This is a genomic window from Solibacillus isronensis, assembly GCF_023715405.1.
Classification (GTDB): Bacteria; Bacillota; Bacilli; order Bacillales_A; family Planococcaceae; genus Solibacillus; species Solibacillus isronensis_B.
Map to the genome: position 1 here is coordinate 1 of NZ_JAMBOC010000009.1, position 46,802 is coordinate 46,802.

Consider the following 46,802-nt stretch of genomic DNA (forward strand, 5'->3'; position numbering starts at 1 on the left):
TGCGTCCGATGGTTTGGGCAGCAGTAGGACAAGCAGCATTAAAAGGAGCTGCTTGGGGAGCTGGATGGGTTGTAGGTGAAAAAGCAGCAAATGCAGTTTTTGGAAGCAGTATTGAGCCTGCAGCTGATTATAATTACGAAGATGTAGTTGGTTCATTTGACTTAAACGATTAATTTTTTAAGGGGGTTTATCAACAGAAAGTAAAAATAAACGCCACGATATGAGTTCTATACTTAATTGTTGGCTCATGACCTTGTTAAATGTGAAAAGTTTATTTTATATCAAAAGTTGATAAACTTCCTAAATTAAGGGAGGGAATAAGATGAAAAAGCAGTTATTAGCATCAGGGCTGGCGTTATCAATATTAGTAGGAGGCGCAGGCTTAAGCTCAAGTTCAGTAGGAGCAGCTCCAATAAATGAAAAAGCGATTACAATTGAGAATTCTTTAAAAGACGATGAAGTACGTCCGATGATTTGGGCAGCGGTAGGAAAAGGTGCTCTAAAAGGTGCAGCTTGGGTAGGTGGATTTGTAGCAGGAACTTCTGCAGCTAATGCTCTTTTAGGAAACTCAATTGAAGATCCTGCTTCTTATGAATATGAAACAGTTATTGAATCTTTTGATTTACAATAAGCAATTATTTGTATCGGGATTAGCATTGACTTTTTTATAGCTGGATTAACTCCGAAAGCTGTTTTTGGTAAGTCTAATGTAAAATCTCTTTTTATTATAACTATAAAGAAATTATAGAGACCTTTGATTTTAAGTAATAATTTGAGAGGTGAAAGCAAATTGCAAAAGCAACTATTAGCATCAGGATTAGCATTGTCGTTATTTGCAGGAGGAGTAGGATTATGCTCAAATGCAGTAAGCGCTGCACCAATAACAGAAAAGGAAATTACAATTAATCAGACACTAAAAGATGAAGAATATCAACCAACAGTTATAGCAGCTTTAAGTAGAGCTGCACTTCTAGGAGGGGCTTTTAGTGTAGGTAAAGCTGCAGGAAAAGCAGTTACAAATGCTGTTTTTGGAGATAATGCAGTTCATCTGAATAATTATAATTACGAAGATATAAAAGAATCTTTTGATAACTAATTTTTTAGTCCCTGTTCGATTTTGGAACAGGGACTAAAAAATAAGTACGTATCTTAATTAGAGAGGTGTTTTTTATGTGGAGGCATATAGTAGCTGTAATTTTATGTATAGGATTTATCTTTCATTTTTCTTTAACGCTTGTGTATAATGCACCATCTAATCCAGTTAAAGCAAAATATAATGATGAAATTAATCTTTATATAGAGCCTGTTTTTACACAAAATTGGAAATTATTTGCTCCAACCCCTGTTACAACGAATAGTCACTTTTATGTACAAGCAAAGCTACAGACGGATCAAGGTGTTATTACTACTGGTTGGCTAGATATTCTTGACTATATGGTTGAAGAAAATCAAAAGAATCGTTTTACACCATACAATCGTTTGTTACGAATTCCTAGAGCTGCATATAGCTTGAGATTAGAAGGTGACGAAACCATTCAAAAGATTATTAGTAAAGTTAATGAAGGAAAGTTGGAACAAGAAAAGTATGAAGACTTAATAAATAATGAAAAAAAAGAACAACAAGTAGAAATGTCAGATAAATTATTATATAGATATGCTGAGGCACATTTAAGAACTGCATATCCTACTGATGAAGTTTTAGAGTTTAAAGTACTTTTGGTAGAATCTAACCCTATTCCTTTCTCCAAAAATGGAATGGATTCTGTAGAAGTAGAAGAACGTTACATTGAATTTGATTGGCAAAAGGTACAAAATGTAGTATCTATATTCTAAAACGAGGTGAAAAATATGATTAATAAATTTAACCTACTAAATCAAAAAAAGCATATGTTAGTAGGTGCTAGTTTAATTCGTATAGCTTTTGGTTTAATCATTCTTTATAACTATACCATTCATTATTCACAACGATATTTTTTATGGGGTCCAAATGGTTTAGTTGGTACAGACAGTGCAACAGAATCTTTTTTATACAATCTTTCTCTGTATAGCCTTAGTACTTCCAATTTATACTTTAATATTATTTTTCATCTCGGAATCTTAATTGCTATTGTATTTTTAATGGGGTATAAAGGTAGGTTAATATCAGTATTAAACTTTATTTTTGTTTGGTCGTTAATGAGTCATAATAATTTGATACTGGATGGAGGCGATAATATATTACGTATCATGTTATTTTATTTGATATTTGCAGATACTACACAATATTTCTCAGTAGATGCACAGATTAGAGCTTACAAAAAGAAAGTAAATACTAACTTAAGTAGTAAACTATCTTTAAGATTTTTACTCCATAATTTAGCTATACTTGCTTTTCTTGTTCAAGTTTGTATTCTTTATTTTACTTCAGGACTTCATAAGGCGATGGGAGAACTGTGGCAAAACGGAACAGCTATTTATTATATTTTACAAGTAAATGAATTTTCGCATCCATTTTTTAAGGATATTATATTCGCATCAGATTTCTTTATAGTTGTAGGAGCATATTTAGCAATAATTGTTCAACTAGCTTTTCCATTTTTATTGTTTAATAAAAAGACAAAATATATTGGGATGCTTGGCGTAATTGGAATGCATACAGGTATCTTTGTAGTAATGGGTTTATTTAGTTTTTCATTTATTATGATAGCAAATCAGCTATTGTTCTTAACGGATAAAGAATATAGATGGATTGGTGTGTTTAGTAAAAAAAGATATGAGAGAATACGCTACCTATTTAAGCCCAAATCTCAAAAAACTATAAATGAATCAGAATCATTAGTCCTCATCTTATATGATGGATGGTGTCCATTCTGTACGAAAAGCATAAAAAGGTTCCAAAGTTTAGATTGGTTGAAACGTTTAGAATTTGTTTCTTTTAGAGAATCAGGTGTTGCCAAAAAGTATGGAATTAGTATGGAAGATTTAGAAAATAGAATGCATTCTGTTTTAAAACGTAATGGAAAAATTGAAGCTGGAATTTATAGCATAAATCGAGTGTGTAAAAGTATCCCACTTTTATGGTTATTTGTTCCTTTTATTAATATTTCAATTTTTTTAGGTATTGGCCAGAAAGTTTACGATATGATTGCAAAAAGAAGAACCATTTTCCCTACTGGTTCATGTGATGTTGATTGTCTACTACCTTTAGAGAAGCAAGAAAAAGAAGTTTAAGGTTATGAAATAACACTTCTAACTAATTAGAAGTGTTATTTTTAGGAAGAATTAAATATGTGCTTAAAGCTTTCTCGCAACAGATAAATAAATAGAAGAGGCTATACTCTGAATGAAGAATACAATCATAACGTAGTAGATGAACAACTCTTTATTCATTAAATCAAGGATAGCAACTAGTACAACGCCACTTAATATTCCTATTGTTAACAGTCCGTAAGAAAATGATTTAATTTTTAAAATAAGCAACTGCCCTCTTTCGTCTTTTGATTCTTTACTACGCTCGAAAGTCATTTTATATAGTTCGGAAAGTATTACTAATATTATTAAACCAAAAACTAAACTTGTAATTAATGTAAACATTAAAGTTCCTCCTTATATTCAAATATACTTGTGATTTCTTTACCCAAAGCATCAGAAATTTTAAAGGCTAATATTAAAGATGGATTGTACTTATTCTTTTCTAACGCTACTATTGTTTGTCTACTAACTCCCACTGCATCAGCTAGTTGCTGTTGGGTCATTTTTTTTTCAACCCTTCCAATATGAATTTTATTATCTAGCACGGTATCCCTCTTTTCTGAATGAATTTTTTAATTATTCAGTATTCCAATACAATTCAAATTGTAATGTATTTCTTACTAAAAGTAAAGAAAATATTACATTTTAGTTCATAATTTTAATTCCTGCGGTAGCAAGGGCTTTCAAAAAAGGCATCTATACAACGGGGGTTAGGAATGAGTCCGGTTACAAATCTGTAACCGGTACTTTTATATACTAAGGGTAACAAATCATAGGGAGCTGGAATAAATGAATTTATTGAATTTAGAGTTAATGACGGCAACAGAAAAAGTGGCAGAGGCATTAGTAATGCGAGGACTGTTTGTGGAAGTAAAAGAAGACGTATTATTCTTTTCGAAAAATTGTGCCAAAAAAGATGTGGAAGATGTAAAATTGGTTTTAAACAAATTAACTATTCCATACATGACGTATGGAGAAGATAAAATCGAAATTTTGGTCAATCAGATGCCGATATTAAAGATGAAAAAGATCTTAACAGCTGGAGGAAGACCTTTTGAAATCAATCGGGCAGAATATCACCAACATTGGCGCTTTTTTGCAAACCGTCGCTACGGTTTCCGTGTAAATGCTTTTCAATTGGAATATAACATGGCACGTTTCGTAAAGTCTGCAAATCTGGCTGGAATCGCCACTCATGCAGGATGTAACGGTCATCTGAAAAAAGCACCGCGCTTCCAGTTTGCAGGTCCATATATGGGCGTATGGTTTGCGACTGTACAACGCATGTATCTTAATGAATTGAATTTAAATTATGATTGGGAAGTAGTCTATGAGGGCTATACAGGCGCCGAATTGCGTGCTAAAGCAACACAGAACTGGTGCTTGCACAAAATTCATCAGGACACATTAAGAATGGCAGAGGTACTGGAAGCGCATGCTGCCGAAATCCGCGAATTAAAAAGTGCGAACTTTAAACGTTTCCAAAAGAATTTTGTTGAAAATTTTTCCGATCTTGAAGGATATTTTATCCTAGAAGACTGGATGTATAAAGTAGTCAAGGAGGGGGATCTGTATGCTGACGAAAAAGGAATTACTACTCGAAAAAGAAGATCTATGGCTGTCTAAAGAAGAGGATTCGGATGAATGGTACGAAGAAGGGATACAACTTTACGAAAAGCTAAGCAAGGTAGATTCATTTAACTTTGCGCATTATAACAAACAGCAAGCCAATTTATTACTGGAAAAGGCCCGTAATGAAAAGATGCACCATGGAAATATGAACCGGGCCGAAAGTTTATTGAAGCGTGTGATTGATCTGGAACCTACTCATTCGGAGATATATTACCGTCTCGCATTTATCAATGGGGATCACGAAAAGTGGGAGGCAGTGCTGTTTTATGCGAATGAAGCTTTCAAATATAAACTATCCGAGAAGGAAAAAATCAAGCTCTTTGCCTTAATGGGTTGTGCATACAAAAAAATTAAGCTACATCACCGAGGAAAGGAACAGTTTGAGCATGCAGAAGCATTGGATGTAAAAAGTGAATGGACATTGTTTATCGAGAAATATAGAAATTTGGCTGATGAAAGACGTGTTATTTCACGACAGAAACGTGAAGAAAGAGAAGAGTGCCTTGAAGAAGCCTTGCAGAAAACACGTGAGAATATGTGTTGTATCCTTACGCTCCACACATCATATAATGCTTTAATTACTAGCGATACAGAAGTTTCATTGAACCCAAAAGAAGCCGAGCTTTTATCTTTCTTGGTATTGAATGAGACAGCCTTTGTTTCAAAATCTCTAATACTTGATTATGTATGGCCTGAAATCGCATTGGATAATCCGAATTCTACTGTGGTGAAACGTAATATTTCTTCGTTGCGGAGAAAATTATCCCAAGCCTTTGAGATCCTTTCTGGAACAGATTTTATTAAGTTTGAGGAGAATGGATATAAACTGATTCTTTCAGTTCCTTTACAGGTATTTAAAGGCGTAGATTATAGAAGGATTTCTTGTAGATAAAAAAGCAATATAACCATATAGCTATGTTGCTCTGTTCGTATTGTTCAAATAAACAAAGGGAAAATTAACTACTTATAAAATATCTAGAAATGATCTAGCTGTAAATGTTTTTGGATAGGTGAACCTTTTTGATTATAATTTATTACTTTTTTGAATATATCCAATAATAACATTAATAAGTTTAGTGATTTTAAATTTTTTATCTATACTGGAAATCTAAAACTTACCATGTTATAATGGTTTAAAAATTCAAAATAATTATTTGATTATTTTGTTTGATTAGCTTAAATAAAGGGTATTCTTTATAATACCTTGAAGTTGATATATATATTTTTTTTCTATATACTAATTAAGGTGTTTTAACATGTTAGGAGGAGTGAAAATGTCTGTAATTATGGCAGAAAAGTTTAACAAATCTCATCGTGAAGTAGTATTTAAAAATTTGTCACGTGATGGCTTGCTTATTAAAAATGTCCCTTACATTGTTGCTATTGATGGATCAGACGAATTACACCTACCTGGACGTGTAGCACTTAAAATTGCAAAACTTATGACATTTATGAAGCGAAATAATATATCCGAAATTGAATTTGATAATGTATAAAAATTAAGAAGCCCACTAAATTGTGGGCTTCTTAATTTTTATACCTAAAGCATTTTTGAAAGATTTCTTAAATCCAGTAATTATAATTGCTGTATCTTTTGTTAAGGCAGATACAATTGTAATTGTGTCAAATCCTAAGTTAAAGTCTAATCCTCTAAACGAAAACGACAGATTGGAGTAACCTTTCCATTCGAATTTTTCATGTACCTCAGAAGAGTTAATCAATACATCGATCAATTTAACTAATAGTTCATCAAATTCTATTTCGTCTGAATTGAAAAAACGCTCGTAAATTCTATCAAAAGCATGTTCCTTAAATTCAATAAGATCATCTTCTAAAGCCTGTTTTCCATCATACCCTTTAAGAAGCTTATCTTTATAAGAAATCACTTGCTTCATTTGTTCTGTTGCCATCTTAATTTTTATACCCGATTGGCTACCTAATAATTCTTGTTTAGTAAATAGTTTTGCGTAATTAATTAGTTCATCCCTTTGGCTTTCAGTAAGTAGGAAAACATTTTGTGCAATCTCTAAATTTTCTCCATTTTTGAAAGTAAGGACAAAAGGTCTTGTCATGAGAGACCCTCCTTTTTCAAATAATAAATGGACCTATTACTTATTGCGGTATTAGGTCTATGATTTGGATTCTATAAGTTTTATTTAGAGTTTATTTATACTTTAATAATTTTATTAGTTATATGAATATTTATTTTCTATTATATTTTTTCAGTTTTAAATTTATTTAGGTTTCTTTCAGTTTTAAAATTTTATTATAGATACTAATCATACCATCTTTAAATATAACATAAATAAAAGTATTTCACAAATTATTATAATTTTTCAGTTTTTTTGAAAAGATGCTTATAAGAGTATAACAGCGACTACTGGCTTCGTAGGTCAAAAATTAAATTATTGGTTTAAATAGGATTCAATAAGGTTGTTTTTTAATAAAATCACAACTGGTTTTAAGGGAAAGTACTTTGAACCTAATACTCGTGTATTTCGTTTATCCAAGTCTCACTGAAATCCTATTGGAATTGATTATCTTTATAGACTTAGTAGTGGTCATACAAATTTTTTTATTCTTAGCTCTCAGTCCAATTGTTATTTTCCTTCTATTATATATTATTATTAATACGATTTCTCTTCATTCAACAATATTTGCTGGTAATTAAATGGCCTCTGAACCTAAATATTATTTTAAGGTATAAAAAATATCAACCTTAAAAAATAATGCTTGTTTAAGGTTGATTATGGTATACTGATAGAAACATATGTTCCCTTGAAAACCCCTGTGATTTCAAATCATTTTTGACCAAACTATACTTTTTGGGAATCTACTTAACAAAAGTAGAAATTTTTTTTGAAGAACTGCAAGGGATTAAGGCGGAAACAAAATAGATGAGAAAAGAAATGCATCAAAAAAAACGAAATGAAATAGGGAGGTATATATAATGGAAGAAACTCTGTTTTCTTTGCAACAGTATAAGATGCAGCAACAGAAAGATGAAACGATTCAAGCGATGAAAAAGAAGAAACTGGATATGTATAAGCCGGATTTCAATTTATTTCAGGTATTCTGTGAGAAAAACTTTTTAGCTTTGAATTTTGATTCGCTTGAACTCTATTTACACGAACTCATTACACAACAACATGTACGCCTTTCAACATTTAACCGCAGATTTGCAGGAGTGAAATACTGGTTGGTTAATCAATACGGACTGCAGATGACGAATGAGCAAGAGTTAGGTGTGAAAATGCTGCGATCACTCTATAATGAGGAAGATTATCTGCGCCTAAAATCGATGCGTGGAATTCGGGCCGAGAAACAAACGGATGTGCTACGTTTAATCGATCGCTACGACACAGGGAAGAAAAGTGATATCCGTAAGCGTGCGATTTGTCTCGTAAATTTAATCACTGCCAATCGCCCTTCGGAAATGGTGCGAATCAAAGTGAGTGACTTTGATTTAGAAAATCGAACAGTTCAGGTGATGATGGTGAAACAAGGTGATATGAAAGAAAAACGCCTGACGCTCGAGTGCGTGCAGGCGGTTAGAAATTATATAACAGCAAGTGAACTGATTGCCGAAGATTATTTCGTCGGTGCAGCCGATAAATGGGGCAACCATACAAGCCGTCAAATTAGTGAAGTGAGCTATAATCAAGCAATTCAAAGCTGGCTTGGCTTTGCACCATATACTTTCCGTAAAACACAGATTACGGCCATGTATCAGAAGGGTGCTGATATTCCAACAATCGCCAAGCAGTCTGGTCATAAGTCACATCAGACGATTATGGAGCATTATATTAATTTACGGTCGGATGATGTGGATGATTATTTGTGATGCAGATAGGAAATGATTACTTAAATATACGATTTATATAAACCTATTTATAGACGAGTTAATAGACAAAAACAACTTCTTAGCCCTGTTCAAACATTGATTAGAGCAGGGCTAAGAAGTTGTCTACAAAATGGTAGCTAAATAGATTTTCATTTAAAGGGATTTTATTAGGGTTTGATAGAGATGTTCATAAACCTATTTTTAGCTAAACAACTCTAAAATCTCCGTATAATCTACTTCAGGATCGGGCTCTAAAATCCCTCGTTCAATCGCATCAAGCATTCGTTGTTCTTTTTCTTTCAAGCGATTATAAATACGCTCATCAATCGTATTGTGTGCTCCTTCTTGACCTTCAAGCATGAAGTAATAGTACTGAGTATAGTCGGTATCTTTCAATCCTAGGCGGTGAATACGGTCCCGAGATTGCAACATATGTGTTAGATTGAACGAATACTCTAAATAAATCGCATCATGGCAAGTACGGTGTAAAGAAACAGACTCGGCAAGCGTATGTGGATTCGTAATTAAAACATTAATTTCAGTCCGTTTGAATGCCTCTATAATTTTTTCGCGTTCTTGCTGTGGTGTATTACCGTAGATTACAGCTGCTTTGATGCCTTTTGCTGTTAAATCAGCGTATACTTTATCAATTGTATTAACAAACATACACCATATTAAGCTTTGTTTGCCCTCGGTGTGTAAATCTGTAGCTAAATCAATAGCAGCTTGATATTTAGAGGTAGTCTTTACATGTTTAATTGTTTGAATTTCGTCCTCTGTAAATACAATTGCGTCCTCATCAAAGTTGTTATACCAATTTAACTGACTTTCCTCGCCGTACATTTCAATACGATTAATCGCCTTTAAGAGCAACTCAGGATTTGCAGATGCTTGAATGAGACGAATATATAGATGGAATGGGTTTCCTGCATATTTCTTGTAGAGTAAATCAATAATCTCCTGTTCTAAATGGTTTGCTGGTACCTTGATAATATCATCTAGATTTGCAGGAGGCACTTGAAGTTCTATTTTTGTTGTACGCCAGAAGAATGGATAGAGTTTATCATTGATTTTCTCCATTTTTATTACGTCAGGATTTTTTAAATCATTGATTTTAAAGTTAAAGAATTTTTTATATTCATCGGTATATAGAATATTTAAGAAGTTAAAGATATCTTCATAAGTATTCGGAATAGGTGTTCCCGTTAAAACATACTTATAAAGCGGTTTTTCAGCAATTTTCTTTGCTACTTGTGCACGTTTACTTCGGACCCCTTTGATTTTATGCACTTCATCAAATACAAGCATTGTACGTTCATCGATAATCTCCATTAAGATATTTTCGTATTTTTGAAGAGACTCATAGTTAATTAATATTAGGTTCTTATTCAGACTATTAATTTCTAGCTGGATAATGGGAGCATCTTCATCATGGATATCGAGTAATCGTAGCTCTTTTTTATTACCAAAGTTCTCCGCAAACTCTAGTTTCCATGATAAGAATGAGTTTTTTGGTCCAATCATTACAATACGGTCGATAGCATTGATTGCAGGCGAGTTTAGATATGAGAAAACTCCATAAATCATTGAAGTTTTCCCAGCACCCGGAACAGAAAAGTTCGCAGCCCTTTTCATTTGGTGCATGTAGAATGCACTCCACATTTGCATTTCACGTAAAGGCCGGTGCAGTTCACTACTTACAATTTTTTGGAACTCATCAAAGCGTTCAAAAATTTGTTCGTCCTGCGATTTCAGTAAGAGGGCATACTTTGAGCGTTCTTCAATCCAATAAGCTTGCTGTTCAAGGAAATTCGTCAATTCGCTACCGACAATGAAATTGAATTTTTTACGATTAGCAAAACGTTCTAGTATTTTAATGACTTCCTTCATCTCGATATAGTTTAAGTCGGATTTAAAGGTAGGGTAATCACCATCTAAATATGGTGCTAGTTTTTGTAATGCATAATCTTTTGGTTTAATTGTATAAGAGGTTAGCGTGTCTTCTAAAATTAACTGACTATCATTAATAGATAAGATTAATGCATCTTCGATTAACATTTCTGGATTCAAAATAAGTCTCCCTTTATCGAATGACATGATTTTTTGTTTGATAATTTCATTAATATTCTTAACATGAACATTCATCATTTGAGCTTTGTTTGCCCAAAGAGTATTGAATTCTTGGCGAGCATGTACTATTTTTTGTAAATCAAATGGAGATGCGAGCCAGGATGTTGTGATGTCAAATGATTCAAAGTTATTTTCAATTGCTGCGTATGTTTCATTGTTAGAGCCAGTGAAGTAAATCACATTTCCATCTGCATCTTCACATATTCCAAATTTTGAATGGAATATACCAGATGTTTTGAAGCCAATCTTAATATCTACCTTATCTAAGGCAATTAAATGAGCTAGATTATAAAAATTAATCTGTTCATCAATAGTTAATTGGTCATCTAACTTCGCTAATAGGCTATCAGTAAGCTGTTCTCGGAGATCGTAGCCTTCTTTAATAATGGCAAAGTCTTCTTCACTGATATCTTGAGAGATAATAAGCCGCATTTTCCCATCATTTTTGATGAGGCCGTTCAAGCCCTTTGCATAAGCTGCAAGGGCTTTAGAACTGAAGTAACCACTTACTCGATCATAAGAGGTCGCTATTTGAAGGACCGGATTGTAAAACTCATTCACAATGTCTGAGGTTGTCGTATAATAAGATGGCTTAAGAGGGATTTCCTTATATACCAAGCTTCTCACCGAATAATTTCATTGTTGCATTAATGTTATCCATTAATGATTTGAATTCTTGTTTAGAAGTGGCATCTAAACGAGAAATTTGATCTGTATCAATAGACTCTAAAGTCGTAATTGAACGTTTTAAAGAATCAACTGGTTTGCCTTGGATATTTGTAATACGTGTTGTTGTGATTTTATCTTCAATAATTGATTCAGATTTCTTTTTAGATTCTAAATCGGCATTAACTTTACGAATAACTTCTTTTGTAACGTTCTCTTCCTCTTGAAAAGTTTCGTATACGTCTTCTACGATATCTTCATACTCTTCTAAAAACTCCTCGCGATTATCAGCACTTAAAATGTCTTTCCCTATATCGCGGATATAACGAGTAGTGTCACCTCGGTATGGAATTGCTAATGCAGTAAATAAGGCATTTTTTACGCGTAAGAATTCTACTTCATCAGATGAATCTTCTTTATTTAGAATTCCCATAACCTCTTGTAATGGACCATCTAAATTTAAGTCTCGAGCTACATAATATTTATCTTTCGCATTGATAAATTCAAGGAACTCAGCCATTAGAATCGCCTTTTTCACCATCTTTTCTACTTCAGATTTTCTCTTATTAGTATTGCGAGCATAATCTTCCACAGTAAATAATTTATCTTTAACAATAACAGTATAAACTTCCACTAAATTATCAATGGGATCATAATCTACAGGACGTTCTTCCGCATGTTGTAAATTTAACTCCAAACGTTTAATATCTTTATCTGTTAGACCTTCAGCTTGATCTAAAATTACTGCTTCAAAGTATAGGTTGGCACCATCTTCTGCGTTGATAAGGCGGATACAAGTAAACCTTCTGTTGCCATCAATTACCCGCCCGTCATTTAAAACAACACCCGGTAAACGTTGGCCAAAAAGTTTTATGTTTGCTTTAGTTGATTGTAGAGCAACACTATTTGATTCGACGATGTATTGTTGCAAGATGTTATTATATGCCACCTTGTCAGTAAGATTTAATACATTTCCTTCTGCTTCGTAACGATTAATTGAACTAATAATACGTCCGTTTTTAATGTTATAGTGCAGATACTCAGGAGGGATACGATAAACCTTATAATTTTTAGTTACTCCCTGAATTGTTAACTTTCTAGTTCCATCCGTTTCTTTGATAATATTTTTTGCGATTAAATCATTTAAAAAGACTTGAGTATTTGTAGTCATATATATCTCCTTGTTGAATGTATTTGTGTTAATTTATTTGTAAATTTCCTCGAAGAACGTATCTTTATCACAGTAGAATTTTGATAGTTCAGGAGAATAATAAACCTCGGTGTTTTGTAACAGCGTAATAGCCTTTTGCAACTCAATTCGAACCTTATATTTTTCATATATATGTTCAATTAAGTCGTATGCATCAATTGTCTCATGTTCCTGAACAAGCGATTCTAAAAAGTCAACCAGTGATACATCCCTTTTTTGAAGGATAAAGATGTAACCAGCTGATAAAGTAATGCCTTTAATCTCTGAATCTGCCCATAAAATACGATTGTAGAATATGTTTTCAAACCCTAAGTCTAATAATTGATGAGAAAATCCATTTTTTTGAAGGAGTGCTAGAGAAAAATATTGTTCTTTTTCAATAAATGCTTTCACCTTAGATTGAAAATCAATAATTGTAGATTTTGAAATACCAACCTGTTCTAATTTACCTAAAGTAATATACATATCGCTATCTAATTTAAAAATATCCAGGTTTTTTTCTAAATCATAAATAGTTTTCCAAAAACTTTGTGTTCGTTGAACAGGTAATCTTTCGTTGGAAAAATAATCTTGCTGAAGAATTATATCGGTAAAATATCTTTCGACAGCTTTATATTCATTAATCAATATAAATTGCCCTCGAATACTGAAACCCAGCTTATTTAGTAGCATGTTATTTATAAATCGAGTAGAGAAGTCTTCTACTTTTTGAGAACCTAATTCAACAATTTCATCAATCGTGTGAATATCAGATGTTAAAATGGATTTTAGATAATTTATTTCTTCGTCTGTTACCTCTTGATACTCTACTTGGATAATTTCTTCGCTAATGTACTCAGAAAGTTCCATTTGTAGATAGCTTTTTAATGAGTTCTTTTGTAAGTAATATACATTATGAACATAGTTTATAAAATCATCGATATGGATTGGCGCTCGCTCGAAAAATAGATGGATAATAAAATTTTTCTTCTCAATATTACCAATAGAAAATTCAGGCATGCGATTGTAAGTGACGTTCTTTATAGGGATAAAAGCCCTGTATAGATTGTGTAATTCATGTTCATTATGAATATCTATTGATTTCATGAAATCTAGATTTTCATAATGGATTTTTTTCATATTATAGATACCAGGTGGAAGATTTAAGAGTTCTTTTAAATAAGTAATCTCATCTTCATTTAATTGAGTGAAATCAAAATACCGATATTTTTTACTACGATCATGCAAGGCATAGGAACTTCTTTCTTGTAATCCACGAAGCTCAGCTGCATCTTTAGCTAATTCAATGTCATAGTTGTGTGTAATAATATGTTCATTATATTTTTGGAAAAGGGAATTATCATTTGATGAATTTCTACCGTGATAGTAAAGCACATCTTCAAATACTGCCAATTTATTCAATGCCGTTAACTGATTCTTATGATTAATAAATCCATTATAGTATCGAAGAATAATCTTTCGTTGCTGTTCTGTAAATGGGTAATCACCTATATTATTCAGTAAATGCTTAACACCTTTTTCAAACCTAATATTCAGGAAATTATAAATACTCTCAGGCTCATTAAATAGATCACAAAACAAATTTTTGGAACAGCTGAAATATTCAAAAAACTTTTTGTATAATGCTTCTTCCTCAGTAAAAGGTATTAATTTAAGAATTGTTTTTTCACGGTTCGAAATAGTCTGACGAGAAACCTTTTGTTGATCAGCTACCTCTTGCATAGTTTTACCATTTATTCGGCTAAGAAAAACATCTATATGTTTCACATTGGAATTTGTATTAATATGCACTTGTAATTCTTTATACTTTTTTCTGTACCATACACCTTCTTTATAAAGTAAGTCTTTTTTTATAAAAAAAACAAGGTCTTCCGAATTAAGTGTAGGATTTTTATCTAAAAATTGATTGGCTGTGAAAAACTCATCAGGCCCAAGGGAGTCTAAAAAACTTTTCAATAAAAATTCTCTATCAAGGTTAGAATGGTTTTTAAAAAGCAAATTTTCAAATTCACTATATGCATCCATAATACGTTGATATGTGGATTCACGACAATTACCGGAAGTAAGTGCAACGAATTTCGGTAATTTTAAATCTTGTAAATCTCCATACACGATATTATAAGATTGTAATAATTTAATGATGTTTTCAGATAAACCGGTAGCAGCTAAATGTTTTATGCTGGGTTGCGTTAATTGTTCGTCAGGCAAGGCACGCAAAATACCTTGGACCTTAGTAATCATACCCTTTTTTGAACCCACTTTTTCAATTAATTGTTGGCTTTCCTCTAAGAAATCATTAACGCTTAATTGATATGTATCAATGATTTTTTTGACAGTGGCTAGGCTTATATGACCTATTAAATGATATAGGCTATATTTATTTGATTTAGATATCTGTTTTATTTCTTTCGCCTCAGTTCCATTATAGTCTTATATCCCTAACTAAGTCTGAGGTAATTTATAAGTAATTACAATAGGAATGGTAGAAATCAAGCGAATATACAACATGATGAATAAAAAACCCTACTCAACCTAGCGGATCGAATAGGGGAGGGTTTATTGAATGAAATTAAGATACTCATTTTTAGCGACAAAAAGCTTACATAGTGAATCTGAGTAATATTGATCAATGGAGGTTGATTTAAGTAAATTATCGAGAGCATCAAAATTAAATTTCACACCAAAAGTGTCTTGTGTTTGTTCTATAATCTTATCCACTGATAAAACGGATTGATTTGTAGTTGTAAATAATTTTGCCAAAAAATGTGATAGATCCGGTTTTAACGGGTTCTTAATAAAAAATAATTGACCACAAATGTTTAGGTATTTTAAACGACCTGGTCTTTTTAAAAGAGATTCATAAAATAGGATTTCGAACCCAAATTCTTCAATTGGATGACGGAAACCACTATCTTTTAAAGAGGTTAAAGTGAAATATTGATCCTTTGGCACAAATGTTTCAACAGACTCTCTATAAGAAATTAAAGTGGATGCATCAATATTGGCGGATTCAAGTGCTGTTTTAGTTAGGTATAGATTGTCTTCAATTTTAAAAATAGAGTAGCTATTTTCCATGTTTTCAAGCTTACGCTGTGAAAAAAGACTTTGCCAAACGTCGTCATTAGGTAGTTTGAAATATCGTTCTTTTAAAATTTGGCTATTAAAATATTCATCTAAACTAGAAAAATTATGATGTAATACGAACGGTGGTATTAATCTATAGCCAATATCCTCAATCTGCTGTTCATTAACATCGAATTTAGTAAAGGAACCATAAATAGTTTGAATATTTTTAATAAATTGATCGATTGTGTAGATTTCCTTAGATAGGATTGGTTTTAGTTGCTGATAATCGTATTTAAATATTTGCTGATTTGATTCTGATTGAGCGTTATTAATTTTAAGAGCAGGTAGATCATCTAAAATTTGACTAACATAAGAAGCATTAAACCAATAAGCCTGTTTAGAAATAAGTTGTCCATCAGGTAATTCCGTTGTATCCATAGCGTTGCTAGCCTTAGGACGAATATGCATTATTTTGGAATCCTTAGTAGAAGGTAGATTGTTTAGGGTAATTGTTTTATCCCCTCGTTTAGCCAATGTTAAAGTAACACCTAATTCTAATTTATCCTTTAATAATGACCAGAAATTTTTTAATTCGTTATTTATTGTTTCTTCGGGCATCTTCCATACTTTAAAACCTTTAAAATATAATTCTGTCCCGACAAATTGGAATACAATAAATAAAAATGTTGTATTCGTAAATTTTTCTCTTAAAAAGCTATTTTCCCAATCTTCACTTACCACACTGTGAAAGTTAACGTGTTCAAATGACATGGCTTCTTTGGATATGCCGTTTTCTTTTAAGGAGACAGTTTTAATGATTAAATTAAAATCTTTCTTTAACTGAGTTGAATTTAGATTAGCATAAGAAAACATAGAATTAGATAACGAACTAATGGAAGTCTTTTTACTTACTAAATTTGTATTTAGTCCGGTTATTTGTCCAATCTCGGATATAGTCTTATTTAGAAATGTATTTAATGGACTAATAATAATTGGGATACTTTTTTGCATTACATCTGCTCCTTTAATTTCAAATAGAGATTTTTTTAATTATATACTAGTATCTAATTAAAAAGTAAAATAGCGCACGTCGATGAACAGGTGTACTTTGTAACTGATCTTCATCCAATATTTGAGGTGGTGGCTATTGCGGAAATAGATAGTCCTTTTTCATTTCGTAATGTTTTGATACAATTAATTTCAGACATTGCAAACATCCTTTATTACCTTCACTCGTTAGATTCGACCTAAACTGTGAGGTATTTCGGGTGACTGGCAAGTCTTTTTTTATACACCAAAAAGTGGATAAATGATGGAACTAGAAAGTTAATAGTTCAGGAAGTAAATAAGGTAAATAAAATCCACTGATTAAAGGAGCGGTATACTATATGATATTCAGAAAAATTCCAGCTACTGAAGAAAAATTTATACAGGCACGAACTAAATATGGAGTGATTTATGAAGAATATAGAGAATTTGCAGAACTACTAACAGAACAAGCTGGAAATGCTAAAAAGAAAAGTGGTAAGTCAAGTTCATATGCTAGATATTTATTGAGACTTGTAATTTTATACGAAGAAAACTATCAAGATTCTATTGGAGAGCTTGATAATTTTAAAGATTTTAAAAAAATAGAGAGATTAAGTTCCTTGAGTGATTTTAAAGAATATAACGAAAGGGAAAATCGTTTTCCAAGTGCTACCATTGCATGCTTTAGAGCATATGTAACATCTAAACAAATGATGCGGGAAGAATCTATTGATACAGAACTAAATAGTACTTTAAATTCCGCTTTTCCAATTAAAGGTGATATTAAGACTATTGAAAATGATACAGAGTTAATCACTGAGCCGAAAAGAAAACCAAGAAAAAGACAGACTCAGAATGGTGCGAGTTATCCAAGAAATTCTGCTGAAAGTATTGCTGCTAAGGAAAAAAGTAACTATAAATGTGAAATGGATGATAGACATGTCACATTTAAAACTACTAACAATCAAATGCCTTATATGGAGGCACATCACTTAATTCCGATGGCAGCACAAGATTATTATGAAAATACCATTGATTTTGCAGACAATATTGTTACGCTTTGTCCAAATTGTCATCGTAAAATTCATCATGGGATGCCACAAGAAAAAGCAGCTATGATTGATTATCTCTACCAACGCCACGAGGAATTTTATGAAACATATGGGATTAAAATCAATAAGCAATTGTTATTAAATTTTTATGGTATTATGTAATGGATTATACACCTACAAATAAATCAAACCTTGTTGAAATGATGGGGTTCTGGTACAAAAAATCTATACAACTGCAGTTCACCTCTAAAGCATGGACATACTAATACCATCCTCTACAAAATGGCATGGGAGTGATGTATATGTTCAAAAAAATACAACTTCTATTTGCACCAGAACCACTAAAGATGAGTATGTTACTTCTGACATAGTTGAAGCAGATATATGGTTTATCGACATAGAATAGAAGATATATTGTAAAAATAAATAAACCAAACCCAGGGTAGCACCCTAGGTTTGGTTTATTTAAATATACTCAACCTCTCCCAACATCTGGTTAATAACACTACCCTTCATCCATAAATACTGCGAATACATACGTATACCGTTTAGTTCAAGCGGCTTCTTAGTTGAATCAGTACCAGAACCACGTACAAAAAATGTATGGTCTTTTGATTTAGGGAAGTTAAGTGATGTTTTCACTGTGTTTGTTGACTTATTAATAAGAGGTTTATTGAATTTATCCATTTCAATAGTTTCAACTAATTTGTAGTTATTAACTAAATCACGTATTTTTTCCCGAACAGGCTTCACTTCATTCTCCAAAATATCCTCAGTAAATACTAGGCGTTTAAAGCCAATAAATTTATTATTAAGTAGTTGGGATTTTGCAGAAGGCTCTTCGAAAATGATACATAGGAATTGCTGACCACTAAAGTAGTTATATATGAATGAGTCTTCAAACGATGTATCTATGTCCGTCCATTCAGCAAAATCAATTTTAAATAGCTTCGTATCTTCTGTACGAGCACCAGTAGTCGTTTGGACAATCGTTTTAGGAACGAGACCCACTTTACTAAATAGCTCAATTTTACTTAATTTCTTAGCTGTACCACCAAACATTTTTATAATAATTTGTTCTGAGATACCTTTTGGCACATCTTTACCCGTACTTAGATCGAAATCAATATCTAATTCGAGGATTAGCTCGCGAACAGTTTTATTTTTATATTTAGCAGTAAGTTTATGTAATTCTGCATCTAGTTCCTTAAAGCTTGAATACGTTTCATCTAATTCTTCAAATTGGGCTCCGAAATGCTTTTGAACCAATGTTGAAACAGCAGCACGCTTCAAACGAAACCGAGGTGCATTTGGCCATTTAGGAGCAGTATCGATTAACATGAGCTGTTTACGCAATTCCGATGAAAGGCGAGGATATTCAGCTTTTGGATTTTCATAAGTTTCCTGTAAATGATGAATAAAATCACGTACTATGAGCCAATCATTCTTCAAAATTTCACGCTCTTCATCTGAAAACTCATGAAAGTGATAGCCTTTTATAAAGAAGTTTGCATAATCAGCAGCCTTCACTGTTACGGGTGAATCATAATGGTAATAAACAAGTAGCATGTGTTCTAATTTTCGCCAAAAACTAGAGGTGTCAAATTCCTCGCTTGTAATTTTATCTGGTGAAACTGCAGTAATTGACATTGGCTCCTTTGCTTCATAAATAAATTCGCCTTGCTTTTTAGGGTTTCGAATACCAGTTGTTTTTAATTCTGTAGGTATTCCATCAACTAATAAATCCGGATTTTTATCCGAATCTGCTTGATAGCCTAGAATGGATTGTTCTACAACATCGCCAGCAATGCCAGTAATTTTAGGGTGAGTAATTGTGCGATTAAAGACATTTTTAATATCTACGTCCCCAAGCGTTTTATTTAATACATTTTTAAAAATGGTTTCTAATTCATTCCTCTTAAATTCATGCAATGCCATCGTCAAAACTCCCTTTTATAAACACTAATTTTAGAATACGGTAAATTCTGTATTTAATCACGTAAATATGTCCAAAACATAATTGTTGATCTTTCAATCTTGTTCGTTTATAATAAAATTAAGATAGAAAGGATGTTCGTATTTATGAATAAAAACCTAAATGTTGTGGAACTATTCGCTGGTGTTGGTGGTTTTCGCCTAGGGTTAGAGAAGGCTGACAAAGAATTTTTTCAAACAGTATGGGCCAATCAATGGGAACCTTCAAAAAAGGCCCAAGATGCGTATGAATGTTATAAAAGTCACTTTCCTCAAGGTGAAGTGAGCAATGAAGATATTACAACAGTGGCTGACAGCAAATTCAGTTCACTACATATAGATATGTTAGTTGGCGGTTTTCCTTGTCAAGACTATAGTGTAAGTCGCTCTTTAAATAATGAGCAGGGTATAAACGGCAAAAAAGGTGTTCTTTTTTGGGAAATTAAACGCGTTCTTGAAAGCAGTCACCCAAAATATGTGTTATTGGAAAATGTCGATCGCTTAATTAAATCTCCATCAAAACAGCGTGGACGAGACTTTGCAATTATGTTGGCAGTATTCCGCGACTTGGATTATATTGTTGAGTGGCGCGTAATTAATGCCAGTGATTACGGATACGCACAGCGTAGACGTCGCGTTTTTATCTTTGCCTATAAAAAGAACTTAAGCTTTGCTAAAGAGCAAATGAAATTAGATAAAGAGAAAATCTTATTTAAAGAAGGCTTTTTTGCACGTACGTTCCCAGTAACAAGTGAACCTTATAAAAACCGTCGTGCATCGGTTGAATTACCAAAGGATATCGTTGAAATATCCGATAATTTCGCGTTTGGATTCCATACGGCCGGCATTATGATTGATGGCAAGGTTCATACAGTTCAGCCAGAACCAATTATAAATCCTGCAACACCATTAAAGGATATTTTACTCTCGGAAGATGAGATTGATGAAGAATATTATCTAAATGAATCAGCCATTGAAAAGTTTGGTTATTTACGTGGACCAAAAAAGATTGAACGAACTTCTGCTGATGGTCATCAATATATTTATTCCGAAGGTGGTATGTCACCAACTGATAATTTAGAGTTACCTGGTCGTACGATGTTGACAAGTGAAGGTACTGTTAACCGTAGTACTCATATCGTAGAAGTAAACGGACGTAAGCGCTTTTTAACACCGATAGAATGTGAACGTCTAAATGGATTCGATGACAATTGGACGGAAGGCATGCCAAAACGTATGCGTTACTTCTGTATGGGGAATGCTCTGGTCGTTGATTTAATAAAGGACATGGGTGAAACTATAAAAAATATTGATTTACAGGAGCAGGAAAATGTTACACAAATAACATTAGGGATTTAATACACAGGGTTTACTCTGTGTATTTCTATTTATAGGTGGGATTAAAATGAAGTTTTATGTGATTTCGTTTGATACTGATGCTTTTAAATTGAAAGCTGAGGTAACTAAAATAGATTCAACATTAGGTGATATCTATGATGAATTGAGTTCTTTAATAGAAAGCGATTCATTAGAGTTTGTCGATTATAATAATGAAATTGTAATTATTATTGACGAACAGGGGAAATGCAAGAAAGGCAATCCTATGTTTAGAATAGTAACAGAAGACGGTATTACGTTAGATTTAGCAGGTAAGATACTGTTTGCAAGAAATATAGAAAATGATTTCAGCACAGATATCGGTAGTATTAAACACGAGGATATTTTCAATTTACGCCTAAACTTAGATATCAAGTTAATAGGAATGATTACAGGGGGATTATAAATGTTCTGTCCAAAATGTAATGGAATTCAGGATATAATAAAAGTGCATGAAGCAAAAGATTTAGCAACACCAAGATTATGTGATGTTCAATGTTTAGAATGTGGTTATGTAGTTTATTATCAACCGTATGATTTTGGGTCAACAATTAGTCTAGTTCCAAATAATAAGGAATTAAAGCAGTAGCAGTGAAAACATAGATTTTATTTAAGAATTAAAACGTACATTTCTTTTTTAAGAAAATTTTTTAGCCTGAAATCATTGATATAAATGGAATTAACGGTCCTAATAAAAAATCAAGCCCTTGTTAGAAAAAAGATTCTAAGGCAATATATATATACAGCATATAGTAGATTTAACTTTAAATAATACCGTATATTGTATTCGCTTTACACTCGTTCAAAAAAGGAGGTGAGTAAAGTGAAGAAGAAAGAACCATTAAAAAAGATTTATCTTGAAAAACGTAATTGGTTATCGTTTAAGAATATCCTAGTGTTGATTGAGCATGTATTAATACGCCCATTCGCAATTGGATTAGCACATTATTTACGATAAACAGCAAAAAGCAGCTGGTCGCACCCAGCTGCTTTTTTGTGTAAAAACCATTAAAAAAGATTTATAAGCTAATTTTAGCTTATTAAAAAAAGATGTCAACAATACCGAAGTAGTGGCTAAATATCAAAGTGCTTGATATATCAATGATTAGAGGTATTAGAAAGCCTAATTAAAATTTTTTGACAGTAGAGAATTAAAATACTTTCATTAGAATAAGTTGTAGATTAGTCTACAAATCTACAAGTAGACTCATCTATATGTATACAGGTATACATATCAATCTTCCTAATTCTTTAAAACCCTGTTCACTAAATTAAAGCTTTCTAAAAAAAAGAACTTACTTCTTTATTCTCAAAATCCTTGATATAATCTACTTATCTACATGTCTACAAATCTACATTCAACTAAAAGTACGTTTTTAAAATAAGGGAGGTAACAGAAATGGAAAAAAGAGAAGAAGCAATCATAGTAACGTTCGGCAATTTCAAGGGAGGTACTGGGAAGACAACCAATAGTACGATGATAGCCTACGCATTATCAGAAATGGGTTATAAGGTGCTTTTGTGTGACCAGGATCCACAAGCAAATGCGACGACATTGTTCTTAAAAACAAAAGCTTCAGTAACCGATGAAATCGTAACATTTAATAAAACATTGATGGCTGCGATTCAAGAGGAAGATTTGGGGCAGATTGTAACAGAGGTTAAAGAAAATTTGTATCTTTTACCGAGCTTTAGCGATTTTGCTTTGTATCCACGTTATCTTGAAAAGAAATTCCCGTCAGATACAAGCTCACGGGTTAAATATTTCGCTTCGTTAATTGAGCCATTAAAAAAGGATTATGATTTCATATTTATTGACGTACCACCAACGATTTCTGTTATTACGGATGCAGCACTGTATGCTTCGGATTTTGTCGTTGTCGTACTCCAAACACAAGAAAGAAGCTTGCAGGGTGCCGAAGTATTTACGGGTTACTTACAATCATTAATTGATGAATACGGAGCGAACCTAGATATTATCGGGATTTTACCGGTTCTTCTTAAAAATGGAGCAGCAGTCGATTTAGCAACATTGGAAAACGCCCGTGAAATTTTTGGTCCTGAAAATTTATTTGAGAACGTAGTAAACAATATGGAACGATTAAAACGTTTTGATATAACGGGAATTACGAATGATGATATGCATGATCGCAAAGTGCATAAAAGTTATGGAATTATCGCTGGGGAATTTATACAGCGTCTGGAGTCTGAGTTATCGGAGGTGACTGGTGTTGAGCAACTTACTCAATAACAAAAAGAAAAAATTATTAGATCGTGGGCCTAAAATTTCCCCTGCCCAAGAGTTTACTCTTAGCGATGTGGGGACAAACGAAACGAATGTAAGTTCGGTTGAACCAGAACCATTAAAAGTAATAAAGGAAGAAAAACCGAAAAAGGCAAAACAAAGCACGACAACGGTCCGTGTAGAAAAACTAACTCGAAGTAAACTTAATGCCCTCGTTCAAATGGGCAAGGCAGAAACGGTAGATGTCTTAGTAGATATTTTGATTGATGAGTACGTTAATCATCAGCTCCTAAAAGATGAAAAGAAAACATATGATATCCTTTTAAATATTCTTCGTAAAAAAGAGGAATCATAATTTCCAAAACCACTTACTTAAACTTCAAAAGTAAGTGGTTTTTTAATTCGTCAAAAAAAAATTTTACAACCGAAAAGTCTACTGGTCTACTCATATACAAGTAGATAGGTATACCCGTAGACTTGTCTACAAATCTATCAGTCTACATCTTATGCAAGAACCTTGTTAAATCAACACTTAAACCGGTTAAGGAAGTCTACAAATCTACTTATCTACAAATAGACGGGTATACGGATATACTAGTCTACATGTAGATAGGTATACCAGTCTACATTCATTCAAAAACGCCGAAAAACCCTATTGCATCTAGGTTTTCCCAAAGTTATAATTCAAATAACAGAACATAAAGACAAAATAAAAAAGCCATTCCCCAATGTCTTTGGCCGGACAAGGAATGACTTTCACACGATTAACAACTAAATAAGTAAGTGTTCGCAAATAACTAACCTATCGTCATTAATCTACAACAAAATAAAGTAGCGTCATCAATAGATCGCTTATCTTGTTGCTATAATATAATTGTGTGCTGGTAACACACAATTAAGTAATTCAATATTATGTTGATTATAGCAAATTTAGACCTGATTTTCAATATTGTTATATTGAAAAGTGGTTTTGTGTATTCTTTTTTAGGCTGCCTTTTTAAGGATGGCTATGGAGCCCACCTATTTGAAAGGAAAGCGATAGATCAGAGCTATTATGTTATTAGTATAAGAGAGAAAATATAACTAGCATTGATTATGCTAGTTACATTAGCTCTCAACTATAAGCATCAACTTTATTACCTTTTTAGAGGTTTATCAACGAATTTTAGCTATTTGCGTTCACTCACCTAATTATTCAAGGGAGAGGTCTGCACAAATGGCTATTTTTTCGTATGCAACTAAACAAGATACACTAGCAAAAATCATTGAAACAATCATGCACGAAGGTCTGCTAACTTACCATCCAAAATCTTCTGATGCACCCCTAGATTTGCAGTACAGGGCAAAACAGCTGGACAAGCTCCACAAAAAGGGGGCTGTTTTTGCTGTGCGCGATAAAAGCCATTTTGAGAATGGTGTAAAAGGTTACATCATCACATCAAAAGAAACACTCATTAAACAGGCAAATCAAATTTCACATTTCACCCCAAACGTATATCGCCGCTATTACTATGCCGATGACAAACGCCAAACAATTAAGGGTTTTGAAGAAGAAAGCCTGCAACAAATCAATGTATTTGTAGTCGATATTGATACAAAGGAATACAGCGTAAACGATATACAATTGGCTTGCATTGATGAAAGTATTGGCGCACCTACCCTCATATTAGAAACAGAGAGGGGTTACCAGGTGTATTTTGTTCTGATAAAGCCGATTTTTATATCAAATAAAAACCAGTTTCGTAGCCTGAGAGTAGCCAAACGCATTGCAGAAAATTTAAAACGCAGTTTAGCGAGTGTCGAAGCAGATATGTACTGTAATGACTTCGGTTTTTTCCGTATACCAAATAACAGTAATGTGAAATGGTTTAACGAATATGCAATTTATGATCCGGCTGCGTTAATCGCATGGTCCCAGCGTAAAGATGCAGACAGAGGACGCCAGCTTTATGTAGTACCGCAAAAAACAGCTAGTCCTTCATTATTGAACACAGATTGGTTTCACCAGCTGCTCCAAACAACAGATGTAAAGGGGGAAAAAGGCCAAATCGGGCGTAACAACTATTTGTTTACGCTTGCTTTAGTGTGCTATCAAGACGCGCGTGACCAAAGCTATGCATTTGATTTACTGGATCAGTTTAACTCACGCTTACGCACACCACTGCCAGCAAAAGATTTAAATACAATCGTTGAATCAGCGTATTCCGGACGTTACCACGGACCGAAAAAGGAATATGTTGAACAACTTATCGAATTATACGCACCACAGCACACAGATATTAAAGTATCTTTTGGTCAAACTACTTGGTACAAGCATAAAAAGGCGCGCAAAGACCGTGAACGCAGCCATTTAGAAGAATGGGAAGCAGACATCACGGTATGGATAACGGCAAAAAAACAAGTTTCTGAGCCGTTTATTTGGCGTACCCAAAAAGAGCTCTGCAATGAAATCGGCATATCAAACAGTTCTTTAAACAAGTTGCTGAAGCAGTCTAAAAAGCTATTGAAAACAACTACCGGCAAAGGCCGTAATGCAAAAACAGGTTGGACAACAGTTGATTTATACATGGCATACATCATTTGGTTGAAAAACGATTTTGGCTCACGTTTTGCCTATGGAATCCGCGCGATTGTTGAAGAACAAATTGATATTATGGACCATGTCGCTGGATATGAAGTGCTCATAGAGAAGCTTAGAAAGCTTTATTTTGAACAGATAATTAATGAACAACTGACCATGAGCGAATCATTAACGGGTACAGGTTAATTAAATACTCCACTCTGCCTATACATATTTCTAATTTCCTGTTTTTTAATTTATCCTATAGAAATATATATCTACCTTATTTACATGGTATTTCTGAGTTAGTAGTATTGTTCTTTTGATAGGGAACAAAGCCTAGAGCGGGAGACGTTCTACAGACCAGCTTGCTGAGCGAGGATTTTATAACATGGCTAATGGGTTTTCTAAAGGCTTTGGTTATACATTGTGAAATGGATGTATTATTTAACAGGGTAGTTATTATATTTGGAATATGAAATTTAAATGGATTTTTATAAAGATTGAATTGTTTATTTAAGAACGTGTTTAAAAGAAGTTTCTTTATACACTATTTGAATTTTAGGAAGAGGTTAGTATTCAATATTTTAATTATTTAGGGATATGAATAGGTTTGGTTAGTTTGTTTTATTTTTATATCTAAAGGTGAATAGTTAAACAAAATTAGAGTATTATCTTAAATTTATAAAGTGTTTCATTTTATGAATGAAAGGTGCACGGGTCTGGCAGCGGTGTATCACTTTGTTTTTTCAAGAAAAATCCCATAAACGTTGGTGCTATGTGGTTTCTACCACTTTGGATATTTCTCAAATTTATAAAGTGCTTCATTTTATGTGTAAAAGGTGTACGGGTCTGTTTTACGTGTTTAAAGTGCAAGTATATAACCCATTAAATGGAAATGAAAAAGGTCATGTGGAAGGTAAAGTAGGTTATATTCGTTATAACTTCTTTAGCCTACCTCCGGTCATAGAAGATTTTGAAGATTTAACGAATCAATTAGAACAACAATTAATCAAGGATTGTCAACGAGTTCATTATAAAAAAGAAGTAATGATTGATGAGCTGTGGCAGCGCGAGCAGAAGCAATTAATTAAATTACCAGAAAAACCGTATCCGGTATTTAAGCAGTTTTTAATCATGTTTAATAAATATAATGAATTCAAACTTAATGGGCATTTGATTCATGTGCCAAGAGCAAGGAACTACGTCCAGCTTTCTTGTGTGACCTACTGGGATTCGTATAAAGTCATCACAAATGACGGAGAAATTTTATTATCTGATGCTCGCCCATATATGAGAAAACGTCGTTTTATTCCATGAAAGGAAATCTTAAAAGATTGGTTGAAAAAACCACGTGTTGTCGGCCATTCCCATTACTCAATCTATCTGCCAACGCACATTAAAGAGTATTTAACAGTACCTTCATTTGCGTTAAGAAAACAAAGGATTAATGAATTACTAGCATTTTTACTTACACATGATATGAATGATATTGATCAAAATTTTTATAACTATATTGGCAGTGAGGCTGAAGAAGCTGAACATCCTTACGTTGTTAAGTGGACAGAATATGATGCCTTATCCCCAAAAGGGACGGAGGTGTTGAAACATGAATGAAGATATTTTAACACTCTGTAAGCAATTGAGATTAGCATATGTAGCAGAAGTAATTAAAGAAGTGCTTTTACTGAGCCGGAAGAATATCTGTATCAAGTTTTATTAAAAGAGCAGCTTGGCAGAGAACAAGCAAAAATAGCACGTAACTTGAAACAAGCTCGTTTCATTGATACAAAAACACTAGAAAGCTACCAGTGGCATAAAGATTTGTTTGCCTAGCCATTTAACGAAAGATGAGTTAAATGGCTAGATTTTATTCGAAGTAAAGAGAACGTCATTTTAGTTGGCGCATCTGGAACAGGTAAAACACATTTAGCTTCTGCCTTCGGTAAAGAAGGAGCAGAATTACTGTTTCAAATTATTTCAGAATTCTATGAACAAAAGAGCTTAATTATCACTTCTAATTTAGAATTTAGTTAGCCATCTACTTCAATCATCATTTTTATCACGACCAGTTGCTAGCCAGTCCGTCAGCTTAAAATTTACGCTTCACGCACATAGATTTCTTCCATCGTATCATAGCCAGTACCATCAAGAAAATGCAGTCGTTCAATCTGTAGTCGTTCACACACCGTATATAAAAACCAAAGCCACTGCTCGTCATTTTCCTTTATCGCCTGCTTACAACCCGCCTCAATAAATAGCACAACGACTTCCTTTTCAAGCTTTTTAAAATAATCAACCGCTTCATTCGCCCCCGGCCAATTCATATCTTGAAACAATTCCACCATTTTTGGAAAGGCTGCAATATTATACGGATAGCCAATTGCTGCTACGACCTTCATACAATTTTGCCAGTGTGGTTTGCTCGATAAGGCAAATAGTTGCCCCAAATCGTTTATCGGTGCGTTTTCGATTAAATAGTCGATTGCCTGCTGCTTTGTTTCCTCAGGCAAATGCCAATGTAACTCGTGGACATAATAGTTTAGTTCATCTTTATTCATTTCAAAAGCCCCTCATATTCAGGATGCCCATGCTGCCGACAGCCAAAGAGTTGGCAACCACCGTCTGGATACAGTTCAAAGTCAAATGAAGGTACAAACCCTTGCTCAAGTCGCTCTATTAATGTTTCTAGTTCTTTAAGCTGTACCTGATGTTCAAGTAAGCGTTCAGCTCGGTCGATTTCTGACCAATGCTCGTCAAGCTCTGTTTGCTCTTCGTCCACTATCTCTTCTTTTTTCTTATCAATCGCTTGTTGTACAACTTGCTGGCAAGCGTCCTTATAACCTAATTGCCAAAGCGTGTACGCATAGCGACTGACGATATAGGGCGACACAAAATACTGTTGCCACTCTTTTTCAAACTGCTCACGCGCCTTTGCAAAACAGCCAAGCTCGACATACACATCTGCGATTTCAATGGCACCCGTGTAATCGTCTGCCTCCTCGTTCCAATAATCGAGCAGTACCTTTGCCTTGGCTGTTTGTCCTGCATGCATCCAACTCACCACTTCATTTAGCTGCGTCAAGCCTGAGTCGCCTTCACAACGTGAAAAAGCTTGCGCTGCTTGCTCGTATTCACCTACATAAAAATGCACCAGTGCCATATTGTGCTGTGCGATTTCTGATTCTTTAAATTGAAGAGCCTGCTGTAAATACATTTTTGCTTCCTCAAACTTTTGTAGATGAATCGCAATTTCACCGAGCATCAAATATGGAAAATCTGACTGAGGCTGTAATGGTAGCACTTGCTGCAAAACATTCCACGCACGCTTTCGGTCTTCTTCCTCCCGCAGTTTTTGCTCAATCATCTTTAACTTTCGTTTTTTACCCCGTACCTTTTTCATGTGTATCCCCTTTATTCAAACAGGCTTAAACGTTCACCAGATCCTGCAACGAGTAGTATTTTATCGTCTTCTACGCTCACTTGTAACTGCCAGCTTTCGATTTGTCCATAAGTCTTAGCTTCATGCCTGAAACAAACGCTAGTACTAAATCATTCGGCTCTACCAATTAACTGACGAAATTTTCTGATGGGCAAGGGCAGTTAAATAGAAGAGCTTCATATATTTAACTGCTTAACCAAATATTCCTAATAATAGTCTCTCCGTCAACCTCATACAAAGAAACTTATCATGTAGGAGGGTAATTGAGTTTAACTGCTTCTTCAAGGATTTTTGGCTTTGAACCATCCAATTGTAACTTTGAAATATAGTTTGAGCAAAAACACCTCGTAAACCCTTAATTAACGATAAATAAGAAGAATCCATTTTGAAAAAAGATTGATCAAAACGGATTCTTCTTTAGGAGTTTTAAATTTAGTTTTATAAAAAAGTTTGATCAATTTCTACCTGTGTTACTCCACAAACGCGCCCGATTGTTGAAGTTCCATCTTTAACTAAGATTTTGGAGTTACATAGGAATTTACAGTTAGGAAACGAATAGTCAAACATGTGCTTAGTCTACTTTCAGTTTTTTAATTTGGAAAATTTCTTATCATAGTTGGCTCTTTCAGTTAAATGAGCATTCCATTTCGTTGCCTTATCTGATTCTTTATTTTCTAAAAAACTTTGAATAATAATTTTAAAGTTAGGGCTATAAGGATACTTTTCGTCTTTGCATAAATTTAGAGCCTTTTCAAAATATACATTCGCATTGTTTAAATCATTTAATTTACGATACATTAAACCAATATAAATTAATCCGCTACCCATTTCTAATTTTGATAACGGCTCTTCTATTGCTAATTCCATTATTTTTATTGCCTTTTTTCTAAAACCAAAAATTTCGTAACGATTCGCTTTACTTACGTATTTTTTATATCTGTTCATTGTCACTACTCCTCAACAATACTACCTCTACCTAACCTAAAGGAATTTACTACAATTATAACTCTGTTTACTTATTCAGCTAACCTATTCCGTGCTTTTATACTTACTGGGCATGATTTTTAATTTACATAAAAACTTGTATAGCAATTCTTTAATCGTTATAAATCTGCATCTTTTTTACACTCCCCCAAAAAATGTTGCTCCATAATATGGCCCTTTAATGGAATAACTTTATTATCACTTAACAGGTTCTTAATCCACAAGAAAAGCCGAAATCCCTTTTTTATAGAAATAGGAAATTCCGGTTCATCTTTTTTATAAACGGTTAAACTTTTTTCAAAACGGTACGACTTTTTTATAAACAGTTCTACTTTATTACAAAGCTACACCAATTCCACTTTTCTTACATACCCTATTATACTGTTCTCACCTTGTGCCAGTATTAAATCAGATTCATCAATAATCATCATGTTTCCCATATTTGGTCTATAGGTTTCACCTTTATCCTATTTTACTTACAGTAACAGTGTCATAAATAAGCTCTCCACCAATTGTTGTATCAGATATATCCGATATAAAGTTTATATACGATGTATCATACATAACACATAACACATCACCCCTCAAAAAAAGGCACAAACACAATTCAGTGTTTATCCCTTTTTGTATGTAACATTGTTTATACGTGAATAAATCCTATCAATGGTTTGTAGAAAGAGATTTTTTTATTGACGGCTTTTAATAAGACTGGGTTCTGTTCTTATTAAACTTAATACAGTCATCGCTTCTAACACACGTAAATTTAATTCTTGGGCAGCAATAAAAGCACTATAACCATCAATAATCATATAAGAATTTTTCTTACTATTACTTATCTTTTCCAGTATTACAGGTTTTTCGAAACAGCCATGTTTTTCAAAATACGCAATATTTTTCGCAACTTTTTCAGAACTTGGAGGGGAGGCTTTAAATTCTTCTGATACTGTAATTCTTTTCAAATTAATCGACTCTCGATCAGAAACAACTTTATACCAAGTATTTTTAAGTTTGATGTTTTTTTCTTTTTTTAATCTCCTATTTCCTTTTGTCTTCTTAGGGTAATATTTAACATCTAAAATGTTTCCCATATGGTCAGTTTCCATTGCAAAAATATGTTTAGCTTTATCCCAATTCCAATAGGATCTAGTATTTTCATTATGATGAATTAAAGTAATGCCCAAAGGGATAAATTGTAAATATTGAATCGCTTGATTCATATTCCAACCCGTATACTGACTACAAAACTCCGCAATATTACTTGATACTTTAAAAAATGGTCTTTCTTTTCCTTGTTTGCAATCAGGACATACCATTAATAATGAATCATCATCGTCTGCAACCATACTGACTACACGTTTATCACATCTTTGGTGACACTTTTGGCACTGCCCATCTAGTTCAGTATGTATTTTTGTGATTTCTTCAAATGTCATATTTTAAGCCCCCTATTTACGTTCTTTTAATGGCACTAAACTTACATATATTCAATTTCGTGAATACTCATATTAAGTATTGATAATATAACATCTATATCTACTGATATATCAGATATAGATGTTATATCGTTGTATTAGCGGGCCAAGATTTTAATATTATTTCGATATAAAAGGCTTTTTGCCCTAAATTGCAATTAGGTTTCCCGCCAAAATTTCCACCATGATTTTTTTTTCTCTTCCTCTGCAGCTAATTGTCTTCTTGTTTCCATGGATTCTTTTATGGCCAACATTAACTTTTTATCTCTTTCATCAATACTACTTTCAATATAGTTTTGCTGCTTTTCTAATTGCTCCAACAGTTTCTGGTTAAACTGCATTTGATTATTTTTAAATGTTTCAAACACGTCTAATAGCTTACTGTAATCAGGGTTTGCTATAGGTGCTGTATCTGTTATATCGTCCATGTCAGATTCTAATATGGTTTTCACTGCTTGACTCAATGTTAACGATCCTGAATTTTTAAGCGTTACAATTTCCTTTATTACCTCTACATCTTTTGGATAATATACACGATGCCCTACTGAATTTTTATTAAATTCATAATGATGCTTTTGCATTAACGCACAATATTTTCTCAGCGTACTTTCCTGGACCCCTAGCATTTTACTTACTGTAACAGTGTCATAAATAAGCTCCCCACCAATTGTTGTATCAGATATATCCGATATAAAATTTATATTCGATGTATCAGACATAACTTATCACCCCCTCTAATACATACAATTCGTAAAAACTCACTACATTCCTTTATAAATCGTTCTACAAATTAAGACATAGCAGATATAACTGACATAGCTGCAATAACCAGCACGTAGCCTAGCGAATAAGTGCGTTTTTTTGGATTAATTACTATCCCATCATGTTGCTTTTCTCCTTCTGTAGTGCTATTTTGCATATTTCTTGTAATTTAAGCAAACTCAACTAACAAATAGGATTATCAAAAAGAAAGTGAATATAGTTAATACAGAATATCGGTTAACTTATTCATATATAAGGTATTTTAAGTTAACCATAAGGGGAGAGCTTCTTTATATTCACTTGGGTTATACCTTTAATACGCCAACCTTTTTAAAACGGGTCAATCCTTAGCAACGTTCTGCCTTGCTCTCACCATATCGAGATATCTTAGGTTCTATTTTCATTACTTTTACTTCCCTTCACATTTTTAAAGCAACAAAAAAGCCGACCCAAAATACACCTACTTATTACGTAGAATGTAAATCAGATCGGCGGGGGATTCCCTACGATTTGTATGCTGTTTTTATCCTAAATGATTGTATCATAATTATTATTTTATACAAATAAGGAATTTAATTTCTTGTGGCTTTTCAAGTGGGAAATCATTTGAATGGAGCAGACATTTTTATAAAGATAATTGAGAGTGTACAACTGCTGTTTAGATTCATCAACTAACCCCTTTTAGTAGTCGTCCCAAATATGCTACAAAAATATGCTGTGAATGGCTTACTGCTATACTTCCTACATACCCGGCATCTTAAAGCATGGTTCTATCGTAAAAAACCGTACTTTAAGAGTAATTCGATAATCGGTAAAAACCCTACTTTAAGAAGCAATCATTTTTTTACCTATTTGCTCACGTGATTCTACTTTTTTAAACCTTAATTCCCTTGCTTTATAATTCCAATAAGTCTACATGTAAATTATTGCTTTTGTATTATCATATTCGGTTGTTGTATTAATTCTTTTAGACACGCATATAGGAATGTTTCTTAAATTTATAAAGTGTTTCACTTTATATGTAAAAGGTGTAGGGAGCTGGCAGGAGTGTTTCACTTTATGCGTAAAAGGTGCACGGGTCTGGCAGCGGTGTTTCACTTTGTTTTTTTAAGAAAAGTCTCATAAACGTTGGTGCTATGCGGTTTCCACCGCTTTGGAATATTTCTTGAATTTATAAAGTGTTTCATTTTATATATAAAAGGTGTAGGGAGCTGGCAGGAGTGTTTCATTTTATGCGTAAAAGGTGCACGGGTCTGGCAGCGGTGTTTTACTTTGTTTTTTTTAAGAAAAGTCTCATAAACGTTGGTGCTATGCGGTTTCCACCGCTTTGGAATATTTCTTAAATTTATAAAGTGTTTCATTTTATATATAAAAGGTGTAGGGAGCTGGCAGGAGTGTTTCATTTTATGCGTAAAAGGTGCACGGGTCTGGCAGCGGTGTTTCACTTTGTTTTTTTTAAGAAAAGTCTCATAAACGTTGGTGCTATGCGGTTTCTACCGCTTTGGAATATTTCTTAAATTTATAAAGTGTTTCACTTTATATATAAAAGGTGTAGGGAGCTGGCAGGAGTGTTTCATTTTATGCGTAAAAGGTGCACGGGTCTTGCAGCGGTGTTTCACTTTGTTTTTTTTAAGAAAAGTCTCATAAATGTTGGTTCTATGCGGTTTCTACCGCTTTGGAATATTTCTTAAATTTATAAAGTGTTTCACTTTATATATAAAAGGTGTAGGGAGTTGGCAGGAGTGTTTCATTTTCTATTACTAACTACATCCAAACTTATTGAATTGATGGACAAAATCTATAATTGAAATATTTGAAAACCATTTTTAATAAGAAGTTTACGTGTCCTTCAAACTAATGGTCCAATTATGGATGAAGGAACACATTTTCACTTTCACTTAATCCCAAGATATAGTGACGATAATTTTTGGGATAATCAAATAGTAAAGGAGCATAAACTCTCGCTTCAAGAACTCAAATTGCAATTAAATGCTTTATCACTAATATAAATATTTCGTTTAACGTCCCCAAATGAAACTTTGGTAACCAACCGCATCATTCAATTGGATAAGGAGTATTGTGCTGCTTGTGACTAAAGAATGCGTTAAGGATTTTTATTCAGATTCAACTGTTAATTTACTCCAAATAGAACCCATTTTTTACTTCGTATTCGGTTTGAATAAATAGTGTGTAATTCGGAATTTTGATTAAATGAAGGCGTAGGTCTAACTATTCCTTCAAATAAATCTGTCAAACCATAAAGAGCCAATATTTCTATGTGATTGTTATTTAAACGTATATAAACGTTTCCAAATCAAGTTTGGGGTCAACAGAAAAATCGGTAAACTTTGTTGTAGCGACGTTTACTGATTTTTTATTGGAACACGTATCCCCTCGCTCATATCCCATTTTCTTTGCAATGACTGCTGCAATTAAACCTGTGCGGAATCAATATGTTTCTTACTTTTGTCAGATCTACTCTTCCGCCAGCTTCCCAATTTTCTTACAAGATTACATGCTTTGGGCGGTAACGGTTTTAAAACGGTTAGGGGATTTTATACATTAAACATACAAAACCGGCGGTTGTGATGTAAATGATTTAAGAATTAGTTAAGTAACAGGTAAGAGGCTTTAATATGCAGCAATGGCCTCCAATACGTTAAATTTGGAGTCCCGCTAGAAAAATGCGAATTTACAACATGAAGGGATTTTTCTGACGGGACCCCATTTAGTGCAGTTTCTAATCTCATCTGTAAGCATCTTTGGAGGTTCTTGATACTCCTTAAACAAACTGTTTTAGAGAGTTAGAAAATCCGATTGTAGGAGACGTGGTAAGCTACCATATTGTTACACCAATCGAATTGGATAATGAACGAGGCAGTATTAATAGTCGTGTATTAATTAGGTTCATTCTTCGATTTTCATAAAAGACCATGCTGTAAAATATAGCGTAATTATTTGAAGCTCTTGCTATGCTTCACAAGCGATAGTTCTCCTTCCGTAAAGTGTAACTAAGCAACTTGTTATTTTGCTCATATAGGGGTAAAACAACCCGCTCCATATTCTCCGCTTCAGCAAGTTCCCTCCATTCTTCTTCACTTGTTGCAAAAATTTGTAAATCATCAGACGCAACCAAGTCGTTTAATACATCTGTTTTCCTTGAATGGAAAGTAGCATAGAGCAGCAATAAATTAATGTGTAAATTGTTGGACTCACTTTCGTTGATAGCTGTTAGGCGCTGAATCGTTTTTAAATATCGTTGCTGGCTTCGAATATCCCCATTATTCATATACAGAACAAAGTAATGTTTCTCTTTCTTCCCAACTTGCTTTAGCTTAATAACAGTATCCGGGGAAAAAGCTGTCAGTTTCGTTTGTGGTAATAGTTCCTGTTCAGTTAAAACCGTTACTTTATAATTAAGCGGCATTAAAGCACTTTCTAAATTGAAGATCCACTGGTTCATAAGAGCATTTAAACCATATTCACTTAAATGTTCTGAAAACGTTATTGTTCGATTTACAAATTCCTCGATAGCACTATAGCGAATGGTGAAAATATTTAAATTGCTGCCCCACTTTTCGAAGCTAGGAATACAGTTCTTTAAATGTTTTATCCGGTGCGATTTGCTACTGCGGTTTTCATCGGTTAAGAAATCAGCATCAATTGGTAAAAAGATAACGTGTACCTGTAATTCACTGTTGTATTTTTTCACATAATCGCTGGAGAGCATTTTCTTATAACGGAAATACTTGCTCGCAATTACATCTCGTAATTGCCTTCCTCCGTCCACTTCAAAAACAAGTAGTTTATTTAGGTCAGGTAACTCTAACAATAGGTCTGGGAAAATTTGGTCCGCCTCATCGGTATAGTTTTTAAAAAGTGGATGTGTCGTACCTTTACTGATAACGAAATCATCTTTACCCAATTTACTATTTAACTGTAAGTCGAGCCGAGTTCCTAATGCAGCGATGGCTATACTGTGGATGGATGGTGGTTTAAATCGCATGTTTTTCTCTAATACCACTGTGTAATAAGCAAGTTCATCATCAGTTAATCGGTTTAGCGAATATAGAATTTCAAGTGTACGTTTAGTAAATGTGTAGAAAATACGTTTATACAAAAGGTTGTGCCCTTTATATTCACTTGCTTCATTTGATTTTAATACACCTGCGTCTTTAATTTTAGCCAACCTTTTTGTAGCATTCTGCCTAGTCCTTACATTATCTTCATTTGAAAAGCCGTTCTTATCTCGTATCACGACAAAGTAATCGATCAATTCAACTGCTCTCAAATAGGTGTACTTTACTACCTGTTCCAATAAATCTAATTCAAATTCATGTAACAGCAGTTTGTTATAACCATTTGCTTTAGGGACTGTATAAATGGTTGTGCCATATTGAGATAATCTAGGTTTTAATTTCATTACGTTTACTTCCTTTCACATTTTAGAACACAAAAAAGCCGACCTAAAATACACCTACTTATTGCGTAGAATGTAAATCAGATCGGCGGGGGATTCCCTACGATTTGTATGCTGTTTTTTTCCTACATGATTGTATCACAATTATTACTTTATACAAATAAGGAGTTTAATTTATTATGGATTTTCAGGTGGGAAGTCGTATGAATGGAGCAGACACTTTTATGATGATTGGGAATGTGCAGCTACTGTTTGGACTCATCAGTTTACCCCTTTTAGTAGTCGTCCAAAATATACTTTAAAACTATGCTGTGACAGGCTTACTGCTATACTTCCTACATCCCCTTCATCTTAAAGCATGGTTTTATCGTAAAAAACCGTACTTTAAGAAGTAATTCGATAATCGGTAAAAACCATACTTTAAGAAGCAATGATTTTTTTACTTATTTACTCACGTAATTCTACTTTTCTAACTCTTCATTTCCTTGCTTATAATTTTAATAAATCTACATGTAAATTATCGCTTTTGTATTATCATATTCGGTTATTGTATTGATTTGTTTAGACGCATATATGTTATTTAATTTATTGAGTTTAAGTAATGTTTAAGGGGATTTTAGCGTAGTGGAGGGGCATTGCATACAGAGCATTTAAAGAAGATTTAGTTCTCCATAAGCAGATAGAATTATTGCTGTTATACATTATAATTTGAAGCTGTATTATTCATCATTCGTAGGGATTCAATTAATAACGGTAGTTTAAACCCTAGGTTATCTAATAAATGTACCACCAATTCAACATGTCTCTTACAACTCTAATTAGACTATTTTATCCGGATAGTAACGGCAGGAAATGCAATCATTTCAATGCTATATGTAGGGCATATAGCTCGCTATCGCGAAGTTTATTGAATTGGTTACAACACATGCACCATAAATTGTTTAACGAGATTTACTACCTAATCTAAATTTAATATTCGCAATTGAAAACCTTCTTTTATCAGGTGTACAAATGATAAAGCTTTAGTATTAATAAAACTGTAAAACTCTAATAAGCGTTGTTAAATCAACATTTATCGTGTGTACATCGTATGTACATGCGTAACAATTAATTTTATAAAATTAACTTTATCATGTGTACACATGACAAAACTTTAGTGGTTAATGAACGATAAAATTCTAATAAACGTTGATAAATCAACATTTATTGTGTGTACATCAAGTGTACAATCGATGTACACATGAAAAGCCTCGCATGTATATATAAGCTAAGGGGGAAGTACAATCTGTGCAGATTTAGGCCTATTTGGAATATTTTCAAGGGGAAAAACAGCAGCAATAACACGGAAACAAATTTATTTCGGGTTATGGGATTATGACCGATGACTTAGCCACCGATAACTAAATCTAGGGCGCCGTTAAATATTTTCTCGACACTATTTAATCTTAGTATTTAAGGTGTCAATGAAATTATAACGATTAAAAACCGCCCCTTGGAAGTACAAGGTATTTTGATGTTCTTGTGTATTTTCTAGCCCTTGATTCGTAACTGGGGATTGCTTATTCCTCTAGTACCATAAAATTCGTAAAAACTCACTAAACTCCTTTTTAAATCATTCTCATTCTACAAATTAATGTATATCAGACATATCTGGTATAACTGATGCAACTGATATAACCAGCACGTAGTTAAGCGAATAAGTGCGTATTGTTGAATTAAAGGCATGAGCCCGATACAATATCGAACCCATGGTAACCGAACAAACTAAGGGAATTTCTCAAGTTAAAAGTTACATGATTATTTTTTATGTTTACTCTTGATACTTAAAGATCGGTTAACCAACGGTTAAACTATTTAAGGAGTAAAGGTTTGTATTTTTATTCGTATATACATATGTAATTACAATCTAAATAAATTGATGAGTGGTTATTAAGATTGTTATATCAATGTTTTAAAAAAGTTTATAGAAAGTTTATAGAAATAATATACATTAAACATGCAAAATACAGGTTTTAAGGTTTTGAATTAAAAATTGGTTGAAATTCAAGTTGCTCCCGCCCGGAATATAACTCTTTATATTTCATTTAAAACGAGAACGTTCGATTAAAAAAACCCCACTCTCTATAATTATAATTAATAATTGAATTACTTGTATAATTTAAATTATAAATGAAGGAACAAAGTAAATATATAAATAATGAATAAACATGCAATTGATTTGTATGACCTTTCAGTTAAGAAACAACTTTATACGTTGATATATCAGTGATTTAAAAATAATTAGGTTTTGAATTATGCGATATTTAACTAAATATACGAAACAAGCTTTGCAATAAGTTAAAAAAATTTCAAAAAATTATATATAATTAATACATAAATATACGAATGATTTGTATATTTTTCAGCTTAAGAAACACCTTTATACGTTGATATATCAATGATTTAAAAATAATTTAGTTTAAATTACTCAATATTTTAATTAAATATACAAAAATCTTGAACTCAGAAATGGTAGTGTCCCCTTTAAGTTAGATTTTTAAATATGCAGCAACTTGGCTTGTATGAGTTCGGTATTTTACCGAGCTCATACAAGCCAGTTTTTGTTTAATTCGATTCTCATTGTAATAACGGATGTTCTTCTCCATTTTCTTCTGTAACGCCTCCCTCCTTTAGATTATCAACTTACCTATCTTTTAGGTGTAGCTTCAAAGTTAGGAATGGGTCATAAGGCGACAAACGTTGCTTACCATGTACCGGAAAATTGTCGAGGCAATATGTGTACAATATATGTACATATATTGTACTTATATCGATGACTTTACATATACATATAAGATCATACATTTCTTTGACAACTCTCTTTAAACGTTCAAAAATACTTGTAAACATTGATATGATAAGGTTCTTTATATGTACACATATTAGCGTTAATTTTAGAACATAAAAGTAAACATACGTACATATATGGTACACATATCGATGATTGTATATGTACAACAGATATGATTCTAAATCATTGCTGGCTTCGGATATCCCCAATATTCATATGCAAAACAAAGTAATATTTTTCTTTCTTCCCGACTTGCATCAGCTTAATAACTATATCTGGGGAATAAAATATACGCTTTGTTTGCGATAATAGTTCCTGTTCAGTTAAAACGGTTACTTTAATAGTTAAGTGGCAATAAAGCACTTTCTAAATTAAAGAGCCATTGATTCAAAAGGGTTTTTAAAACATATTCACTTAATTGTTCTGAAAACATTAATGTTAAATTCTGTCTTGCTCTCACTATATCATCAGTTAAAAAGCCGTTTTTTTCTCGAATGACATCAAAGTAATCAACTAATTCGACTGCTCTTAAATAAGTGTACTTCAATATCTGTTCCAGTAAATCTAATTCAAATTCATGTAACAGCATTTTTGTATGAATCCTTGTTTTAAGAACTGTATAAATGGTTGTGCCATATTCAGATAACTAGGGTTTTAATTTCATTACTTTCAATTCCATGCCTTCCTTTTAACACACAAAAAGCTGACCTAAAATACACCTACTTATTGCGTAGAATGTAAATCAGATTGGCGGGGGATTCCCTACGATTTGATATGCTATTTTTATCTAAATGATTGTATTACAACTATTATGCTATACCAATCATGAGTTTTATTGGGGGATTTTTATAAGGAAATCATGTGTAAGGAGCAAAAACATTACGGTCAATATTAAGTGAAAATATTGGGAGCTTTGAGTCCTTACCTAACCCCTATTAGTAGTCCTTCCGAAAACCCTTCAAAACGTTACTACTATTGAATTAGTACCCTACTTCCTAGATTCGGGGGTTCTGGATGGGGGGATTTGCGCCTAAAAACCCCCCATCAAGAAACATCTTCGGTAGGAGTTGAAAGCCCCCCATCAAGAAGCGATAACTTTCTACATTTGTTTCCCTTAATCTTTTTCATTACTGGCACATCAATTCCTATTCTTTTTTATTTCGATCAACATACCTTTAAATTATCGGTTTTGTAGTATCTTATCCGGTGTGTTGTAATAATTCTTTTATAGCAGACATGTTATTAGATTTATTGAGTTTTAAGTAATAGTTAAGGGAGCATAGCATACATAGGATTTAAAGGAGATTTAGTTCACCATAAGTAGATAGATTTATTGCTGTTCTACATTATAAATTGAGCTGTATTATTTATCATTCGTAGTGATTCAATTAGTAACGGTAGGTGAACCCCTTGGTTATCTAAGTAATTTACCATCAATTCAACATGTCTCTTACAACTCTGATTAGACTGTTTTATCCGGATAGGAACGGCAGGAAATGCATTCATTTAAATGATATATGTACGGCATACAGCTCGCTATCGCCAATTGTTTATTGCATTGGTTAGAACACAAGCAACATAAAACTGTTTAATGAGATTCACTACTACTAAATTTTGTATTCGAAACTGAAAACCTACCTTTATCATGTATACGCATGATGAAGGTTTAGTGTTAATAAAACCGTGAAACGCCAATAAACGTTGATAAATCAACATTTATCGTGTGTACATATGAAAAGCCTCTCATGTGTACACATGACAAAAATTTTAGTGTTAATAAAACCGTAAAACGCCAATAAACGTTGATAAAACAACATTTATCATGTGTACATATGAAAAGCCTCTCATGTGTACACATGACAAAAACTTTAGTGTTAATAAAACCGTAAAACGCCAACAAACGTTGATAAATCAACATTTATCATGTGTACATATGAAAAGCCTCTCATGTGTACACATGACAAAAACTTTAGTGTTAATAAAACCGTGAAACGCCAATAAACGTTGATAAATCAACATTTATCATGTGTACACCTAAGAAAGGATATTTAATAATATATGGTACTAGGTTTATAGCCGAAACAATAGATATAATCATAATTATTATTTTAGAGAAAATATCTGATATATTAGCACTATAAACATTATTAGTGGTTAAAAGCTAAAGGGGAGAAACAATCCTGTGCCGATTTAGGCCTATTTGGAATATTCGCTAGTGGAAAAAACAATAGCTACAACAAGGAAATAAATTTAGCTAAGGTTTCTATTTAACCTTGATTTTAAAGTTATCTATGAAATAGGGAATTATAATGATTAAAAGCCGGCCCTTTGAAATATAAGGTGTTTTGGTGTTCTATTGTTACTTTCATTCAATATTAACGTCTACTGTAAATAAAGGGGTGAGTACAATTAAAAAGATCTCTGTATTAATTATTATTGGACTGATTATGATAGGGATATTTATTTTTGAACCGTTTCGTTCAGAACCACCTACACCAAACGTAACAATAGGAGATGTTAAGATTCCTACTACACAAGGTTCGTATTGTTGGGAGGGGATACTTTCAGTTCAGTGTGTAGATAAGGCTTATACAAGTTTGTTTGATATGGCAAGTACGCATAACCCAACAGTTGTATCACCTAATGAAAAAATAAAAATTGAATTTAAGAAAAAACCCATTGATGGAACAATGAAGGTAGAGCAATGGGTAGATGAAAACAATATACAAAAAGTTGAAGTGAAAAATGGCTCAATTGTGGTTCCTAAAGAAAAAGGTGTGTATGTATATAGTGTAGTATCTGATTGGAAGCAAGGAGACGGGAATTATGCCTTCTCAGTAGAAGTAAAATAAATAGACCTTTCTTAAGCTAACAGGTGCTTAGTTCAACATGAATTTTGAGATGTGCCCAAACATCGCTTTGGGTGCGTTTTGCTCTTTGATTTCTGTATAATTGCTAGTAAAAGAGGTGTGTTTGGGAATGAAAAAAATTAACATGTCCATCGTTTTAAATATAATCATGATTATATTTTTACTAGCAACGTTCTATTGGCAATATGACCAACTGTTTGTGACTAGAATTACTCTAGTAGTCTTTGCACTAATTTACTTGTTATTTGAAGTTAAGAAGGAATACATTTCGAAAAATAAAATGGTATTTATTATTTTTAGTGCCATTAGTTTAATTTCAATAATAATTAGTATTATTATTGACAATTCTTCAGTAAATAACGTTCCAAGCGATAGAGATTATCTTATCCCAGTATTTACTTTTACCCTTATCGTTATTATGTATAAAGATTTTTATGCAAAAAAACAATAAGCTGTGCTTTTATTTAATATCTAGTATTCACTGATTTCATTATACAAATCCATACAAAATAACGTTCCCAAATCAAAGCTTGGGAACGTTCGATCCAGCAGCTAATACAAAGTGTTAGCTGTGATAACACAAATAGAACGCTAATCGAAGTAGGTGAGATAAAAGTGAAGTTTAAATATTATCTGAGTGGAATTGGATGGTCTACCTGTATTGTTGAAGTCAATGGACAGGTATTAGAGTTTAGGGCAAGTTATTTATCTGATAGTTTAGATGATTTTCTAAGGTCACTAATGCTCTTAAACTCCTTGTGTGTCCCGAAAGGGGAAATAATGAGTAAAACTGTGTGTGAATGGGAAGGCGAACCAGCAAGAATTGTTTGGTCTTTTGAATTAAAAGAAAATAATATACTGAAAATAACTGCGGTCTATTATGAAGATGAATTCGACAAAAATAACACTAAAACACTTATTAAAACAGAATACCCATATGATGACTTTTTACTGATGGTGTTAATAGAAATAGATGCTTTAATAAAAAGAAACGGATTTATTGGTTACAGAGAAAAGTGGTATGATTTTGATTTTCCTTTAACTACTTTTTTAAAGCTAAAAAAGTATATAGTTCAAAAACAAAACTACCCTATACAAGAAGTACAAGGGACATTTGATACAGAGATAAAAAGTAACTTAAAATATGATTTAGAATTGCTGTTGCTAGAAATAAATAAGCCTTCTTAAGATAACTGGTGCTTTGGCATATCAAGGATTTATAGAGTATACAAAATCAACCCAATAAACGTTCCCAAATGCAAGTTTGGGAATACATCAAAAATCCATGAACGTTGTTATATCAGCGTTTGTGGATTTTTGATTGGTACATTGTTTATGCGTTATTTTATACACTTTTACTAAAAGGTAATACTGACAATGGTTTGAGCGTGTTTATGAGAATGTTTCATCTTGTTGATGTTGTATAAATTCGTGCATATTCTTAATCAGGGAAATACTTAAAATTTGAGACAGCGTTTGAAAGCAAAGTAGAACAGGTGATTTATGCAATTTTCGAATATGTAAGAAACTGTTAAAATTATGTATTTGATTGTTTTTTCTATTTACTAGTGGAATTCCTTTGATAAGAAGTAAATAAGCGATTTGACAAAAATTCAGCTCTTAGTCTGCATTGTGGTGGAAACCAAATAAGTTCTCCACCTATTGTTGTATCAGATATATCCGATATAAACTTTATATTCGATGTATCAGACATAACATATCGCCTCCTCTCACACATACAAATCGTAAACCCGCTAAAATCCTTTATAAATCGTTCTAGAAATTAAGACATATCAGATATAACCAGTATGTAGTCCAGCGAATAAGTACGTAAACATTGGAAATGCTAACAGGATTATTGCTCTAAAAGCTCAATTAGCGTATTAAAAGTGAAAAGCAAGTCTAGGATAAATGATACTCCTAGACTTGCTTTTCTTTGCTTTACAGCACTCGTAAATTGCCTTTTGTGGCGCGTAGAGCACTGGTAGTAACACTAACGCTGCCAATAATTAAATTTGATAGAAAATTGTTGTCTAGATTCAATACAGTCAAAATACTTTGGTCGATAATGCCTAACATAATAATAACCATGAGTATTAACACGTTAGAATGAGACGAATTTTATTTTTATATCGTCGATACAGGACTTAAAATTGGACAACTTTTATAATTACTTTTAGACACTTAATAATTCCAGCACCTGCGGTTATTCTATTAAATTTGGATTTGATTCAGATATAACTATTCCAGGAAGTTGATTTTCAGCATTTACTGGTGATTCCAAAGCAAAAATTATAAATCCAATAAGTAACATGAATAAAACGCTAATTCTTTTTTTCTTAGTCATATTTAAAGGTCCTCCCAATGTAATATTTTATAATTTTTATAGGATATAGATTTTTCAAAGTATTCACTAGCTTGCTTATACTTACCATTTAACTTTAATAATTCAGCTACTTTAATACCATATTTATAAGTATGACGGTAATCTTTTATGTCTTCGAAGTATTTTATGGCAGAATTCAAAAATTTAAGGTCATTAAATTGGAGAAATAGTTGCTTGTATATATTGAAATGATAATAGTATGATTGTAAATTTTTTTTATTTTCAATAAGCTTTAAACCTTTTTCCAACCATATTTGCATATTGTTTTTATCCATTTTTCGTGAGTAAACTTGAATTATGGAAAAAATAGTTAATAGTTGATCTTCTACATCTACTTTTAAATCTAAACTATTCAAATAATACTCAAGGGATAAGTTTAAATCTCCTATTGCGGCAGTTACTGATCCCAGATTTTGATAGATAATAGCATTGTATTTTTCATTATTTGACTCCATCGAAAATTTTAGCGCTTTTAAATAAATTTCTTGAGATTTATTAAGATTTTGAACTTTTTGATATGATATTCCTTCAACTAATAAGCATTCAATAACTCTAGTAAACATCAAATTATCAATAAAGTAGTTAGTTGAAAGTTTAATTTCATTAATACTAGCTAAATATTGATTATTAGCTAACTTAGCTAGGGCATTCATATAATTTAAATCAGCCTTTTCAAAATCATCAAAGTATCTTTGAGGATAAATCAGAATTGTTTGATCAAAAATTAAGCTGGCTAATTCATAATGATGGTTATGGTAATGGTGTATTGCCATACATTTTTTATATAAATACAATTGTAAGTTATCTAAATCAGATTCTTGATTGTTGAAAAGTGAGAGTTCTCTTTCTATTTCTGGTGAAGTTTTATGTAGCATTAATAACATATTCAACACTACTAACTTGTAATCACAGTATGCAGTTCTAGAAGAATAGCGAGATTGTTTTTTTAGTAAATCATTATATTTCTCTTGCGTAAGCTTAATTGATTTTAGCCTTCTTACTTCTTCATATATCTCCAATAACTCCTTTCGATAATCGATATTATCAATTGAATTTTTTTCAGAAATATTTATTTTTATATTTAGTCTCTCTAGTAATAAACTTAAAATTTCTGAGCTAGATTCAACTTGATTATTTTCTATTTTACATAAATAAGATGGAGAACATATCCCTTTAGCTAAGACCCCTTGTTTCATTCCTTGCTTTTTTCGTTCGTGCTTTATAATATTTCCAATCATTTTTCCGCTCCCTTTCATAAAAACATAAATTTTAAGAAATTTTTAAGGTTTTATAGGAGTTTTCAAGAAGATTTCCGCAATCCATTTCCCAACATTTTTTGGTATATTTTCCATCTTTTTAATATTAACATTATTTTACATAAAATGCTTTTTGTTAAGTTTGTTTTATTGATTATAGATTCGAAAGTTTACTTTCGATTTATAATATAAAAATTTTAAAAATTTGAAGGAGGAAGAAAGATGAAAAAGCAGTTATTAGCATCAGGATTGGCATTATCAATATTGGTAGGAGGCGCAGGCTTAAGCTCAAGTTCAGTAGGAGCAGCTCCAATTAATGAAAAAGCGATTACAATTGAGAATTCATTAAAAGACGATGAAGTGC

40 protein-coding genes and 1 pseudogene are annotated in these 46,802 nt (G+C 32.7%); 22 read left to right on the top strand and 19 right to left on the bottom strand.

The genetic code is table 11. From position 1 onward, the window contains the following. Positions 1 to 322: 322 nt before the first annotated feature. From M3166_RS18255 to M3166_RS18270, 4 genes are all read left to right on the top strand, one after another. Positions 323 to 631, top strand: a complete 309-nt coding sequence (locus M3166_RS18255; RefSeq protein ID WP_251691587.1) for a hypothetical protein — start codon at positions 323 to 325, stop codon at positions 629 to 631. Positions 632 to 790: 159 nt separating this feature from the next. Beyond that, the gene (locus M3166_RS18260) at positions 791 to 1,096 is read left to right on the top strand and encodes a hypothetical protein (protein WP_251691589.1); all 306 of its coding nucleotides are present in this window, start codon (positions 791 to 793) and stop codon (positions 1,094 to 1,096) included. A gap of 74 nt (positions 1,097 to 1,170) precedes the next feature. Further along, positions 1,171 to 1,833, top strand: coding sequence for a DUF5819 family protein (locus tag M3166_RS18265; RefSeq protein ID WP_251691591.1), 663 nt, complete (start codon positions 1,171 to 1,173; stop codon positions 1,831 to 1,833). 15 nt (positions 1,834 to 1,848) lie between these two features. Next, positions 1,849 to 3,210 (top strand): DCC1-like thiol-disulfide oxidoreductase family protein, encoded by a 1,362-nt coding sequence (locus M3166_RS18270; protein WP_251691593.1) that lies wholly within the window; start codon positions 1,849 to 1,851, stop codon positions 3,208 to 3,210. A 63-nt stretch (positions 3,211 to 3,273) separates the two neighbouring features. Here the strand turns inward: M3166_RS18270 and M3166_RS18275 are convergent, their stop codons facing one another. Together M3166_RS18275 and M3166_RS18280 are read right to left on the bottom strand one after the other, a co-directional pair. Next, on the bottom strand, positions 3,274 to 3,573 hold the full coding sequence (locus M3166_RS18275) for a hypothetical protein (RefSeq protein WP_251691596.1): 300 nt from the start codon (positions 3,571 to 3,573) through the stop codon (positions 3,274 to 3,276). Beyond that, positions 3,573 to 3,776, bottom strand: a complete 204-nt coding sequence (locus M3166_RS18280; RefSeq protein WP_251691598.1) for a helix-turn-helix transcriptional regulator — start codon at positions 3,774 to 3,776, stop codon at positions 3,573 to 3,575. Before M3166_RS18280 ends, M3166_RS18275 begins: the two co-directional genes overlap by 1 nt. A gap of 244 nt (positions 3,777 to 4,020) precedes the next feature. Here M3166_RS18280 and M3166_RS18285 point away from each other — a divergent pair, with 244 nt between their 5' ends. The 3 genes from M3166_RS18285 to M3166_RS18295 all read left to right on the top strand — a co-directional run bounded on the left by M3166_RS18285 (position 4,021) and on the right by M3166_RS18295 (position 6,359). Beyond that, the gene (locus M3166_RS18285) at positions 4,021 to 4,857 is read left to right on the top strand and encodes a hypothetical protein (protein WP_251691600.1); all 837 of its coding nucleotides are present in this window, start codon (positions 4,021 to 4,023) and stop codon (positions 4,855 to 4,857) included. Then, positions 4,805 to 5,755 (top strand): winged helix-turn-helix domain-containing protein, encoded by a 951-nt coding sequence (locus tag M3166_RS18290; RefSeq protein ID WP_251691602.1) that lies wholly within the window; start codon positions 4,805 to 4,807, stop codon positions 5,753 to 5,755. The genes M3166_RS18285 and M3166_RS18290 overlap by 53 nt, the downstream gene beginning before the upstream one ends. A gap of 382 nt (positions 5,756 to 6,137) precedes the next feature. Next, positions 6,138 to 6,359, top strand: coding sequence for a hypothetical protein (locus tag M3166_RS18295; RefSeq protein ID WP_251691604.1), 222 nt, complete (start codon positions 6,138 to 6,140; stop codon positions 6,357 to 6,359). 15 nt (positions 6,360 to 6,374) lie between these two features. On the opposite strand, the gene M3166_RS18300 is transcribed toward M3166_RS18295, so the two are convergent. Then, the gene (locus M3166_RS18300; RefSeq protein ID WP_251691606.1) at positions 6,375 to 6,935 is read right to left on the bottom strand and encodes a hypothetical protein; all 561 of its coding nucleotides are present in this window, start codon (positions 6,933 to 6,935) and stop codon (positions 6,375 to 6,377) included. A gap of 878 nt (positions 6,936 to 7,813) precedes the next feature. Here M3166_RS18300 and M3166_RS18305 point away from each other — a divergent pair. Continuing rightward, a complete protein-coding gene (locus M3166_RS18305; protein ID WP_251691607.1) occupies positions 7,814 to 8,707 on the top strand; it encodes a tyrosine-type recombinase/integrase in 894 nt (297 codons plus the stop codon). A gap of 201 nt (positions 8,708 to 8,908) precedes the next feature. Here M3166_RS18305 and M3166_RS18310 read toward each other — a convergent pair whose 3' ends face one another. From M3166_RS18310 to M3166_RS18325, 4 genes are all read right to left on the bottom strand, one after another. After that, positions 8,909 to 11,464, bottom strand: a complete 2,556-nt coding sequence (locus M3166_RS18310) for an SNF2-related protein (RefSeq protein ID WP_435368097.1) — start codon at positions 11,462 to 11,464, stop codon at positions 8,909 to 8,911. Continuing rightward, positions 11,445 to 12,674, bottom strand: coding sequence for a hypothetical protein (locus tag M3166_RS18315; RefSeq protein WP_251691611.1), 1,230 nt, complete (start codon positions 12,672 to 12,674; stop codon positions 11,445 to 11,447). Before M3166_RS18315 ends, M3166_RS18310 begins: the two co-directional genes overlap by 20 nt. A 33-nt stretch (positions 12,675 to 12,707) precedes the next feature. Next, positions 12,708 to 14,954: a hypothetical protein gene (locus M3166_RS18320; protein WP_251691613.1), complete on the bottom strand. Its 2,247-nt coding sequence runs from the start codon at positions 14,952 to 14,954 to the stop codon at positions 12,708 to 12,710. Positions 14,955 to 15,269: 315 nt separating this feature from the next. Continuing rightward, complete coding sequence (locus M3166_RS18325) at positions 15,270 to 16,790, bottom strand: hypothetical protein (RefSeq protein WP_251691615.1); 1,521 nt, start codon at positions 16,788 to 16,790, stop codon at positions 15,270 to 15,272. A gap of 377 nt (positions 16,791 to 17,167) precedes the next feature. Between M3166_RS18325 and M3166_RS18330 the strand changes: the two genes are divergently transcribed. Beyond that, positions 17,168 to 18,022 carry an HNH endonuclease gene (locus tag M3166_RS18330; protein ID WP_251691617.1) on the top strand — a complete coding sequence of 285 codons (855 nt, stop codon included), beginning with the start codon at positions 17,168 to 17,170 and terminating at the stop codon, positions 18,020 to 18,022. A 303-nt stretch (positions 18,023 to 18,325) separates the two neighbouring features. On the opposite strand, the gene M3166_RS18335 is transcribed toward M3166_RS18330, so the two are convergent. Then, entirely contained in the window at positions 18,326 to 19,798 is a 1,473-nt protein-coding gene (locus M3166_RS18335; protein ID WP_251691619.1) for a MutH/Sau3AI family endonuclease, read from the bottom strand. Between the two features lie 144 nt (positions 19,799 to 19,942). On the opposite strand from M3166_RS18335, the gene dcm reads away from it, so the two are divergent. The 10 genes from dcm (at position 19,943) to M3166_RS19530 (ending at position 28,053) form a co-directional block, all read left to right on the top strand. Then, positions 19,943 to 21,193 (top strand): DNA (cytosine-5-)-methyltransferase, encoded by a 1,251-nt coding sequence (gene dcm / locus M3166_RS18340; protein ID WP_251691621.1) that lies wholly within the window; start codon positions 19,943 to 19,945, stop codon positions 21,191 to 21,193. A 46-nt stretch (positions 21,194 to 21,239) separates the two neighbouring features. Beyond that, the gene (locus M3166_RS18345; protein WP_251691623.1) at positions 21,240 to 21,617 is read left to right on the top strand and encodes a hypothetical protein; all 378 of its coding nucleotides are present in this window, start codon (positions 21,240 to 21,242) and stop codon (positions 21,615 to 21,617) included. After that, positions 21,618 to 21,800, top strand: a complete 183-nt coding sequence (locus M3166_RS18350) for a hypothetical protein (RefSeq protein ID WP_251691625.1) — start codon at positions 21,618 to 21,620, stop codon at positions 21,798 to 21,800. It begins immediately after the preceding gene. A gap of 234 nt (positions 21,801 to 22,034) precedes the next feature. Beyond that, positions 22,035 to 22,169: a hypothetical protein gene (locus M3166_RS19430; RefSeq protein ID WP_285848982.1), complete on the top strand. Its 135-nt coding sequence runs from the start codon at positions 22,035 to 22,037 to the stop codon at positions 22,167 to 22,169. A 441-nt stretch (positions 22,170 to 22,610) separates the two neighbouring features. Continuing rightward, complete coding sequence (locus M3166_RS18355) at positions 22,611 to 23,462, top strand: AAA family ATPase (RefSeq protein ID WP_251691627.1); 852 nt, start codon at positions 22,611 to 22,613, stop codon at positions 23,460 to 23,462. Then, complete coding sequence (locus M3166_RS18360) at positions 23,443 to 23,811, top strand: DUF5388 domain-containing protein (protein WP_251691629.1); 369 nt, start codon at positions 23,443 to 23,445, stop codon at positions 23,809 to 23,811. The genes M3166_RS18355 and M3166_RS18360 overlap by 20 nt, the downstream gene beginning before the upstream one ends. An 861-nt stretch (positions 23,812 to 24,672) precedes the next feature. After that, the gene (locus tag M3166_RS18365) at positions 24,673 to 26,223 is read left to right on the top strand and encodes a primase C-terminal domain-containing protein (protein WP_251691631.1); all 1,551 of its coding nucleotides are present in this window, start codon (positions 24,673 to 24,675) and stop codon (positions 26,221 to 26,223) included. 654 nt (positions 26,224 to 26,877) lie between these two features. Beyond that, on the top strand, positions 26,878 to 27,336 hold the full coding sequence (locus M3166_RS18370) for a hypothetical protein (protein WP_251691633.1): 459 nt from the start codon (positions 26,878 to 26,880) through the stop codon (positions 27,334 to 27,336). Between the two features lie 21 nt (positions 27,337 to 27,357). After that, positions 27,358 to 27,633, top strand: a complete 276-nt coding sequence (locus M3166_RS18375; RefSeq protein ID WP_251691635.1) for a hypothetical protein — start codon at positions 27,358 to 27,360, stop codon at positions 27,631 to 27,633. A gap of 276 nt (positions 27,634 to 27,909) precedes the next feature. After that, complete coding sequence (locus tag M3166_RS19530; protein ID WP_353056590.1) at positions 27,910 to 28,053, top strand: ATP-binding protein; 144 nt, start codon at positions 27,910 to 27,912, stop codon at positions 28,051 to 28,053. Between the two features lie 62 nt (positions 28,054 to 28,115). Here M3166_RS19530 and M3166_RS18385 read toward each other — a convergent pair whose 3' ends face one another. The 9 genes and pseudogenes from M3166_RS18385 to M3166_RS18415 all read right to left on the bottom strand — a co-directional run bounded on the left by M3166_RS18385 (position 28,116) and on the right by M3166_RS18415 (position 40,515). After that, positions 28,116 to 28,577, bottom strand: a complete 462-nt coding sequence (locus tag M3166_RS18385) for a hypothetical protein (RefSeq protein ID WP_251691637.1) — start codon at positions 28,575 to 28,577, stop codon at positions 28,116 to 28,118. Next, a complete protein-coding gene (locus M3166_RS18390) occupies positions 28,574 to 29,419 on the bottom strand; it encodes a tetratricopeptide repeat protein (protein WP_251691639.1) in 846 nt (281 codons plus the stop codon). Before M3166_RS18390 ends, M3166_RS18385 begins: the two co-directional genes overlap by 4 nt. 621 nt (positions 29,420 to 30,040) lie before the next feature. Further along, positions 30,041 to 30,403 (bottom strand): hypothetical protein, encoded by a 363-nt coding sequence (locus M3166_RS18395; RefSeq protein ID WP_251691641.1) that lies wholly within the window; start codon positions 30,401 to 30,403, stop codon positions 30,041 to 30,043. A 725-nt stretch (positions 30,404 to 31,128) separates the two neighbouring features. Further along, entirely contained in the window at positions 31,129 to 31,875 is a 747-nt protein-coding gene (locus tag M3166_RS18400; RefSeq protein WP_251691643.1) for a hypothetical protein, read from the bottom strand. Positions 31,876 to 32,072: 197 nt separating this feature from the next. After that, positions 32,073 to 32,633, bottom strand: coding sequence for a DUF3967 domain-containing protein (locus tag M3166_RS18405; protein WP_251691645.1), 561 nt, complete (start codon positions 32,631 to 32,633; stop codon positions 32,073 to 32,075). A 2,174-nt stretch (positions 32,634 to 34,807) separates the two neighbouring features. Beyond that, a complete protein-coding gene (locus tag M3166_RS19535; RefSeq protein WP_353056589.1) occupies positions 34,808 to 34,945 on the bottom strand; it encodes a nucleotidyltransferase family protein in 138 nt (45 codons plus the stop codon). A 708-nt stretch (positions 34,946 to 35,653) separates the two neighbouring features. Continuing rightward, a complete protein-coding gene (locus tag M3166_RS18410; RefSeq protein ID WP_251691647.1) occupies positions 35,654 to 37,099 on the bottom strand; it encodes a hypothetical protein in 1,446 nt (481 codons plus the stop codon). 2,525 nt (positions 37,100 to 39,624) lie between these two features. Then, positions 39,625 to 39,750 (bottom strand): annotated as a pseudogene (locus M3166_RS19540) (IS3 family transposase); the annotation flags it as partial. A gap of 513 nt (positions 39,751 to 40,263) precedes the next feature. Then, positions 40,264 to 40,515, bottom strand: a complete 252-nt coding sequence (locus tag M3166_RS18415) for a hypothetical protein (protein WP_251691649.1) — start codon at positions 40,513 to 40,515, stop codon at positions 40,264 to 40,266. A gap of 1,810 nt (positions 40,516 to 42,325) precedes the next feature. Here M3166_RS18415 and M3166_RS18420 point away from each other — a divergent pair. The 3 genes from M3166_RS18420 to M3166_RS18430 all read left to right on the top strand — a co-directional run bounded on the left by M3166_RS18420 (position 42,326) and on the right by M3166_RS18430 (position 43,984). Then, positions 42,326 to 42,778 (top strand): hypothetical protein, encoded by a 453-nt coding sequence (locus tag M3166_RS18420; protein ID WP_251691651.1) that lies wholly within the window; start codon positions 42,326 to 42,328, stop codon positions 42,776 to 42,778. A 127-nt stretch (positions 42,779 to 42,905) separates the two neighbouring features. Then, positions 42,906 to 43,247 carry a hypothetical protein gene (locus M3166_RS18425; protein WP_251691653.1) on the top strand — a complete coding sequence of 114 codons (342 nt, stop codon included), beginning with the start codon at positions 42,906 to 42,908 and terminating at the stop codon, positions 43,245 to 43,247. 164 nt (positions 43,248 to 43,411) lie between these two features. Further along, a complete protein-coding gene (locus M3166_RS18430) occupies positions 43,412 to 43,984 on the top strand; it encodes a hypothetical protein (RefSeq protein ID WP_251691655.1) in 573 nt (190 codons plus the stop codon). Positions 43,985 to 45,002: 1,018 nt separating this feature from the next. Here M3166_RS18430 and M3166_RS18435 read toward each other — a convergent pair. Then, on the bottom strand, positions 45,003 to 45,143 hold the full coding sequence (locus M3166_RS18435; RefSeq protein WP_251691657.1) for a hypothetical protein: 141 nt from the start codon (positions 45,141 to 45,143) through the stop codon (positions 45,003 to 45,005). A gap of 2 nt (positions 45,144 to 45,145) precedes the next feature. Continuing rightward, a complete protein-coding gene (locus tag M3166_RS18440) occupies positions 45,146 to 46,420 on the bottom strand; it encodes a helix-turn-helix domain-containing protein (protein WP_251691659.1) in 1,275 nt (424 codons plus the stop codon). Positions 46,421 to 46,802 lie beyond the last annotated feature (382 nt).

Excerpts from the sequence above, each read along its gene's own strand:
- M3166_RS18255 (WP_251691587.1), top strand. The coding sequence starts at position 323 with ATGAAAAAGCAGTTATTAGCATCAGGGCTGGCGTTATCAATATTAGTA.
- M3166_RS18265 (WP_251691591.1), top strand. The coding sequence starts at position 1,171 with ATGTGGAGGCATATAGTAGCTGTAATTTTATGTATAGGATTTATCTTT.
- M3166_RS18270 (WP_251691593.1), top strand. The coding sequence starts at position 1,849 with ATGATTAATAAATTTAACCTACTAAATCAAAAAAAGCATATGTTAGTA.
- M3166_RS18275 (WP_251691596.1), bottom strand. The coding sequence starts at position 3,573 with ATGTTTACATTAATTACAAGTTTAGTTTTTGGTTTAATAATATTAGTA.
- M3166_RS18285 (WP_251691600.1), top strand. The coding sequence starts at position 4,021 with ATGAATTTATTGAATTTAGAGTTAATGACGGCAACAGAAAAAGTGGCA.
- M3166_RS18290 (WP_251691602.1), top strand. The coding sequence starts at position 4,805 with ATGCTGACGAAAAAGGAATTACTACTCGAAAAAGAAGATCTATGGCTG.
- M3166_RS18295 (WP_251691604.1), top strand. The coding sequence starts at position 6,138 with ATGTCTGTAATTATGGCAGAAAAGTTTAACAAATCTCATCGTGAAGTA.
- M3166_RS18300 (WP_251691606.1), bottom strand. The coding sequence starts at position 6,935 with ATGACAAGACCTTTTGTCCTTACTTTCAAAAATGGAGAAAATTTAGAG.
- M3166_RS18305 (WP_251691607.1), top strand. The coding sequence starts at position 7,814 with ATGGAAGAAACTCTGTTTTCTTTGCAACAGTATAAGATGCAGCAACAG.
- M3166_RS18315 (WP_251691611.1), bottom strand. The coding sequence starts at position 12,674 with ATGACTACAAATACTCAAGTCTTTTTAAATGATTTAATCGCAAAAAAT.
- M3166_RS18320 (WP_251691613.1), bottom strand. The coding sequence starts at position 14,954 with ATGATTACTAAGGTCCAAGGTATTTTGCGTGCCTTGCCTGACGAACAA.
- M3166_RS18325 (WP_251691615.1), bottom strand. The coding sequence starts at position 16,790 with ATGCAAAAAAGTATCCCAATTATTATTAGTCCATTAAATACATTTCTA.
- M3166_RS18330 (WP_251691617.1), top strand. The coding sequence starts at position 17,168 with ATGATATTCAGAAAAATTCCAGCTACTGAAGAAAAATTTATACAGGCA.
- M3166_RS18335 (WP_251691619.1), bottom strand. The coding sequence starts at position 19,798 with ATGGCATTGCATGAATTTAAGAGGAATGAATTAGAAACCATTTTTAAA.
- dcm (WP_251691621.1), top strand. The coding sequence starts at position 19,943 with ATGAATAAAAACCTAAATGTTGTGGAACTATTCGCTGGTGTTGGTGGT.
- M3166_RS18345 (WP_251691623.1), top strand. The coding sequence starts at position 21,240 with ATGAAGTTTTATGTGATTTCGTTTGATACTGATGCTTTTAAATTGAAA.
- M3166_RS18350 (WP_251691625.1), top strand. The coding sequence starts at position 21,618 with ATGTTCTGTCCAAAATGTAATGGAATTCAGGATATAATAAAAGTGCAT.
- M3166_RS18355 (WP_251691627.1), top strand. The coding sequence starts at position 22,611 with ATGGAAAAAAGAGAAGAAGCAATCATAGTAACGTTCGGCAATTTCAAG.
- M3166_RS18365 (WP_251691631.1), top strand. The coding sequence starts at position 24,673 with ATGGCTATTTTTTCGTATGCAACTAAACAAGATACACTAGCAAAAATC.
- M3166_RS18385 (WP_251691637.1), bottom strand. The coding sequence starts at position 28,577 with ATGAATAAAGATGAACTAAACTATTATGTCCACGAGTTACATTGGCAT.
- M3166_RS18390 (WP_251691639.1), bottom strand. The coding sequence starts at position 29,419 with ATGAAAAAGGTACGGGGTAAAAAACGAAAGTTAAAGATGATTGAGCAA.
- M3166_RS18395 (WP_251691641.1), bottom strand. The coding sequence starts at position 30,403 with ATGAACAGATATAAAAAATACGTAAGTAAAGCGAATCGTTACGAAATT.
- M3166_RS18400 (WP_251691643.1), bottom strand. The coding sequence starts at position 31,875 with ATGACATTTGAAGAAATCACAAAAATACATACTGAACTAGATGGGCAG.
- M3166_RS18405 (WP_251691645.1), bottom strand. The coding sequence starts at position 32,633 with ATGTCTGATACATCGAATATAAATTTTATATCGGATATATCTGATACA.
- M3166_RS18410 (WP_251691647.1), bottom strand. The coding sequence starts at position 37,099 with ATGAAATTAAAACCTAGATTATCTCAATATGGCACAACCATTTATACA.
- M3166_RS18415 (WP_251691649.1), bottom strand. The coding sequence starts at position 40,515 with ATGCTGTTACATGAATTTGAATTAGATTTACTGGAACAGATATTGAAG.
- M3166_RS18425 (WP_251691653.1), top strand. The coding sequence starts at position 42,906 with ATGAAAAAAATTAACATGTCCATCGTTTTAAATATAATCATGATTATA.
- M3166_RS18435 (WP_251691657.1), bottom strand. The coding sequence starts at position 45,143 with ATGACTAAGAAAAAAAGAATTAGCGTTTTATTCATGTTACTTATTGGA.
- M3166_RS18440 (WP_251691659.1), bottom strand. The coding sequence starts at position 46,420 with ATGATTGGAAATATTATAAAGCACGAACGAAAAAAGCAAGGAATGAAA.